Consider the following 57,125-nt stretch of genomic DNA (forward strand, 5'->3'; position numbering starts at 1 on the left):
TGCCCAGCCCGACGATTTCGGCGATAGCGGGCCAGGAACGGTCAGCCGGTGCGGACGGAGCATCATCGGTGTGCGATTCGCTCCTCACCGGAGCATTGTGGACGCTCATACCACTCCTCGCCACTCGCCGTTCATCGTCGGGCCAGCCCCGGCCGGCTCGGGCTAGGATCCGATCTCTGCGCGGTGGCCTTCCTCCGCCCAGACTCGCCCCTCGTCAGACGGCGAGGCGACGCCGACGAAAGCAGTCCCAGCGCGATCATTGCTTCCGGATCGCGACGTCGGCAGCCTCTCACGGAAGACTGCTCCACCGCTGCCCCGCCGGCACGGCACACCGCAAGGAACCGGCGGTTTATGCCCAGGAGGGTCGGGAACTGGCGCGGTTGCTTCTCCTGCGGTAGGCCCTGGGGCCTTCACGTCTCCCCCGGTTTCCCGGGTGGTTGTCCCATCCCAGTGACCATGGTCAGTTTCCTGGCTCCGTTTCCAGCTCCCGCCACATCGATCCGTGCATGCGGTTCTCCCGCACACGGCTCACCGACGCCGTTCACCGCCGGCATTCGGCTTTTCCCGCCAAGGCCTGTTCGGCCTCGGGGCGACCACGGTTCCAGCAATGCCAGCAAGGCGTAGCCGGGCTGGGGTGTGCACGCCTACCAGCCATCGGCCGAACCGGCGCCCGCGGCCGTAGCGCTTGCTGAGGAAAAGGCCCAATCGCCTCTGCGCGTACCAGTGCAGCTGCGCGAAACGGCGGCCCGAGTTGCCGTACTTGAAGTACCCGGCCCAGCCGTTGAGGAACCAGTTCATCTCCTGCACCACCATCTCCACGGGCACCCGAACCCGGGACCGGGCGGTCAGCTCCCGCAGCCGGTCCCGAGCGTGTTGCATAGCCTTGTCCGCGCACAGGCGACGACAGCGAACGCCGTCGCCAGCGCCATGGTGGCCGCCCCAAATATCCACAGTGGACTGTCAGGTTTCGTCATAGCCTGAACGCTAGGCCCGATTCCGTCCTGCTTCGTCGTACCGCGGCCTCATCCTCGGGAGGGAGGTGGCACCACGGTACTACTCTTTGGAGCGCCGTTCGACACCCGCGCGAGAATCAAGGCCCGTCGCAACTGGGCCCCAAGTCACGCCGGCGCAGGTCCGTCACGCGTTTCGGAACCTCCATCCGAAAACCACCCATCCTGCCGATGCGTCGAAACCCAGCGCATCAGGCCCCGGACGCCCTCGCGGCTCCAAAGACCATCACCGAGCACCCCGACGCCGGTAAAACCACCAAAAGAGACCTGTACGTGCACGGGCTCGGGGTGAGCCGACTGTCCACAGTAGAGTTCGACGGCCCGCCGCGGCAGGTCGAGCCGCTCACCGTCGATGAACTGCAGGACAGCATCCGGCGGGTGAGCGGCACCGACGTCACGATCACCACGATGTCGTCCGGGACCCGCTGAATCGACACCGCCGCGGTCGCGTGGACCGGACGGGTCAACACCGTCACCGCCCGCACGGACCGGGTGGACGTCGACGCGTTGCTGATCCGGCCCGACGGCTGTGTCGCCTGGGACTTGCCCACCGGGCAGGACCTGGACGCCACCGCGCGGGTGCGTGCGCTCGGCACCTGGTTCGGCCACCCGGCCTGAGCGGCGCATTAACCGTCGTCTCAGGTTCGCTCGGTACGAAGTCGGCATCAGATAAGCGATGCAACCCGTATGTAGGAGGCTAGTGATGGCAGTCAACGCAGCGCCGTCCGGGGAAGCGCCGGCCGGTCGGTTGGCGGGCCGGTGGGTGCCGTGGTTGGTGATTGGGTTGTGGGTGGCGCTGGCGGCGGTCATGGTGCCGCTGAGCGGGAAGTTGAGCTCGGTCACCACCGACAGCGCCGTGGACACCCTGCCGGCCAGTGCCGAGTCCACCAAGGTGGCGGTGCTGGAGGACAGTCTCTCCGGCGGAGAGGACAACACGTTCGTCTTCGTGTACCACCGCGCTGGCGGCATGACCGACGCCGACCGCGCGACGGTCGAGCGCCACTACAACGCCCTTGCCAAGCGGTACCCGCCGAAGGTGGCGGCGGCGGCCGGCGAGGACGACGAGGGCTTACCGACGAGACTCTCCACCGACGGCAAGGCGATGATGTTCACCCTCGAGGTGAGCACAAGCTACGGCGCACCGGAGGCCATCGTCGGCCCGTTGCGTGAGGCCGCGAAGGACCGCCCCGCCGGCCTGGAACTCGACGTGACCGGCCCGGCCGCGGTCGACGGCGACATGGACGCCATCTTCGACGGCATCGACCTGCAGGTCTTCCTCACCACTGTCGTCGTCGTCACGCTCCTGCTGATTCTCACCTACCGCAGCCCGGTGTTGTGGTTCATCCCGCTGGTGGCCGTGGGCGCGGCCGCACTGACCGCGATGGCGACCGTCTACCTGCTCGTCAAGGGCTTCGGCATCGTGGTCAACGACCAGAACTCGGCGCTGCTGACGATCCTGGTGTTCGGCGTCGGCACGGACTACGCGCTGTTGCTCATCGCTCGGTATCGGGAGACACTGCACCACCACGAGAACGTCCGGGTTGCGATGGTCCACGCGCTACGCGGCGCGGCGCCGGCCATCGTCGCTTCCGCGGCCACCGTCGTCGCCGGCCTGCTCTGCCTGCTCGTCGCGGACCTGAACAGCACCAGTGGGTTGGGCCCGATCGGTGCGGCCGGGATCCTGTGCGCGCTGGTGGCCATGCTGACGCTGTTCCCGGCGGTGCTCGTGATGCTCGGCAGGCGGATCTTCTGGCCGGCCATCCCGCGGTTCAGCACAGCCGTGGTGGAGAAGCCGGGGCTGTGGGGACGGCTTGGCACCGCCATCAGCCGCCGCCGGTGGGTGGCGACGCTCGGCTCGCTCGGAATCCTGGGTGTGCTCGCCGTCGGGCTGGCGGGCAACACCGGCGCCCTGCGGGAGCAGGACCAGTTCCTGTCCGCGCCGGAGTCGGTCACCGGCTTCACCGTTCTCCGCCAGCACTTCCCGGAGCTGGGCGGCCAGCCGATGACGGTCTTCACGCGCCCGGCGTACCAGGAGCGGGTGCTCGACATCGTCAAGCGCACTCCCGGCGTGGCAGAGGCCATCCCGGGCCAGACCAGCGGTGGCTGGGCCGACATCTCCGTGTTCCCGACCGACGCGCCGGACACCACCGCGGAGTACGACACGATCAAGCGGGTGCGCACCGCCGTGCACGCGGTGAACGGGGCGGAGGCGATCGTCGGCGGGCCGAGCGCGGAGAACCTCGACACCGAGGTCACCACCAGCCGCGACGAGAAGCTGGTGATCCCGCTGGTGCTCGCCGTCGTCCTGATCGTCCTCGGGCTGCTGCTGCGCGCGGTCGTGGCCCCGCTGGTCCTGATGGCGACCGTGGTCGTCTCGTTCGCCGCGGCCTTCGGCGGTAGCGTGTTCGTCTTCGACACGATCCTCGGGTTCAAGGGCGTCGACTATTCGGTACCGCTGCTGGCGTTCCTGTTCCTGGTGGCGCTCGGCGTCGACTACAACATCTTCCTGACCAGCCGGGCCCGGGAGGAGACCGTGCGTCTCGGCACCCGAGAGGGCATGCTCAAAGCCCTCTCGGCCACCGGTGGCGTCATCACCTCGGCAGGCCTGGTCCTGGCGGCCACGTTCGCGGTCCTCGCCACGCTTCCGCTGGTGATGCTGATCGAGGTCGGGTTCCTGGTCGCCTTCGGCGTGCTGCTCGACGCCCTGCTGGTGCGGTCGGTCCTGGTGCCCGCCCTCACCCTGCTGATCGGCCGGCGGATCTGGTGGCCGAGCCGGCTGTCCCGACCGGTGGAGCTGCCGGACGGGCAACGGCCGTTCGTGGACGATGAGGAGCCCGCGCTGCAACGGTGAGCGCGGCGGCACGGACGAAATCCGGGACGGGCTCAGGCCCGTCCCGGATCTTTTCATGGGCCCGACGGTCGCCGCCCTTTGGTCCTGCGCCACGCGTCGAGGCTGGGGTCGGCGCACCGCGGTGTCCTGCCCCGACGGTGAGCGCCGCGGGGCCATGCCCGAGGGCCGCCGTCCCTTGTCCTGCGCCACGCCGCCGGGGCGGGTCAGCGCACCGCGCTGTCCTCCCCCGCGGCGTGACGCGCGATCCGAGCGGGCGAGGCAGCGGCCGGAAGGCCGACCCGCAGCAGCGCGCCGCCGCGGGCGGACCGGGCGACGGTGACTCGGCCGCCGTGGGCGTCGACGACCCGCTGCACGATCGACAGCCCCAGACCGGATCCCGGCAACGCCCGGGCGCTGTCGGCACGGTAGAACCGGTCGAACACCCGCGGTACGTCGGCGGCGTCGATGCCCGGCCCGGCGTCGTCGACCTCGAGCACCGCCGACGCGCCCTCGGCGAGGAGCCGGACCTGGACTGGCTGGTCCGCGGGGGACCACTTGCCGGCGTTGTCGATGAGGTTGAGTACCGCCCGCTGGAGCGCAGCGGGACGGCCGCTCACCCACACGGAGGTGAGGTCGAGCGCGATCTCGATGTCGGGCACGCGGGAACGCGCCCGGGTCGCGGCGGCCACCACCACGTCGGCGAGGTCGAGCACCTCGGTGCTCTCGTCGGTGACGTCACCGCGCGCCAGGTCGGTCAGCTCGGTGGCAAGGGTGCTCAACTCGGCCACCTGGGCGCCGAGGTCGTTGAGCAGCCGGGTCCGGCTATCCGCCGACAGGACAGCGTCGAGGGTGCCGCGCCGGTCGAGCCGGATCAGCAGCTCGACGTTGAGGCGCAGGCTGGTGAGCGGGGTCTTCAGCTCGTGGGCGGCGTCCTCGGCGAGCAGCCGCTGGGCCCGACGGGAGTCCCGGAGCGCGGCGAGCATGTCGTTGATCGACTGGATCAGCCGCCGGATCTCCCCACCGCCCTCATCCGGGATGTCGGCGTCGAGATCCCGGGTGTGCGCGACACGTACCGCGGCGGCGGTCAGCCGGTCGATCGGCGCCAGCCCGGTCCGCGCCACGGTCCGCCCGACAAGGGCGCCCCCGGCCACGCAGAGCAGCCCGATCAGCAGCATGCCCAGCCCGAACTGGTTGATCGGGCTGTCGTCGGCGACGCGGGCCACCTGGACCGCGCCGCCGCCCGCCCGCAGCGTGTAGACGAGGTATCCGTCCTCGTCACTGTCGTTCGACTCCATCAGGTCGGCCAACCCGCCCTGCACCACGCGCCCGGCCTGCTCGCTGACCGGAGGCAGCGCGGGTTGGCCGGCCGGCGTCCGGATCGAGCCGTCGGGCAGGATGACCCGCACCAGCCGACCGGATCCGGGATACGGCGGTAGCTGGACCTGCGCCAGACCAGCGCGCTCCGCGTCCGCCGCCAGGACGCGGGAGTCGGCGCGCAGCTGATCCTCCGCGGCGTCCCGCAGCTCCGAGTCCAGCAACTCGATGGCCACCTGAAAGGCCACGAACACGCTGACCGCGATGGCCGTCGCCGCGATCACCGTCAGCCTGGTCCGCAGCGATCGCCGCCGCCACCATCGGGCCAGCCGTCGCAAGCCCCAGCCGGCGGCGCCCCAGCTCACGGAGGAGTCTCCCGCAACGTGTACCCCAGGCCGCGCAGCGTGTAGATCAATCGCGGCTCACCCTCGGCCTCCATCTTGCGGCGCAGGTAGCTCACGTACACCTGGAGGTTGTTGGCAGTGGCGCTCATGTCGAAGCCCCAGATCGCCTCGAACAGCGCGTCACGGGTCAACACCCGGGTCGCGTTGCACACGAGGACCTCCAGGAGGGAGAACTCGGTCCGGGTCAGATGCAGCGGCCGCCCGCCACGCCACGCCTCGAACCTGTCGGGATCGAGCCGGACGTCGGCGAACGACAGAATCTGCGACTCCCCGACGCCCGGCGCGCGGCGGCGCAGCAGGGCCCGGACCCGGGCCAGCAACTCCTCGGTGGCGAACGGCTTGGGCAGATAGTCGTCGGCGCCCGCGTCCAGCCCCGCGACCCGGTCGGAGACCTGATCCCGGGCGGTCAACATCAGCACCGGCAGATCCCGACCCGCCGCCCGCAACCGCCGGCAGGTCTCCAACCCGCCCAGGCGAGGCATCATCACATCGAGGATCAGCAGATCGGGCGCGTCGCCACCGAGCCCGTCGAGCACGGCGAGACCGTTGGCGACGGTGCTGGTGTCGTAACCCTCGACCTGGAGCACCCGCTCCAACGACTCACGGATAGCCGCCTCATCGTCCGCGATCATAATCCGCACGCCGACCCGCCCCCTTCCAGCCGATGCTTTTGCCGCTCAGTGTCCTCGACCAACCTGAAGCCAGGATTAGACCCAATCTCAGGAAGATAAGCGTCGCCACTACGGCCAGCTTGTACTCGGCGGTGAACGTGCGGCGCTTCGGCCGGTCCGCCCGCGGCGAGGAGGCTGAACCCACCAGTCCATCCTCGCCCATGTCAGCGATGCTCAAGGTCACGATCGTTTGATCCCGTCTCGCCCTGCTTCACAAGATCCGGTATTCCGACGTCTCACATGATCTTGACAGAGAGGGCATCGGTGGATTGAGGCTAAGGGATCGCAAACTATCGAATTCGCAGGTTCTGTTCGTTCTGTAAAGGTTTGGAGGAGGCTGGCGAGCGTTACCGGTTCCGGCGTGGGTGTAATCGTGGTCCGTGCAGGGCCAGCAAGGGCTCGATTTCGCTAATGGCTCGACGGATGGTCCTGCGGCTGGTGGTGAACAGTGCGGCGAGGTGACGTTGTCGTCCTACCTCGACGGGCCAGCGAAAACGGCCTTGACCGCCGTCCCGTCCGCCCGGTGCGACCGGCGGAACAATCCGACCACATTCAGCGTCAACGGTCCCAACTGCGCCTCACATCGTCAGTTGGCGCCGATGTACACCGCCTTCGTCCAGGTGTAGAAGTCCAGTGCGCCGCTGCCCTGTTCCCGGTAGGTGTTGCTCGACGACTCCTTTACACCGCCGAACGGCACATTGAGGTCCACTCCTCCGGTCGGCCGGTTGATCTTCACTACGCCCGCCTGGATGCGCTCAACGAACCGGGCCACCGCCGTCAGGTTCTGCGTGACCAGGGCCGCGGAGAGGCCGAACGGTACGGCGTTGGCCAGGTCGATCGCCGCGTCGAGGTTCGGTGCCCGCAGGACACTCACCACGGGGCCGAAGACCTCCTCCTGCGCGATACGGTGCGTCGGCTCGACCGCGGTAAGAACCGCCGGCGGGAAGAGCATGCCCTCGAACGCCAGCGTGCCGGTGGCGAGGTTAGCCCCCTCCCCGAGAGCGTCCTTCAGGTAGCGGACGTTAGTCGCCAACTGGGCGGCACTCACCACCGGGCCCATCTTGACCGTGGCACGGAGCCCGTCGCCCGGCGCGTACGCCTCAGCCCGACGGGCGAGTGCGTCCACGACCCGGTCGTGGACGCTGGGGGTGCAGATGACCCGGCTCGTCGCGGTGCATGCCTGGCCGGTCAGCCCGAACGCCGAAGCGGCGACGAGGTCGGCGGCCCGCTCCGGATCGGCGTCGTCGAGCACCACGACCGGGTTCTTTCCGCCCATCTCGAGCTGCACCCGAATGCGCCGGGCTGCGGCGAGTTCACCGATACGGCGTCCCACCCCGTTCGAGCCGGTGAACGAGACGGCGCGGACCATCTCGTGGCGCACGATGGACTCGCCGACGACGGCCCCGCTGCCGTGCACGATGTTGAGCACCCCCGGTGGGAGCCCCACGTCGGCCAGCGCCCGGGCGAGATGCATCGTCGACACCGTCGTGAGCTGCGCCGGCTTCAAGACCACCGCGTTCCCCGCGGCCAGCGCCGGGGCGGCTTTCCAGGTCGGGATCGCGATCGGGAAGTTCCAGGGCGTGATGAGTCCGACGACGCCCAACGGTTCACGCCGGGAAAAGACGTGGGTATCGGCGACCCCGGACGGGAAGGTCTGTCCGTGGGCCCGCCAGCACTCGGCTCCGAAGAATTCGAGGATGTCGGCGGCTCGGCGCACCTCCCCGGTCGCCTCGGCGAGGGTTTTGCCCTCTTCGCGGGTCAGGTCCCGCGCGACCACCTCGATCCGGTCGCGCAGGAGCTGACCGGCCCGGGTGAGGACAGTTCCCCGTTCGGGACCGGTCATCGCCGCCCAGCCCACCTGCGCCGCCGCGGCCGCCGTCGCCGCCGCGTCAACGTCGGCGGCGGTGCCTGAGACAGTGCGCGACACCAGATCGGCCGGGTCCGCCGGGTTGTACCGGTCGGTCACCGGTTCCCCACCGCGCCACTGACCGTCAATTAGCTGGGTGATCTCATAGGCGTCGGCTGTCATGAACCCTCCAGGTGGGCGAGTGTCGTCTGAGTCGCGGTGGTCACGGGCGCACCAAGACCTTGAGGGAACGCTGGGACGTGACGAGGTCGAGGGCCTGGCCGAAGTCGTCGAGGGGGACCGTATCGGTGACAAAGCCGATCAGCTCCGTCGCCAGCGCACCGAGCAGCGTCACGGCGCGGTGGAACGAGTTGTTGACGGCCATCGAGCCGATGATGGTCAGCTCGTGCCAGTTGATCAGGTGCGGGCTGAGCGTGACGGTTGCGCCAGCGTGCGCCACGCCCATGAGCAGGAGGGATCCGCCGCGCCGGGTCGCCGCGAACGCCGACTCGATCGCCGCCGGCACGCCGGTGGCGTCGACGGTCACATCGGCGCTCGGCTCCGGCAATTCCTCAGGCACTCGGGCCACCGCGTCGAAGCCGTGGCGGGCCACGACCGCGCGCCGGAAGTCCGACGACTCGACGATCGACACCTGCGATCCCTGCCGGCGCAGCAGGATGGCGGTCAACAGGCCAATCGGGCCGGCGCCGAACACGATCGCGTCCCGGCCGACCGTCGCCCCTAGGCGGTCGACGCCGTGCAGCACGCAGGCCAGCGGCTCGGCGAGCAGGGCGACGTTCCACTCCAAGTCGTCGGGGACCGGGACGCAGGAGCGTGCCCGGACCGCGACGCGTTGTGCGAAGCCGCCGGGGAAACGGGAACCGTACCCGCCCTTGTCGGGGCAGAGGTTGCCCCGCCCAGCCTGGCACTGGGCGCAGTGCCCGCACGAGTACGACGGATCGACGACCACCCGCTGACCGGCCCGCAACCAGTCCACCTCCCGGCCGACCGACAGGACCGTGCCACCGAACTCGTGGCCGGGAACGGCCGGAAACCGGACAAGCTTGTTGCCGCCGGTCAGGGTGTGCAGGTCGGTGCCGCACATGCCGCAGCCGGCCACCTCAAGGATGACCTCGTCCGCACGGGCCTGCGGCTCGGGCACCTCCTGGATCGACCAGTCCTGAATTCCGTTCAGGACGAGTGCGCGCATGATCTGCCTCCCGACGTCATTTGATGGCCAGGGCGTTCGCGGTGGAGCCCGCCCCACCGGGGGTGTTGAGTGGTGCCGCGCAGAAGAGCCCCTCGTAGACGCCGTCGGTCCGGCAGTCCGCCGTCAGCGCCCGGAGGTCGAACAGCTCCCCGACCGCCAGACCTAGCAGCGGGATGAGCCGGGCATGCAGGAAGCCGTCGGCGGACGACTTGTCGAACGGCATTCGCTCGAGCGCCGGGCAGTCGGCGGCGACCGCGGCGAGCCGGTGGTCCCAGATCCACCGTGCGGTCTCCTCCCGCGGGTCCAGTCCAGGCGCGGCGAAAAGGTCACCGGTGCCTAGCGCGGCCCTGCCGGACTCGTCGAGCCCCTCGTACCAGCAGATCCAGCCGACGTTGAGCAGCAGAATGTCACCGGTGTCGAGGGCGACGTCCTGGGCCGCGAGCACGTCGTCCAGCAGGTCCGTGGTGATGGCGAATGCGCTCGCCGCGTCGAGCGGGGTGCCCTGGCCGGCGAGGAACCCTTCGACGTCGGCCAGCACAAACCGGCCGGCGATGCCCCGCGTCGCCCACTGGTCGATGCCGAGCGCCGGGAACACCGGGTCGAGCACGTCGGCGAGCGGGCGGCCCTGGTAGAAGCCGAACTCGGGATGCTCCACGTGGCTGAGCGCGTCCCATTGGCTCGACATCTGCGGATAGAAGGAGTCGTAGTAGTCGTCGAAGCCGCCGCCGTCGAGTTCGACCCGATGATGCGTGGGCGCCCGGCGTCCCAGGATCGGCGGCGACGGCAACGTCGTGCTCCAGTTCAGCGGGATCGTCACCCCTCGCCGGACGAGCGTGGCGGCGGCGACGACTCGCTCGGCGGTAGCGAAGTTGAGCGTTCCCAGGTCGTTGCCGAAGACCCCCCACGCCGCGCCCGGCGGGCAGGTCAGGCCGCCGACCAGGTCGGCGTACGCGGGCACGGCGGTGTCACGAGTGGACACCGTGGGCTCCTGTCTCTCGCACTTCGGTCAGGCGCAGGAACGCGATGGTTCGGTCGAACTGGGCCGCGAGCATCTCCTTACCCGGGTGGATGGCACAGCCCCGCTCGGCCGCTGCGGCCAGCAGGGGTGTCGTCGGCGGCGACATGACCGCGTCGGCCACGACGGTTCCCGCGGTGAGCAGGTCGAGGTCGACCGGCACCGGGTCACCGGCCCGCATGCCCAGGCTGGTGGTGTTGATCACGACGTCGAATCGGCCGCCACCGGTGTAGCGGTCCGTCCGGCACTGCGGATAGGCCCGTAGAACGGCAGCGGCCAACTCGCTCGCCTTCTCGGCAGTCCGGTTGGAGATCCGCAGGACCGCGACACCGGCGTCGGCCAGCGCGAAGGCGACCGCGCGGGCGGTGCCGCCGGCCCCGACGAGCAGGACCTCCCGCCCAGCGATGGAGTGGCCGGCGGCGACGAGACTGTCGGTCATGCCGAGGCCGTCGAACTGACCGCCCACCAGCCGACCGTCCGGGTCTCGCCGGATGACGTTGGTGGCTCCGCATCGGGCGGCCATGGGGGTCAGCTCGTCGACCAGTCGCGTCATCGTCTCCTTGTGCGGGATGGTGACGCCCACGCCCGCCAGGTTGGCCCAGCTGCGAAACAGCGGCGGCGCGGTAGCGAGATCCTCGGGTCTGATGTGCAGGGGCATGACCACGACGTCCAGGCCGCGTTCGGCCAGCAGCCGGTTGTAGAGGGTCGGGGTGCGGACGTGGCCCATCGGGTGACCGATGTGCGCGTACACGCGGGTGTTGCCGGTGATCGTCATCTGCCGGTGTCCCCGATCCTCGTGGTGGCGATGGGCGGATAGTCATGCGCCGTCGGGAATGCGCCACACGCGCGCCCCGCCAACAGGGCCGCGCCCCGCGTCCCGGCCTGCGCGGTCGCCGGTATCTCGTAGGCTCCGATCACCTCGGCCCGGATCGCCCGGATCTGCGGATCCTGGAGCCAGCCGCCGGCGGCCAGAACCCGCCGGGGCCGCCCGGTGAGCCGGGCCAGCTCCCGCAGCGCCTCGCGCACGCGCTCGCTGGCCGTGCGTACCGCGAGGACCCACACGGCGCGGGCCACGGCGAGGCTGTCGACCGTGTCCCGGACGACCCGCCCGGCTCGGTCGGAATCGACCAGATCCCGCCAGCGTGGGTGGAAGACCGCCCCGACGAGGTCGACCAGCGCCGGACCGAGCGGACCGGCCGACGCGTCATCGGGTGTCATGACCTGGGCCCGCGGATAACCGGCCCGGTCCAGCGCGTCGAGGATCATCGTAAACCGGTTTCCGGTGCCGAGGCCGCATACCGCGTTGGTGGAGCCGTCCTCGACCCCGGCACCGACGTTGAACCCGGCGGCGTTGAAGCCCGCCACCTGCGCGGCCTGCCCGGCGGTGATCGGCGCGATGACCGCCTCACCCGTACCGATCGAGTCGAAGACGGCGTCCGGACCGGTCGCGCCGGCGCCGACCGCGGCGACGAGGTGGTCGTGACCGGCGACTGTCAGTACCGCCCCGGCGCAGGCCCCGGTGGTCCGGACGGTCCCGACCGGGCTGCCGGCGGGTACGAGTCGGGGCGCCGAGCGGAGGTCGAGGCCCGCCCAGTCGAACAGCGCCGGGCTCCACGCGCGGGTCTGGACATCCAGTAGTCCGGACCGCGAGGCCAGCGAGTACTCGGCGACCTGCTCGCCACCGAGCAGAACCACGGCCTGCTCGGGCAGGTTGGCCCAGCGGCCGATGGTCTGCCCGGACGGGGCCAGGCCGCGCAGCGCGGCGGCCGAGGTACGGGGGAAGTCGAGCAGCCCGGTCCGCGCTACGAGGTGCGGGTCGGGCAGGTCGGTGTGGCACGCTGGTCCCCGGTCGTTCCACGCCGTCGCCGGCAGGGCGTCGCCGGTCGAGGTCCACGCGAAAACGGTCTCCGCCATGCCCGTCACGCCGATGCCCGCCACCGTGCCGGCGGCCAGGTCGACCACGGCCGCGTCGACGAGACCGAGTACGGCGGCGGAGAAGTCCTCGAGGCGCAGGTGACGACCGCCCGGGCCTGTGCGCCACGGCGTCAGGTACGAGACGGTGCCCCGTTCCTCGCCGGCGACGGTGAACAGCGTCGCCTTGAACGAGGTCGTGCCGAGGTCCACGCCGAGCAGGCTCGCTGTCATGCGCGCAGCGTCATTTCCAGGTCTGTTCGTCCGAAGGCGTCGATCAGCCCGGTGAACGCGGCGACCATGCGGTCGACCGCCTCGTCCCGGGTGGCGGTGCCGGCGAGAAGGTCGCCGAGAGGGCGGTGCCAGACGCTGCGGCCCACGGCGAAACCGGCGAAAGCCGGCACGCGGGCGGCGGCCCGCAGCCAGGTCCCGACCGTCTGCAGCGACGCGCCGCTGCCCAGCACGATGCACCGCACCTGCCCACGGCCACCGACGGTGGCCTGGGCACCCACGGCCTCGCAGGCCTCGACCGTGTCCAGACCCTCGATCTTCCAGATGTCCGGCTCGATGCCACGGGCCTGGTATTCGGCGATCGACTCGACGAGAAGTCCCGGAAGAGCTTCGCGGCGGAAGGCGGCGGTGTCTTCGCCGCAGCCGGCCAGTTGAGCCGCCGTCGGGGTGACGAGGACTTCGAGCAGGAAGTCGTGGCCGTGCCGGTGCGCCCAGGTCGCGACCTCGGCGATCCGGGTGAACTGGACCTCTTTGCGGGCGTCGTCGTCGGCGGGGTTGTGGAACACGAGGGCCTTGACACACTCCGGCTGGAACCCGGCGAAGCGCTCGGCGTAGTCGGCCGGGTACTGCAGTTCGAAGATCTTTGTGCGGCTCGCCTCGATCGGCATGGCGAGGTAGATGTCCCGCTGCCGTGCGGTCCGCGCGGCCGGCGCGCCGTACTCCTCGTCGACGAGGAAGCCGAGTGCCGCCCTCGGCACGCCGGCCGCCGCCACCCGGTCCAGCACGTCGAGCGCCACGAGTTTGGTCTCGGTGAACCGCCCCTCGGCTGCCTGACCGTACAGATCTCGCAGTACCTGGCGATGGTCGTAGGCCATCATGTACAGGGGATCCGGCGTGGTCCTGGTCACTGCACTCCTCCTGGGCGAGAGTTCGCCTGACGGTGGCCCCCGTATCGGCGGACCAAACCAGCGTCTATGTGGGTTTGTGTGTTGACGCGCAAACATTAGCACAGGACTTGCATTACACCTTGATCAACTGATACACACAATCCCAGCGTAGACGCAACCTTGGCGGCATCGACCGTCCGAGGATTTCCACTAAGTCCCAGGCAATCACACACGAGTCGCAGGGGTCGCGCAGACGAACGGAGCGTAGGCCGATGGAGCAGCCGATCTCCCTGCCCGAGCAGATCGCGCTCAGGGCCCGGGAGACCCCCGACCGGACAGCGATACGCGAGGTCGACGGCTACGACTACACCTGCGCACAGTTCTGGCAGCTGTGCAACGACTGGGCCGGCTACCTGCGTGGCCTCGGGGTCGGCCGCGGCGACACGGTACTGGTGCTGCAACCCACGTCGGCACAGGCACTCGCCATCTGGATGGGCCTGGCCTTGCTCGACGCCGTCGAGGTACCCCTCAACACCCAGTTGCGCGGTTCATTGCTGGCCCACGTCGTACGCGACTCCGGGGCGAAACTCGCGGTGGTCGGCGACCGGTACCTCGACGCGGTCGCCGACCTCGGTGCCGACCTCGGTGCCGACCTCGGTGCCGACCTCGGACGCCTCGACCGGATCGTGGTGACCGGGACCGCCTCCCCCGCGTTCACCCACGCGGTCGCACCTCACGGGGTCGATGTACGGGCGGTCGACCGCGTCCCGCACGCCCCCGTCCGAACCTGGGACTTCCCCCGCGAGTGGGATCTCGCCTGCCTGCTGTACACCTCCGGCACCACCGGCCCGGCCAAGGGCGTGATGGTCTCCTGGGGTCAACTGTTCGAGACGACCATCGGTACCGGGCCCGAACGCACCCTGCGCCAACCGTGGACCGTCTTCTACTCGCCGTACCCCACCTTCCACATCAGCGGCAAGACACCGCTGTACGCGGCGATGCTCGGCGGCGGATCGGTGGTGCTGCGCGAACGGTTCGACACCGCCGCCTTCTGGTCGGACGTGCGGGCCTACTCCTGCACCTTCACGCTGCTGATCGCGACCACGGCCAATTTCGTCCTCCGGCAGCCGCCACGGCCCGACGACCAGGACAACCCGCTCGTGGGCGTGCTGTTCTCGCCGTGGATCCAGGGCGTCGAGGAGTTCCGGACTCGGTTCGGCGTCGAGGCCTACTCGGTCTACAACATGACCGAGATCAGCTGCCCCATCGTCGGCGGCTGGGACAACGGGCCGATCGACCCTACGGTCTGCGGCACCGCCCGGCCCGGGTTCGACCTGCGGATCGTCGACGAACACGACCGGGAGGTCCCGGCGGGGACACCCGGCGAACTCGTCATCCGCACCGACCGACCGTGGCGGCTGATGTCCGGCTACTGGGGTCTCGACGCCGCCACCGCCACCGCATGGCGCAACCAGTGGTTCCACACCGGCGACGTGTTCTCCGTCGACGAGCAGGGCAGGTACCGCTACCTCGACCGGAACAAGGACTCCATCCGACGGCGGGGCGAGAACATCTCCTCGACCGAAGTCGAGGCCCAGGCGCTGGCGCACCCGGCGGTCGAGATGGCCGCGGCCGTCGCCGTCCCCGACCCGATCAGCGAACAGGAGGTCAAGTTGGTCGTCACCCGCGCGGCGGACACCACGCTGACGGAGGAGGAGCTGCACAGCTTCCTGTCGGCCCGACTTCCCCGGTTCATGGTTCCCCGCTACGTCGAGTTCGCGACCGCGCTGCCGCGCACCCCCACCGCGAAGATCCGCAAGACCGAACTGCGCGCCCAGGGCGTGACCCCGAGCACCTGGGACAGTCAGGCGGCCCGCCGCACGGCGGGAGCGACCTGATGGCCACCACCGAACCGGGCCCGGCGGACCTGCGCGAGGTGCTGGTCGACGGCCTCCATTTCCCCGAGGGCCCCTGCTGGACCCAGGACGGTGCGCTGATCTTCGTCGACCTGGCTGCCCGCGCGGTCTCGGTACTCGACGAAGCGGGCATACGCATTGTCGCGCGCAGCGACGGCGCACCGAACGGGGCGGCGCTGAGCCCTCAGGGTGTCCTGCACGTGGCGGACAACGGTGGCCACTGGCCGGCGACGGCCTCGACCTCCAGCACGGCCGGTCCCGGAGGCCGTCGGGGGCGGATCCTCCAGGTCTGTCCCGGCGGCGACCTGCGGGTGGTACTGGAGGAGATAGACGGGATCCCCCTCGACGCGCCCAACGACATCTGCTTCGACGCGCTGGGCGGCTACTACGTCACCGACCCGCACTGGGGCGACGACGGACAGGCCGCCCACCACGGCGCCGTGTGCTACCAACCGCCCGACGGGCCGGCGGTGCGCAGCGCCACCGGACTGCTCTTTCCCAATGGCGTCTGCGTCAGCACCGACCAGTCCACCCTGCTGGTCAGCGAGACCCGCACCGGCCGGGTACTGGCCGCCGACATCCTTGCGCCGGGTCGTCTCGGCGCTTGGCGCACCTACGCCGAGCTGGGCCCGGACATCTCCCCGGACGGCATGTGCCTGGACGCGGACGGCCGGCTGCTCGTCGCCGGCTCCACCGCCGGCGCCGTCTTCGTCGTGCTGCCCGGCGGCGGGCCGGTGGAGCGGGTGCTGCGCTGCGCCGACCCGGTCGTGACCAACGTCTGCTTCGGCGGGCCGGACCTGAGGACCCTGTACGTCACCGAGGCGTCGCTCGGCCGGATCACCACGGTGCGGTGGGACGTGCCCGGTGCGCCTCTGCCGATGAAGGTGAGGCATCTGTGAGCCGCACGACCAGACAGCTCGCGTCGAGCATCCGACGCCCCTGGACCGGCGAGTCGCCCGAACCGCGGACCTCGAAGCTGGTCAGTCTGCGGGAGGCGGCGGCGCTGGTCCCGGACCGATGCCGGATCGCCTTCGGTGGGCAGTCGGTGTACCAGCACCCGATGGCCTTCGTCCGGGAGCTGGCCCGCCAACGTCGACGGGAGCTCACGGTGATCGGCGTCCTCAACGGTCCCGAACTCGACCTTTTGGTCGGGGCCGGTGCCGTCGCGGTCGTCGAGACTTCCTACGTCGGTCTGGAGCAGTTCGGCCTGGCGCCCAACTACCGGCGGGCTGTCGAGGCCGGCCGGCTGAAGGTCCACGACTACAGCGAGGTCGTCGCCTTCGACCGGTTCAGGGCCAGCGAGGCGGGGTGGACCTTCCTGCCCGTGTACTCCCTGGCTGGCTCTGATGTCATGACTGGGAACACCAACGCCCGGGAAATGACCTGTCCATTCACCGGGACACCGCTGCAGGTCGTGCCGGCCGCCAACGTCGACGTCGTGGTGGTCCATGTGGGGCTGGCCGACGAGTACGGCAACGTCCTCGCGCCGGCCTCCCGTCTGGTGCCGCAGACCTTCGACGGGGTGATGGCACGGGCCAGCGACCGGGTCATCGTGACCGCCGAGCGGATCGTGTCCAACCAGTTCGTCCGCCAGCACGCCGACCTGACGGTGATCTCGGGACTGCGCGTCGAGGCCGTCGCGCACGCGCCACGCGGCGCCCACCCGTGCCACAGCCTCGGCTTCTACCAGCTTGACGTCGACCACTTCGAGCGGTACCTGGCCGCCTCCCGCTCAGCCGAGGACTTCCATGCCTACCTGGAGACCTACGTCTACGGGCCTGCGGACAACGACGCCTACCTCGACCTGACACCTGCCAGCCGGTGGGCGACCCTGGAGACGGGAACGGGACTGCTGTGAGTGACGACCAGGATCCCACACTGTACGAACTGCTCGCCGTCGCGGTGGCCCGGACGATGCGCAACGACGACGTGGGCTTCACCGGGCTGACCACCGGCGATGCCGCTGCGATGTTCGGCACCATGATCCCCCTCGCCGCCATGCAACTGGCGCGCGAGACGCACGCGCCGGACCTGACCGTCCTGCTCGGCGGCTGGTGCGTCAATCCCTCGCTGCACATGCTCGCGACCCTGCCCAACGCCGAGTTCGACCCGGTGCTACTGCAGCTTGAGTGCGACGCGCGTGACATGTCGTACCCGCCGCTCTACACCTTCCGGCGCGGCGACGTAACCGTGGGCTTCAGCTCCGGCGCCCAGGTCGACCGCGCCGGCAACCTCAACACCACCACGGTGTCGGCGTCCAGGGGGAAGCTGCGGCTGGTGGGGCCGATCCTGATCCCGGAACACCTTGGCCTGTTCGGCCGCGAGATCATCATGATGCCCCGGAACGACCGTCTCCGGTTCGTCGAGTCGGTCCACCACCGTACTGGGGTCGGCTTCCCCGACGGCCGCTCCGGGCGGGCCGCCCTCGGGCTGCGCGGCGGCGGGCCGGAGCTCGTGGTGACCCCGCTGGGCATCTTCGGCTTCGACGATGAGGGCCTGGCCGAACTGATCGCCACGGTGCCGGGGGTCCGTCCGGAGGATGTGGTCGACGCCACCGGCTTCGATTTCCGGTACGCGCCCATCAAGGCGCTCCAGGCCCCGCCGACCCGTGACGAACTGCGGATCCTGCGGGAGTCCGTGGATCCCTTCGGCCACCTCAGGCGGTCGATCTGACGGCGTGGGGCCCCGCGGCGGGTCGTGGCAGTGCCGAGCCCGACCGCCGCGGGGGCCACCCTTGGCGCCGCCCGGTCACACCACGACGACCTCGACGCCGAGAGTCCGCAGCCCGTCGAGTTCGCTCCCGTTGGCCTTCGCGCCGGTGATGAGCACGTCAATGTCGCCGGGGTCGGCGAAGTGGGACAGGTGTGCCACCCCGATCTTCGCCGAGTCGCAGAGCAGAACCCGGCGGCGCGACGCCTTGACCATGGCGCGCTTGACCATGGCGTCGGTGTGGTCCGAGGTGGTCGCCCCCCGCGCGACGGTCACTCCGGAGGCACCCAGGAACACCACGTCGGCCTGCATGCCCGACAGGGCGTGCAGCGTCCAGTCGCCGCTCTCCGCCCAGGTCCGCGGGTTGACGCTGCCGCCGAGCGTGTGGACGTTCGACTCGGAGCGACGCAGGACCTCGTCGGCGACCACGAGCGAGGGGGTCACCACGGTCGTCGCCGCGTCGAAGGTATAGACCTCAGTAAACGCGTGGGTCGTCGTGCCCGCGTCGATGAGAATGAGCCCACCCTGCGCGGGGACATACCGCCCGGCCGCCTGCGCGATCTTCGCCTTTTCGGACCGCATTATCGTCTCGCGCTGATGCACGTCGGGTATCACACCGGTCACCGCGGTCAGAACGGCACCTCCGTGCACCCGCTTGAGCACTCCCGCCTGCTCCAGGACGATCAGATCCCGGCGCACCGTCTCCCCCGAGACCTGGAACTCGGCCGCGATTTCGGCCGACTCGAGGCGACCCTTTCGGCGAAGACGGTCGACGATCCGCCCGTGCCGTTCGACTGCGAAGATACCGGGCGAATCGGCCCTCTCGGCACCACGGCTCTCCGCGGTCATCTGCGCACCCCCTCATGGTGGATGTCGACCGTGGCTGCGGTCACGTGAGTTTGGTTGTGGATGGTTGCATTCTGGCATGGCATGGTACGCGGTGCGATGAGCAGATCCGGAGCGGTTCTGCTCGTCGCATCCGCGTCCTGATTGCTACTGTCGCTCGACCGCATCGCTGGTCTTCTTCCGGGTCACCTTGCGTCGGGATCCGACGCCCCGCAACGAGCTGACCAGCACCAGCGCAGTCAGTACTAGGAACAGGATCACGATCGGGCGGGACAGCATCTGCCCGGGGCTCTGGATCAGCAGCGCCCGACGCAGATTCGACTCCGCCAGCGGACCCAGCAGCAGACCCAGCACGACGGGTCCCGGCGGCACGCTGGTCCGTCGCATCAGGAACCCGAACACCCCGGCGATGAGCATGACGACCACGTCGAGCACGTTGTTGCCGATGGCGTAGGTGCCGACGATGCAGAAGATCAGGACAGTCACCCACACGTACGGGGCGGGCAGATTGAGCAGCTTCACCATCCCCCGCAGGCGCAGCAGGCTGATGGCCAGGGCGAAGAGCGTGGCGACCGCCATGATCGCGGTCATCGTGCCGACCAGGTCCGGCCGGCTGTTCAGTAGCCCGGGCCCGGGTTGCAGGCCCCAGACCACCATGGACCCGATAACCACCGCCATGACGGCGTCGCCGGGAATGCCCAGGGTCATCGTGGTGGTCAGCGAGCCGCCCAGGCTGGCGTTGGCCGCGGTGTCGGACGCGGTGATCCCCTCGATCGAGCCCTTGCCGAACTCCTCCGGACGGGACGATGTCCGCCGAGCGCCCTCCCAGGCAAGGAGGCCGGCGATGTCGCCGCCGGCGGCGGGCAGCACTCCCACGCCCACCCCGACGCCCGTGCCGACCACGACCGGTCGCCGCATCCGGCGGAACTCACCTCGGTTCGGCCACCAGCGGCCGAACTGGGTGATCCGGGGGGCGCCCTGACGTGGCCGGGTGGCGATCTGGTCGAGGATCTCGGCGACCCCGAACAGACCGATCAGCACCGGAATCACCGGGATTCCCGCGGCGAGGTAGTCGATACCGAACATCAACCGGTCCTCGCCACCGATCGGATCGCGTCCCACGACGGCGAGCAGGAGACCGACGGCACCCGCGAGCAGACCCTTGGCGATGTGCCCCCCGGAGACACCGACCATCATGGTCAGCCCGAACACCATGAGCGCGAACAGTTCGGCTGGTCCGAACTTGAGGGCCACGTTGGCGACCGGCGTGGCGACCAGGGCGAAGACCGCGATGCTGGCCAAGCCGCCGACGGCGGATCCGATCGCGGAGGCGGTCAGGGCAATTCCCGCCCGCCCCTGCTTGGCCATCGGGTATCCGTCGAAGGTCGAGGCAATCGAGGCCGGTGTGCCCGGCGTGTTGATGAGAATTGCGGGCACCCGATCCCCGAAATTCGCTGCCACGTAGATCGCGAGCAGCACCGCGATTCCCTCGATCGGCTCCATGGTGAGGGTGAGGCCACTGGCGAGGGCGACCGCCATGGTCGCGGTAACCCCGGGAAAGGCCCCGACCAGCATGCCCACCAGGACACCGATCATCACATTGACCAGGACAGCCGGATCGCCCAGAACGGCGACTCCGTGGAAAAAGTCGTTCATAGGGCGATTCCGAATCCGGTCGCGAAGAGTCCGTAGAGAACGAGCGACACCCCGACGGGGAAGAGCGTCAACGCGGGCCAGGACCGCAGCCCCAACACGTAGGACAAACCAGCGATGAGCAGCGGCGTCACGATCACGAAGTGCAGGTACTGCCAGGCCACCCCATACAGGATGACCAGCAGCGCGGCCACGAGGATCCGCAGCAGGCCGTCCGGACGGACCGGGGCCTGCTCGTCGTCCGTGCCGGCCCGGCGGTGTCGCAGGGCGATCACGGCGGCCATGACCAGGATGAACACGGCCAGCAGTTGCGGCCACAGTCCCGACCCCGGCCCGCCGATGTCGCTGCTTCGCGGCAGATCAGAGGTCTGCACCAGCACCAGGACGGCGAGGCCGATCCCGGCGGCGGCGACCGCGTGCCCGGACCCGGTCCGGGCACGTAGCCGGGCCCGCAGCGAGCCGCTCTGGTCAGGACCGGGCTCGCCCACCGGTTCGCCCTGCGTCGATGTCGTTGCCACGAGTCATGCTGCCTTCGACACTCAGAGGTACTGACCGAACAGCTCGGATTGGGACTTCACGAACTCCTCGAACTCGGCACCGTTGCGGTTGACCACGGTGGAGTTGATCCGCGCGATCGTCGAGGTGAAGCCCTCCGACGCGCGGGCCTCGGCGATCGCCTCCTCCAGAGTGCGGCGGACGTCGTCGGGCAGGCCGGCCGGAGCGCCGACGCCGCCCCAGCCGCCGAAGGGCAGGTCGTACCCGAGTTCCTTGGCGGTCGGCACATCGGGCAGCTCCGCCAGGCGCTCGTCGCTGAGCACCATCAGGGCCCGGAGGTTGCCGTCCTTGGCGGCCGGAAGCACCGTCGGCACCCCGGCCATCACCGCCTCGGTCTGCTTGCCGCTGACGGCGGCGACCGCCGGGGCGTCCCCGTCGAAGGGGACCCCACGCAGGCCGGACTGGGCGGCCTTGTTCAGCGCCGTGGTCGCCATGTCCCAGACTCCGCCGGCTCCAGTGATGGCGATCGGCACCGCCTTGGACTTGCTCGCCTCGATCAGGTCGGCCATGGTCTGGTAGGGGCTGTCCTTCGGGACCGCCACCGCCCCCGGAATGTTGACCAGCTGACCGAGCAGGTCGTACTTCGCCGGGTCCACGTCGGCACCCCGGTGCGGCAACATGCCTAGTTCGACCGGCATGTAGCCGAGGGTGTAACCGTCCGGATTCTGCCCGGCCACGTACTGCAGCGCGGTGGATCCGCCGCCACCGGTGCGGTTCTCGACGATGATGTCCTGGCCGAGGATCTTCTCCAGTTCGGCGGTAAGGGCGCGGGAGGTCGTGTCGGAGCCCCCGCCCGCCGGGGCGTGGACCACGAAGCGGATCTGCTTGGTGGGGAACGCGCTGCCGTCCCCGTTGCTGGCCCCGCCGCGATCGCCGGCGCACGCCGAGGTGGCCAGGAGCGCACCGATCGCCACGAGGGCAACGGACAGGGACCGGGTTCTGCGTGCGGTACGCATGGACTTGCCTCCGGAGTTATGTGGGGCGGTGTGTGATGTTGTGTGGTCCGGCGTACCGCAACAGGCTGCAATGCCTCGTTAACCACGGCGTGCCATGGGTGTTACATTGGGCACATGCTCCCTTGAGTTTCCACGAGATGTCAATAGACTCCACGGAAATGCACACAACTCCGCGTGTCGGCCTCCTGCCAGTGCCTCACCTCACCACCCTGGGCAGGGATTTGACCCGCTCTGACGGCCCCGAACGATGTGGACCGTCGCACACGGGCTAGCCTCTCGCGCCATGCCGACACTTCCCGGATACGACGAGATCACCGAACTGCCGGCGCAGGTCACCGGCCGTGTGGGCCCCGAGCACCTCGACCAGAACGGTCACATGAACATCCGTCACTACTTCGGGCTGGGCGACCAGACCCTGCTCACCCGGTTCGAGGAGCTGGGATTCGGTGACGGTTACCTCGAACGGACGGGCTTCACGACCTTCACCGCCGAGCACCACCTGCGCTACTTCGACGAGCTGCGCCCCGGCAGCGAGTTCTCCACGCACACCCGGCTGCTCGCCCGCTCGGCCAAGTCCCTGCACGTCATCGTGTTGCTGACGAACCGCTCCGCGCGAACCTTGGCGTTCACCTTCGAGGCGATGATCCTGCACATCGACATCGCCCAACGCCGGACCGCGCTGTTCCCGGACGAGGTCGCCACCGCACTCGACGCGGCGATCGCCCGGGACAACAGCGTCGACTGGACAGCTCCCCTCGGTGGCGCGATGGCCATCCGAGGTGGCTGAGCCGTCCGACCGGCCGCCGCGGAACCGGCCAGCTCAACGGCAGTGCCGCGGGCAGCCGGCCAGCTCACCGGCGGTCGCCGTAGACCCTCCCGCCGGTGCCTTGAGCGGGCTCGTCGGCGCTGACCGGCCCGGCCAACAGCTCGGCGAGGTGCAGCGACGGCCGCCGGCGCAGGTCGGCGACCTGGGTACGGCAGGAGAAGCCGTCGGCCAGCACCACCGCGTCGGGGTGGGCGTCGAGAGCTGGCAACAGGTTTTGCTCGGCGACCCGGACGGAGACCTCGTAGTGGCCCCGCTCCACGCCGAAGTTGCCCGCGAGCCCGCAGCACCCCGCCAGGGTGGTCACCGTGGCGCCGGTCTGCTCCAGCAACGCCCGGTCCGCGGACCAGCCGAGCACGGCGTGGTGGTGGCAGTGCGGCTGCGCCACGACGACGGTACCGGTCAGGTCGGGTGGGACCCATCCCTCGGCGGTGGCGAGCAGCTCGGCGATGGTCTTGGTGGCCGCCGCCACCGCTCGGGCGTCAGCGGCCCGGTCGTTGCCGGCCAGCAACTCAACCGCGTCGGAGCGCAGGACGGCGGTACAGCTCGGCTCGATACCCACCACCGGCACCCCGGCCCGGACTGCGGCCGCCAGCTCGGCGACGGTCCGACCAAGGATGCGTGTGGCGGCGTCAAGCTGACCGGTGCTGATCCAGGTCAGACCGCAGCACACCGACGCCGACGGCAGGCGCGGCTCGAAGCCGGCCGTGCGCAGCAGCCGGACGACCGCCTCGGCGACTGCCGGGGAGAACGAATTGGTGAAGGTGTCGACGAAGAGCAACACCGGCCGGCCGGTGGTGACGGTGGGCGCAACCCGCTTCGTCCACCAGCGACGCAACGGCTGCTGTGCGAACGTCGGCAACGACCGGCGGTGGTCGACACCAAGCAGCGCCGGCGCGAGCCGACGCAGGAGCGGGAGCCGGACAGCGGCATTCGCCATCCTCGGCGCGTACCCGGCCAGTCGGCTCCAGCGCGGCAGCCAGCCCAGGGTGTAGTGGGCGAGCGGACGGAGCCTGCGCCGGTACCGCTGGTGCAGGGCCTCGGCCTTGTAGGTCGCCAGGTCGATACCGGTCGGGCAGTCGGACAGGCAGCCCTTGCAGGCAAGGCAGAGATCGAGCGACTCGGCGACCGCCGGATCCTGCCAGTCGACGGCGCCCCGGACCACGTCCTGCAACACCCGGGCCCGACCCCGGGTGGAGTCCTTCTCCTCCCGGGTGGCTAGGTATGACGGGCACATCACCCCGCCGGCTGCCGCATTGTCCGCCCGACACTTGCCGACGCCCGTGCACCGATGCACCGCCTGGGCGAGGTCCCCGTCGTCGTGCTCGTAGGCGAAGGCCAGCCCCGCCCGGTAAGGGGCCACCCCGGCGACCCGCACCTGCGCGTCGAACGGATCAGGGTCGACCAGCACCCCCGGGTTAAGCAGGTTGTCCGGGTCGAATGCCTGCTTGATCCCGCCGAACAACGCAATGGCGTCGGCCGAGTACATCACCGGCAGCAGCTCTCCCCGGGCGCGGCCGTCCCCGTGCTCCCCAGACAGCGACCCGCCGTACTCGGCCACCAGCTCGGCTGCGGCAACCAGGAACCGGCGCAGCACCCGCAGGCCGTCCGACCGGTCCAGAGGATAGTCGAGGCGGACGTGCATACAGCCGTCACCGAAGTGGCCGTACGGCGCCGAGGTCATCCCGTAGGAGGCGACCAGCTCGTCGAAGCGGGCCAGGTAGGAGCCCAACTGCTCCGGCGGAACGGCCGCGTCCTCCCAGCCTGGCCACGCCGGGCGTCCCGACGGCGCCCGGCCAGCCAGCCCAGCGCCGTCCTCGCGGATACGCCACAGTCGTGCCGCGGCCTCGGGCTCCTCAACCAGAATCGACTCAACACCCAGGCCGACGCACGCCAGCGCGCGAGCGCGGTCGAGCACCTCCCCCCGGTCGTCCCCCGCGATCTCGACAAACAGCCACGCGCGCCCCTTGGGCAGCGGCGGGATGGCGGCGTCGCCCCGACGCGAACGCAGCACCGCGACGAGCCGCTCGTCCATGCCCTCGCAGGCAGTCGCCGCGAAGGTCGTCACCACCGGAGCGGCCTCGCCGGCACGGACGATGTCGTCGAAGCCCACCGCGACGAGCACCCGGTAGACGGGATCCTTGACCAGGCGAACAGTCGCCTCGGTGACGATCGCGAGGGTTCCCTCGGACCCGACCAGGGCCTGGTTCAAGTCAAAGCGCTCCGGCAACAGGTGCTGCGCCGCGTAGCCGCTGACCTGCCGACCGAACCGGTCGAACTCGGTCCGGGCCGTCGCGAGGTGACGGCCCATGACCCGGCGCAGGTCGGACAGCAGTCCCGCCGGCCCATGAGCGACCGGGCGGCCGTCAACGTCGTATCCAGTCACCAGGCTCTCGCCCGAGGCCAGCAGCTGCGTCATCCCCCGCACGTTGTCCGAGGTCCGGCCGTAGCCGAGCGCCCGGTTGCCACAGGCGTTGTTGCCGATCATTCCGCCGATCGTGCAGCGAGAGTGGCTCGACGGGTCGGGCCCGAACCGGACACCGTGCGGCAGCGCGGCCTGCTGGAGATCCGCATGCACGGTACCGGGCTGGACAACCGCGGTCCGGGTCTCGGGATCGATGCTCAGCACGCGGTTCATGTGACGACTGAAATCGAGCACAAGGCCACGCCCCACCGCGTTGCCAGCGATGGAGGTGCCGCCTCCGCGCGAGGTGACCGGCACGCCCGCCGCGCGGGCGAATTCCAAGGTGGTAGCGACCTCGGCCGCGTCACGGGGCCGCACCACCGCCAACGGTGGGATCCGGTAGAGAGAGGCGTCGGTGGCGTACATGGCCCTGGTTCCCGTGTCGTCCCGCACCTCGAGCCCGGCGCGACGCAGCTCACCGGCCAGGCCGGTCGAGCGAGAAGAAGTGCGTGTCACATGTAACATGCTACTCATGTTTGAGCTGGCCTTACGCCTGCCCCCGAACCTCGCAGACCGGGCGGCCGAGGCGGTCCGCGACGGAATCAGGACCCGCCGCTTCGTGCCCACCGAGCGATACTCCGTGCACCAAATCGCGGACCTGCTCGGCGTATCCCGCAGCCCGGTCCGGGAGGCACTGCTCAAGCTGGCCGAGGCGGGACTGGTCGAGTTCGAGCGCAACCGCGGCTTCCGCGTCATCCTCCCCGACCCGCACGACGTGGCCGAGATCTTCGCGGTCCGCCTCGCCCTGGAACCCCCGGCGGCGCGCCGAGCCGGGGCCGCCGGCCTGGACGTCACCGACGCCCTAGACGCCCTCGACGCCGCCCTGCGCCACGACGACGAACGCGCCTTCTGGGCAGCGGATCGACTGCTCCACGACCGGATCCTGCGCGGCACCGGCAACCGGCGCGCGGCCGATATCGTGGCCTCGCTCCGCGCGACGACCGACCTGCTCACCCCACCCTCCTCGCCCGGCAGTCGCTCGCTGCGCCAGATCCGGGACGACCACGAACCAGTGATCGCGGCGATCGCGCGGGGCGACGGCACAACCGCAGAGGCGGCGATGCGCCAACACCTCGTCGACACCGGCCGCCTCCTCGTCGCCCAGGTCGCCGGCCTGCCGCCCCACGCCCCAGCTGTGGCAGAGGTCTGGAACGCCGTCGTGGAGTGAAGAGCACCAACCACCAAACGGCTCTCCCCGTTACCTACTGACGGCGGCCACCGGCAGGGCACCGGAGGAGATCAGGCCCTACCCGACTGCGCCGGGCCCAATGGCACCCTTGACGGCTGTCGGCCCTGGGCGGAACCGAAACGCAGTAGCGGTACGTCGTACAGGTTGGGATCCCGTTCGCGTCCCATCGACGGCCCGGCGACCTCGATGACGAGCACTGTGACGGTTCAGGTCCGGGCAGCGAAGATGTTCCGTGACGCGGTGAGGCCGAGCAAGGTCGCGCCGAAGACGACCAATCCCACCGTGCCGACGCCGGCCAGGGCCACCAGCGCGCCCACGGCGATTGGACCGGTGGTCTGGCCTACGCTGCGCGAGAGGGTGTCGGCGGCGGCCGCCGTCGCGCGTAGCTCCGGGTTCCAGTCCACGCTGATGGCCATGGACAGTGGCATGAGGGCGCCCAGGCAGGTCCCGAGCAGGACCAGCGTCAGCGCGACGGCCACAACGTCGAGCGCGGCGAGGGCTACCGTGGCGTAGGCGGCTGCCGCGAGCGGGATGACCAGGTACAGCCGGGTGAAAAGCTGCTCGCGGGTGATCCGTTTCAGGGACATGCGGTTGATGAAGCTGCCGGTGAAGACGCCACAGGGGATGAGGATCGACAGGCCGACCCGTTCCAGTGTGCTGAGGTCGCCCGAGAGTCGGTCGAGGAGCACACTGACGCCGAAGTGGCTGCCCTGCATGGTCAGCCCGATCCCGATACTGGACAGGATCAGCCACTGGCGCCGCCGTTCCCGCAACATCCCGCGGATCGCTCGCAGTGTCAAGCTGATCCGCCCGCGGAACGGGATGCCGGGTGTGTGCCGGGCGGGCGGGTGTTCCCGTCCCAGTCGCGCGATGAGGACGACACCCAGCAGCGCCGTCGCGTAGGCCGCGCCGGCCGCGAACACGATGACCGGCCGGTCCAGCGACGCGGCGAACGCGCCCAGCGCGAGCGCCGAGGCGGCCCCCATGCTGACGAACGTCTGCAGCAGTGAGTAGCCCCGGTCGCGGGCCTTCGGGTCGCCCTTGGTCAGGTCTGCCACGAGTGCCTGGCCGCAGAGTGCCATGGCGCCGCTGGCGAAGCCAGTGAGCAGCCGTCCGGCGGTGAGCACGGCGTAGTTCTGGTAGAGGCAGAGCAGGATCGACACGACGGCGTTGACGAGCATGCCCGGCACGAGGACCTTGCGGATCGATATGAGGTCGAGCAGCGGCCCGGCGAACAGACCGGCGGCTGCGGTGGCCACGCTGTGCACGCCGATGGTGATGCCGATCTGTGCCGGGCTGAGGTCGAGGCTGCGCCCCAGACCCACCGAGATCGGGATGTACGCGAGCTGCGTGAGCGGGTTGAAGAAGACCAGCAGCGGAGGTACGGCGACGGCCAGCGGAGGCCGGGTCGGGAGCTGGTTGTCGTCGTTCGTCACGGCCCGTCCCCGCCCGGGATGAGCCGATCGAGGCCCCGCCGATCGTGGCTCGGCCGGTCAGGGCGCGGTCGATCGGGTCTCAGGCGATCGGCCGGTGCTCCAGGGAGGCTTCCATCTCGTCGAACGAGGCGGACGAGTGACCCCGGAAGATCGCCTCCGCCGCGTCGAGGTCCCGGTCGCGGCAGGCCTTCAGGAAGCGCCGGTGCTCGTCGAGGCCGTCCAGCCGCCGCTCCTTGGAGCGGATGAACGCCACCGAGAGCATGCCCGGGGTCGCGGCCCGCAACGACTGCAGCATCTGCGTCAGGCGCGGCGAACGGGCTGCGCTGTACAGGAGCAGATGAAATGTGCGGTTCAGCTCGACGTACTTGTTGAGGTCCGGATCGCGCTCCATCTCCTCCTGCATCCGCTCCGCCTCGGCGAGCTCCTGGTCGGTGATCCGTTCCGCGCACAGGCGGGCCGCCAGCGCCTCGAGCGTTTCGCGCAGCAGCCGGATGTCGCGGAGCTCGTCGGCATCGATGGCGGTCACCGTGGCCACCCGCCGGGCATGGACCTTGATCAGGCCCTCGGAGGCCAGGTCGCGCATCGCCTCGCGTACCGGTGTGGGGCTGACCCCCAGCAGCTTCGCGATCTCGGTTTGGACGATCCGCGACCCGCGCGGGAGCGTTCCGTCGACGATCGCCGATCGCATCCAGTCCCGGACGCGCTCGTGGACGGTCCCTGAGATGCCGGCAAAGGACGTCGCCTGGTGCTCGCCGAACGCCACAGTGCTGCCCTCGATTCTCCTCACCCCGGGGCACATCCCCGAGCGCACCTTTCGGCGCCTCGATTCTACAGAATCGAGGTGAACCCGTGGAGTTACGAGGTTCCATGTGCTCCGCCATGTCCGGTCCTGTCCTCACGGCGATCGATCTCGGCGTCCGCGAGCGTCCACCGGCGCAGCGCCGTCAGCCGCCAGCCCAGCAACCCCATGACCACCGCGCAGGCCAGACCGCCGGAGACCATGGCGAAGGCCGGACTGCTAAAGCTCGCCGTCGCCCCGGCCCGAGCGTCCCCCAGCAGCGGTCCCCCCGTGACCACGCCGATATGTACGGCCGAGAGCCGTCCGCGCAGATGGTCCGGGACGCTGAGCTGTAGGACGGTCTGGCGGAACACGGCCGACACCACGTCGGCGACGCCAGCGACCATGAGCAGCAGTAGCGTCAGCGGCAGCCAATGCGACAGGCCGAAGCCGGCGATCGCCAGACCCCAGACGATGATCGAGATGATCACGGCGCGTCCCTGGCGCGTCGCGGACCCGACCCAGCCCGAGGTGAGGGCGCCGATCAGAGCGCCCGCTCCAGGGGCCGCGTGCAGCAGGCCGACGGTCATGGCGTCGCCGCCGAGCTGGCCGAGGGCGATCGCCGGGAAGAGCGCGCGGGGCATGCCGAAGAACATCGCGTTCACGTCGGCCAGGAAACACCCCATCACCGCGGGCTTGCTCCGGAGATAGGTCAGGCCCTCGATCACCGACTTGAGCCCCGGCCGGGTGACGGCATGGGCGGGTGGCATCGGCCGCATCCGGCTGAGCACCGCGACGGAGAGGAGAAAGGAGACGACGTTCACCGCGTACGTGGTCGACAGCCCGAGCGCCGCGATGACGACGCCGGCGACGGCGGGCCCCACGATCGCGCCCACCTGGGTGAGGGACTGGTTCAGTGCGAAGGCGGAGGGGAGGATCTCCCGGCGAACCAGGCTGGCGACCGAGGCGCTGCGCGCCGGGCTCTCCAGCGCCGAGAGTCCGGCTGAGACGGCCACCAGTACGAAGATGGCCCAGATCGGCGGGCGGTCCAGCAGTGCCAGCAGGGCCAGGCCGCCCACGACGACGGCGAGCAGGCACTCGGTGATCACCAGCAGCTTGCGACGGTCGACGGCGTCCGCGACCGAGCCGCCGAACAGCGAGCAGACCATCAGCGGGATGAGCTGCGCGAGGCTCGCCAGGCCGACCATGAGGGTCGAGTCAGTCAGCACGTAGACCTGGTAGGGCACGGCGACCCTGGTCATCTGGGTGCCCAGGATGGCGACGGCGTGCCCGGTCCAGAGCCGCCGGTAGTCGGGCGACTCCCGCAGCGGGGTGATGTCAACGACCAGGCGCCGCCGGAGCGGGCCCCGCTCCCTACGCCTCTGGTTGTCCGTGGTCGTCACGCCGTCAGCCGCACCGGAAGAACTCGCGCGGCACCGAGTGCAGCGATTCGAGACCGGACGCGGTGACCTTGAACATCTCGCCGTACTGGACGCCGGCCAGGCCGTCGGGCGTCACGATGTTCGGCTGGACGACCAGGCACATACCCTCCTGATAGACGAAGCCCTCGGGCTCGCCGCGGTAGGTCTGGCGGGTACGGACGATCGCGGGAAGCTGCGCACAGCCGTGCACGAGGTCGTCGTAGATCGTGAAGCCCCGTTCCTGGGCGACCTGCGCCGCGTCGAGGATGTCGGGCACCGTTGACCCGCTCTTGATCGCCGAAGCGACGGCGTCGAAGACCTCCAGCGCGACGTCGTGCAGCCGGGCGTACAACGGTGTCGGGTCGGCGCCGATCGTGTAGCTGCGCAGGACCTGGGCGGAGTAGCCGGCGTAGTTCGTGCTGAGCTCGACCACCAGGGCGTCGCCGAGCTGGAGCCTGCGGTCGGACTGGTGCTGGCACGGTACGCCGCCGCGCGGATCCGACATCTGGGTGGCGACCATGAAGTGGATCCCGTTGACCCCGCCCTCGGCCAGGTAGCTGTCCTCGACGATCCTGGCCAGCTCGTGCTCGGTCATGCCGGGCCGGGCCTGCTCGGCTATCGCCATCGCCGAGGCGTCGCACATCCGTGCCGAGACCGCCAGCCGCTCTAGCTCCTCGGCGCTTTTGACCTGGCGCTGGTCCACGAGTTGGCCGCCGAACTCGACCCACTCGACGCGGGGAAAGGCCGCCGTGAGGCGGGCGTGCTCGCGCCAGGTGATGGTCCCGGCCAGACCCACCCGGCCGGTCGAGACGCCGCGCTCCCGGAGGCACTCGATGAGGGTGGGGACGGTGTCCACCGAGCCCGTTGGGGCTGAGCCGCCGAAGCGGACGTCGGGGAACCGGGACATCCGCCGGGCCAGGGGCAGGTGGTTCGAGAGCTGGATCAGCATCGTCGGCTCGCCGTGGCGCGGGAACAGAACCCAGGCCTCTCGCGTAGACAACCAGTTGCTGAGGTACAGCACGTTCGGGTCGCGGCCACCGCGACCGCAGACGACGACGAGTTGCAGGTCGAGAGCGTCCATCCTGGCCCGTATCTCGGCATCCCGGCGGTCGAACTCCGGGCCGGAGAACGTCGGGTAGTCGCGGTCGGTGAGCGGCCCCTGGACTGCGGTGGTCATGGCATCCCTTACTGCTTCGACGACGATGGTTGCCGGGCCCGAGGGCGACCTAGAGGCCGCCATCGAGTCCCATCCGGGCGTTGAGGCGGTTGTAACCGACGAGCCCCACGAGCAGGACGGCGAACGTGACGATGCCGAACGCGGCCACGGTGGAGAACTGCCCGTCGCCGGCCATGTCGAACATGACGACCGCCGCGGTACGGGTCTGGGGACCCGCGAGGTAGAGCGTGGTCTGCAACTCGCGGAAACTCATCACCATCGTGATGAGCGCGCCCGCGAGCAAGGCCGGCGACAGCAGCGGGACGACGATCGTCCAAATCGCCCGCATGAAACTCGCCCCGGACACCTGTGCGGCTTCCTCCAGCTCGGAGCTGATCTGCAGCATCCGGGCGCTGACCAGACGCGACACCACCGCGATGATGATGGTGATGTACGCGATCACGAGCGCCCAGTGGGTCGAGTAGATCGGCAGCGGCAGGATGAGGAAGATCCACAGGAAGCTGACCCCGACGATGACGTTGGGCAGGGCCATCGGCACCGACGTCAACAGGTAGAGCAGCCGGCCGCCGGCGATCCGCCGGGCCGAGAACCACGCGGCCAGGGTCGACAGCGTGAGGACTCCGATGCTCGCGAGCACCCCGACCAGGAAGCTGTTCGTGAACCCCTGCAGGACGTTGGGCGTCCGCAGCGCGTCCACATAGGAGTCCAGCGACACCGACATGATGGCGTCCCAGCTGACCTGCCGGAAGTACGGATTGAGCGACATCCAAAGGAGCATGAGCAGCGGAAGCAGGATCACCACCGTCAGGACGACGAAGGTGAGGATGGCCATCGGCACCCGCCCTCGGCCCAGGTCTATCCGGACCGACGAGAAGTTCTTGCCGCTGATCACGGCGTACCGATCCCCCGCTCGGTTGAATCGGTCGTACCACCAGATCATCAGCACGGCTCCCACCAGCATGAAGACCGCGTAGGTGGAGACGAGACCGACGTTGCTCGGAGGTGTGCTCGTGCGCAGGTAGATCTCCGAGGCGTAGGTGAAGATCCGCTCGTTGACCCCAAGGAACCACGGGATCTCGAACGCCTCCCAGGCCCGCATCAGCGCCATGATCGCGACGGCGGCGATGCCGGGGGCCGCCAGCGGGAGCGAGATGTCGCGCACCGCGCGCAGCTTCGACGCCCCCGACACCTCGGCGGCCTCCTCGAGCGAGGAGTTCATGGAGGAGAAGACGGTGACCACGAAGAGGTAGACCATCGGCACCATCGTCAGGCCGTTGACGAGGATGAGGCCCCGCATGGAGTAGACGTTGAAGAGCGTGCCGTCGGTGCCGGTGAGGTTTCGCCAGGCCACGTTGAGGGCACCGATCTCCGGGCTGGCCAGGAACGTCCACGCGACCGGGACGAGGATCCCCGGAACCGCCATCTGGACGACCGTGAGCAGGCCCACGAGGTTGCGGAACGGCACATTCGTACGGGCGACGATCCACGCCAGGAACGTCCCCAGGACCAGGGCGACGAGCGTGGAACCGACCGCGAACTGGACCGTGGTCCAGGTGACGCTGAGCAGCCGGCCGGAGCTGAACGCGTCGCGGAAGTTCTCGAGCGTGAAGGTCGGGGAGAAGAAGTCGGCATCGGTGGGCCGAGCGTCCTTCACGCTGGTGTACAGCAGGATCGCGATCGGCAGCGCCACCTGGGCAAGCAGGATGACCAGGACCAGGCCGTAGACGAGCCTGCGGGGGGACAGCACCCCCCGCAGGGCGGAGAACCGGGTGATCCGGCCGGTGCTGAGCCGGGACCCCCCTTCCACGATGGTCGTCATGTCGGTCAGCCCGTTACGAAGATCGACTGGTGCTGCTCGACACGCGTGGCGTAGTCGCCGAAGTTGTCGGTGGTCTCGAAGAACAGCTCGCTGGACAGGATGCCCTCGGCCGACGAGGGAATCGGGGCCCCCGGCTTGATCGGCACCTTCACGACGGCCTCGCCGACCGTGTTCTGCCAGGCGTCGCTCATCAGCCACTCCATGTAGAGCCGAGTGGTGGCCGGGTGCGGCGCGTTCTTCAGCGGGAAGTACATGTCCGGCTGGGCGATGGTCACCGGCGTGGTGACGATCTCGACTGGTGCCCCGTCGGCGATCAGGTCCCGTACCGTCCGCGTCGCGCTCTGCGGAAGCGCGACATCGAACTCCCCTGCCGCGAGCTTCTCTAGGCCGTCCGCGCCCGAGTAGATGACGGGCTCGTTGGCGGCGATCGCCTCCATGAGCTGTACGCCCGGCGCCTCGCCCAGGTGTGCCAGCATCCCGGCGAACCAGTCGAGCTGGTCGATGTTGATGCCGAACCGCCCCCGCCAACGCGGGTCGGTGAGGTCCTCGTAGGTCTTGGGGGCCTCCGCGGCGGTGACCTTGTTGGTGTTGTAGACGATGTGGAACGTGAAGAAGTCGGCCACCGAGCAGACGCAGTCGGCGTAGAGGCGGTCCGCCGGCAGGCCGCGCTCGCCGCGCGGGTCGTACGCCAGGCAGATATCCTCGTCCCGGCAGAGCGTGTTGTCCTCCAGCGGGCCGCCTTGGATGACGTCCGCGCTGGGACGGCCGGCCCTGTTCTCGGTGATGATGCGCTCGATGAGTTCAAGGGTGCCGCCGGAGGTGTACTCCAACTTCACCCATGGGTACTTCTCGATGAAGAGGTTGATCTGGTTCTGCGCCGCCGCGGCGGGAGCGCTGAAGTAGTAGCTGAGCACGCCGCCCTCGGCCTTCGACGCCTCCTCCAGCTTCGCGAGGTACTCGGTGTACTCCTCGTCGGTCATCTCGACCGTGGACGCCACGGCGAGATCCTCCGGCAATGCCGCCGTCGCCTCGTCACCGCCACCGCAGGCGGCCAGCGCGAGCACCGCCACGGTCAGCGGGGCCACGATCCGCAGCGCGGTCGTGCGGCGGCGTCTCATGCCGGCACCCGCGGGCTGGCCTCAGCGGAGGTGAGCTTCGCCGCGAGTTCCGCCAAGGTGAGGACCCAGCCCTGGCAGCGCCCGAGCTGCTGCAGACCCAGCTCCTGGAGGTCTTCGCCGAACCAGGTCGCGACGCAGTCCCGTACCGTGATCACCTTGTACGCCTTGCAGCTAGCGTCGTAGGCGGTGGACTGGATGTCCGCGTTGGTGTTCGCGCCGGCGAGGATCAGCGTGTCGACACCGAGCGCCTTGGTCAGCCACTCGAGGTCGGTCTGGTAGAAGGCACTCAGTGACTTCTTGGTCTTGATGATGTAGTCGGTCTCGGCGACCGAGACCGCGAAGTCCGGCTCGAACGTGCCGTCCTGCACGTCGACCGACTCGTCCGGCAGCGGGCCGTACGGACTCGGCGACGCGCCGATGGCGGCCCATGCCTTGTTGACCCGGGTGTTGGCGCGGGCCTGCGCCTCGACCGACCGCAGCGCCGACAGGACGTGGATAACCGCGGTGCCGGTCTCGCGGGCCAGCGTGAGCAGCTTCTCGGTGTTGGCGAGCAGATCGTCCCGTACGCCAGGGGGAAACGGCGCTACGGGCGTGAGCCGGCGCCTGGTCATCTCGACCGTCACGATCGCGGACTTGGCCGGGACGACCGGAACGGCGTCGTTGATGACCTGGAGGAACTCCTTGCGGTCGTAGACGTCGATGGTGGGTCCGGTGAGCATATGGCTGTCCTTTCAATGGATGTGGCGATCAGCGGGTGGCCGGCTCAGATGCCTGCCATCGCGGGGACCCCGGCGGCGGCCTTGGCAGCGGTGAGACGCTCGATGGCCTCGGCGGAGGACATCGCGAAGCCGATGGTGCGGGGGTAGTTCTGCAGGGCGAACTCGTGCAGGTCCTTGCCGTGCGTGGAGCCCACGGCGTCGGTCACGATGATCGGCGTCCACATCCGGTTGTAGGCGTCGAACGAGAAGTTGGAGACGCAGTTGTTGGTGTTGATGCCGACGACGAAGAACGTGTCGACGCCGAGGCAGCGGATGAGGTGCTCCACGTCCGTCGACAGGAAGCTGCTGGTCATCTGCCGCTTGGTGTTGATGATGTAGTCGCCCGCCTTCGGACCGAGGATCGGCATGACGTCCCACTCGAAGTAGCCCTCGGGCGCGTCCGGGTGGTAGCCGGGCTTGGGCGGCAGCCCGTACGGCGTGCCCGGTCGGCCGGTGCTCTGGACGATCGCGGCGCGCGGCTGCATGCCCCGCTCGACGAGCCGCTGGTAGACCATGACGTGGATGATCGGCAGCCCAAGTTCGCGGCCGGCGTCCAGCATCGCGGCCGCGTTCGGCAGGATCCGCTCGGCCACGTTCTGCGGGAACGAGGACCAGTCCTTGTCGATCTGCCGGACGTGCATATCGATCTGCACGACGGCCGTCTTCGTGAAGTCGATCTCCAGGGCGTCGTTCAGCCTGGTGAGGGTCTCGCTGCGGTCAACCACCTCGACGGCGTGGCTCTTCGGGTGGACCTGGTTGTACGTCATCTACATTCTCCTTCGACTTCTTACTGCGAGGCTTGGCCAGCCGGCGTGCGGCCCGCGTGCAGGACGACGTGGTGCGGCTCGATCCGCACGTGGACGGGGGCGCCTGGTGCGGCGCCCGCGCCACCGCTCACCCGGGCGGTGACCAGGTGGCCGGATTCCAACTCGACGACCAACTCGGCGAACGGGCCGAGAAACGAGGCCGACCGCACCGACCCGGGGATGGTCTGCGTCCTGGTGGCGGCCGCGGGTTCCCACAGTTGCAGGTGCTCCGGGCGGACGGTGAGCACAACGGTTTCGGAGACCCGTACGGTGTCGTGTGGCTGCCGCGCCACCTGGAGCCGCCCGATCCCGGTCTGCACCAGCCAGTGGTCGTCGTCCGCGTCGACGACGGTGCCGTCGAGGGTTTCGCTCTCCCCCACGAAGTTCGCCGCGAACACGTCGGTCGGACGCGAGTACACCCGGGCGGGCGGGCCCTGGTCCTTGATCTCGCCGCTCTCCAGGACCAGGATCCGGTCCGAGACCGCCATCGCCTCCTCCTGGTCGTGGGTGACGTAGAGGACGGTGATGCCGAGCCGCTGCTGCAAGTCGCGGATCTCCTGGCGGACCTCCTTGCGCAGTTTCGCGTCGAGGTTGGACAGCGGCTCGTCGAAGAGGATGAGTTCGGCCCGTGACACGAGCGCGCGGGCCACCGCCACCCGCTGCTGCTGGCCCCCGCTGAGCTTGGTGGCCGAGCGCTTCGCCGCGTGGGCGAGCCCCAGCATCTCCAACACCTCGGTGGTCCGGGCGGTGATTTCGGCCTTCGGCAGTTTGCGGCGCCGCAGCGGGTAGGCCACGTTGTCGAAGACCGACATGTGCGGCCAAATCGCGTACGACTGGAACACCATGCCGATCTGGCGCTGTGCGGGCGTCAGCCGGATCCGACGACCGGACGAAAAGACGACACGTTGATTGATGAAGATCTCGCCGGAGGTGGGGGTCTCCAATCCGGCGACCGAGCGCAGGATCGTGGTCTTGCCGCAACCGCTCGGGCCGAGCAGCGTGACGAACTCACCTCTGGCGACGTCGAAGCTGATTCCGCGCACGGCGTGGACATCGCCCTCGGCGGTGCGGTAGTGCTTGTGGAGATCGACGATGGACACCATCGGCGCGAGTTCGGGTGCACTCGGCACCCGCACCTCGTTGACGGCCTGAGCCACCTCAGCGAGGGGTGCACTTTGCGTCGCGGTCATCTCACTCCCTTCTCTATAGACTAGAGACGACCTTAGGTAGACCTTGTTTCGAGCAAGCGGCCCCAGACGTTGCGGGGCGGTTAGCGAGCCGTTCCGATCCCGCTACACAACAGCCCGTGAGCTGCCCGGACGCGACATGGAGCAGCTCCGGGCAGGCGTCGCGTGGGCCGCCGTATCGCCCCGAGCCGCTCGGCCCGGTCCTCGATCAGGTCGGCTGCTCAACGCAGAATGCGGCCCCGCTCGTACGCCGGCAGCGCGGCGACGCGGGCCTGTGCCCGGGCGGCTGCGCCCACCGCCCGCCCCGACAAACTCACCGTGGACCCGGTGTCCGGTCCCATGCGTCTCGCCCTCGCGCACACCGCTTATTAGTAGGCTGTGTCCGTTCCGGCGGGAGCGGTTCGTCCAAAGGGGAGAGACACGTGCGCGGTGTCGAGGTGGTGCGGTTTCGGCCAGCCGATCACCGTCACCTCGCCGCCAGCGGCTGAAACCATCGACGCCCCCGCAGGCGTCGTCACTCGTCCCGAAGGCTGAGCGCGGTCCCGCTCCGTCATCGGCGGTAGCGAGGGCCCGGAAAGGGAGGGCCGACGGCGGCCAACTCGACGGGGCCGATACGCAGTGACCGTTGTGCCGCCTCGGCCACATGTTGGAGGTAGAGCCCTCGCCGCACGTCGAGAGGCGACCGGGAGCCGAGGACGCTTCGGTGTATCTCGTGCCGGATGCTCTCGCAGAGGGCGTCGAGGGTCATGGACCTGTTGACGTCGAGGTCGAGCATTCCGTCGGGGCCGTACAGCTCGATGCGGTACTGCCAGCCGGATTCGCCGATGGATGAGCTGAGCGCGATCTGTGAGGTGGCGTTGCCGGCGTGGTCGCACTGTACGGCGACCAGTTCGGTGGGGTCGCCGGTCGCGTGGACGCGGGTCACCGGTCCGAGGGCGGCGGTCACGAGGTCGAAAACGTGGGGGCCGAGATCCAGGAGGGCGCCGTTGACGGTACGCCACGAGGTGACCGGTGGTGGGTCGGTGCGCTGGAAGCCGTTGAACATGGTCAGGCGGGCGCCGGTGGTGGGGAAGGTGGCCGCCCGATGGAGGAACTGGCGTACCGGCTCAAGGAAGCGGGCCGTCAGGACGACCAGCGACGCCACATGCGTTTCTTCGACGGCGTCGGTGAGCGCCCGGGCGTGGTCGAGCGTGTCGGCGATTGGCTTTTCGAGGACCAGGTGGCGTCCGGCGCGCGCGGCGCGTGCCGCAAGCTGCCATTGCCCTTCCGGGGCGACAGCGAAGGCGACGACGTCGCTGTGGTGGACGAGTTGGTCGAACGAACGGACCGCCCGCGTCTGATGGGTGGCGGCGAGTTCGGCCGCGGCCTCGTATCGGCGGGACCAGACCCCGGCCAGCGTGGTTTGCGGTCCGGCGGCCCACATGGGCGCGTGCAGTGACCTCGCGTGCGGGCCAGCGCCCACGAGGCCCACTCTGATCGGGCTCAACCCCGTTCACCCTCCGAGCGGTGTCATGCGCCGGAGCCCACATCGTGGCGGAGCGCCACTTTGATCGCCTCGGTCGGCTTGGTGTCGACGAACGCGTACGCGGCCGGCGCCTCGTCGAACGAGAAGGTGCGGACGGGGAGCGCCCCGACGTCGAGCGTGCCGTCGGCGAGCAGGGCGGTGACGGTACGCATCATGCGTCGCCGGTTCCAGCGTGGATGGTCGCGGTGGGGGTTGCCGCCGACCCCAAAGCTAGGGACCATTTCGACCCGGTTGTGCATCCACTCCGCGCCGAGGCGCAGCGCCTCGCCGCCGCCGTACCAGTAGCCGGCCGGGGTGACGACGCGACCGCCGACCGAGGTGGCGCGGGTGGCCTCGTGCAGCGCCGCGTAGGAGCCGGAGGTCTCGATGGCGATGTCGACCCCGCGCCGCATCGCCGGTGGTGGCAGGTCGCCGTCGACGGTCGCCGGCGCTCGCTCCTTGATCGCGATACCAGCGTCGCCTTCGACGGGGTCGATGGTGAGGGTGGCTCCGGTCCGCTCAGCCAGCGCGCGGCGTTCGGCGACCGGGTCGACGCCGACCACCCACGTGGCGCCGTTGCGGCGGGCGAGTTGGATGGCCAGCAGGCCAACGGCGCCGAGGCCGAACACGGCGACCGCGTCGCCGACCTTGATCCGGGCGTCGTGTACGGCCTGTAGCGCGACGCAGGCGAGGCTGGTGTATACGGCGGCCTCGGGCGTCACCGCCGGCGGGAGGACGACGAGCGGGTAGAGATCGCTGTCGCACGCCCCCGCGACATCGATCACGATCTCGTCGGCGTGCCGTTCATCGACGTGGACGAGGTCGCCGACGGTCAGGTCGGTCACGTCGGGGGCGACCTCGGTCACCCGGGCCACGGTCTCGTACCCCATCGGCATCGGGTACGGGCTGGTGCCCTCCGGTCGAGGCCGGAACACCCTCAGCTCGGAATCGAACACGACGTCCAGGTCGGCGCCGGTGCCCCGGTAGTGGGCGATCTCCGTGCCGTGGCTGATGCCGTTGTAGAGGCTGCGCAGGCGGGCCTCGCCGGACTTCAGCGGTCGGGACGGGCTCTCGGCCAGATCGACGCGGCCGGGCGCGGTGAGTACCACCGTCCGGCGGATTCGTGCGTTCATGAGTGGGCTCCTTGCCGCGTTCGGCGGAGGAAGACGGCGGCGGCGCCGGCCGTCCATCCGTGCATCGGCACGTTGCCGTAGCGTGAGTTGGGCAGCGTGAGTGTCCCGTCGACGACGTCGTACTTCTCCCAGAGCCGGCCGGTCCGCTCGTAGTGGTGCAGCACGAGTCCGAGGAACGCGGTGGCGATCCGGTCGGCGTCGGCGTGAAAGCCGTACGCGTCGAGGCCGTCGACGGCGATGAGGTGCAGCGGGGCCCAGCCGGCGGGGTACATCCACTGGAGCTGCCCGCCGCCGCCCCGGGTGGCGTCCCCTGTGTGCGCGTCGGCCGCGGCCGACAGGTCGGGGTAGGCGCCGGGCCGGTGCGGATCCGGGTACGCCCTGTCGGTCGTGGACAGACCGTGAGGCTGCTCCAGGACGCGGAGGGTGGCCACCAGCCGGCGGGCCCGTTCGGGGCTCGGGACCCCGGCCCACAGCGGCCAGTACGCGCACGCCGAGATGTACGGCAGGCGGGCACCGGCGACGTGGTCGTACTCCAGGTAGACGCCGGCCGGCTCATCCCAGCAGTACCGGTTGACGAGGTCGCGCTGGCGGTCGGCGTCCGCGCGGAAGCGGGCCGACTCGCCGAGGCGGCCGAGTGCGTCGGCCATCGCGGCGAGCGTGTCGGCGTACCGGATCAGGGCGCAGTTGGTCACCAGCGGCACGCAGCGGCGGACGTCGGAGCCGTAGATCGGTGTCCAGTCCAGGCCGGTCTCGGCCTCCGCGGCGAGATCCGGCGGCCAGTAGGCGTCGCCGAGGTCGCGGTTGGTGGCGAGCCCGATCGGGGTGCGGTGGTGCGGCGCGTTCCAATATCCGTGGAACTCTCGCGCGAGCAGCGGATAGGCGCGCTCCAGCAGCTTCTCGTCGCCGCTGGCCAGCAGGTGGCGCCAGACGCTGTCCGGGAACACCGGGGTCTGCGACCGGGTCAGCGCCACCGACACGTTCGAGTTCGGCATGTGCCCGTACCGGTCGACCAGGGACAGGTAGTTGTGGATGTGCCCCTCGACCAGGTCCAGCCGGTCGTGGGCCAGCAGGCCGCGGTTGATGAAGTACGTGTCCCAGGCGAACATCGCCCCGAACGGCCCGTCCGCGCCACCCGGGGTCACGTACGGAAACGGCACGGCGAGCAGGTGCGCGCCGTCCGTACCCGGTGGGCCGTCCTGCGGGCTGGCTCGCAGGTCCTCGTCCCACCAGCGTTTGATGTCGGCGTCCAGCCGGTCGGCTGAGGTCACGTCGCCTCCTTGTCGCCCGGTCCAGGGGCGGGTTGCCGTCGCCGTCCGGTCCGGCCCGCTGTGCTCCCGGTCAGGCCGGCCAGCGCGTACCGCTGCGTGAGCAGGAAGATCGTCACCGGTACCAGCGCGATGATGGTCGCGGCCGCCAGCAGGCCGGAGATGTTGACGTCCCACTCGCCCTGGAACTCGGAGAGCGCCACCTGGGCGTTGCGGTACTCGCGGCTCGGCGCGAAGAGCAGGTTCCACAGGAAGTCGTTCCAGGTGAAGACGAACGCGAGGATGTAGACCGTGACCAGAACCGGTGCCACCACCGGCACCACGACCGAGAACAGGGTCCGCCAGTACGAGGCACCGTCGATCGCCGCCGCCTCCTCGATCTCCCGAGGCACGCTGGTCAGGTACGCCCTCAGGAGCAGGAAGGTCAGCGGGATGTAGGTCGCCACGTAGAAGATCACGAGCCCGTGTCTGGTGTCGTAGAGGCCGAGTCGGAACATGATGTAGAACTCGGGGGTCACCAGGGACACGACCGGCACGGCGAGGGCCGAGGTGATCGCGACCGTCAGCGTCCGGCGAAAGGGGAACGTCATCCGCGCGCACGGGTAGGCCAGCAGCAGCGCGACCACGGTGACGAGGGTGGCCGTGCAGAACGCGTACGAGAACTGGTTGAGCAGGTGCAGGCCGAGGTCGATGGTGGCGAACGCGTCCCGGTAGCCGGCGAGGGTGGGCGGGATCGGCAACCCGACGATCCGGTCCACGATGTCGCGGGTGGGGCGGAACGACGTCGTCACCGCCCAGACCGTCGGGCCCAGGGCCGCCACCAGCGCGACCGCCAGGATGGTGTACTGCACGACGCGTACCGGCCGCACGCGCTGCTGTCGTGGTGTCATCGGTCGCTCTCCTCGATTCGCCCGAGCCGGCGTACGAGCAGCACGATCCCGACGCCGGCGACGAGCGTGACCAGGCCGACGGCGTTGGCCATCCCCCAGTCGCCGCGGGTGTACGCGAGGTAGCCGTAGAGGCCGAGCGTCATCGTCTCGTCCGCGGGGCCGCCTCGGGTCAGCACGTAGACGCCTTCGAACGCGTTCAGCGCTCCCAGGGCGGCGAGCAGGCAGCAGGTGGCTATCACGTGCCGGGTCAGCGGGATCGTGATCCGCCACTCGCGCCGGCCCAGCCCGGCCCCGTCCAACTCGGCGGCCTCGTAGTACTCCCGGGGGATCGACTGCGCCTCGGCCAGGATCAGGATCGTGTAGAACCCGATGTTGAACAGGCCGGTCAGGATCACCGCGACCAGCGCTGTGTCGACGTCGTAGAGCCAGTCCCGGGTCAGACCATCCAGCCCGATCGCCCGCAGCAGGCTGTTGAGAAGCCCGAACCTGGCGTTGAAGATGACGACGAAGATGTACGCGGTCGCGGCGCCCGGCACCATGTACGGCAGGAACAGCGCCAGCCGGATGCTCCGCCAGCCGCGGATGCGCCGGGCCAGGATCAGCGCGACGAGCACGGCGATTGGCACGGTGACGAAGACCGACGCCGCGGTGAAGATGACGGTGTTGCGGACGGCGATCCAGAACCGAGGGTCCTGTGCGATCTGCGCGAAGTTGTCCAGGCCGACGAACCGCGTGTCGCGCACCGACCAGTCGGTGAAGGCGGTCCCGGCAAGCAGGCCGATGGCGACCACGTAGAACGTGGCGAACAGGGCCACGCCGGGCGCCACCGAGAGCGCGACCGCGAGCCGGTTGCCCGTCCTCATCGGTCGGCGCGGGATTCGCCGGCGCGGCCTCGTCCGTGGAAGCGGGTTCATTGGTTGGCGCGGGCTCACTTGTTGAAGCGGGCGAGGAACGTCCTGGTGTCCATCGACCCCTGCACGTACGCCGGCCAGTAGTTGTCCCACTCGTCCCACATGCTCTGTGGCATGCTGTCGAGCAGCGGGTAGACGTTGGCGACCGCTTCCGACGCCTCGTGGAGTTCGAGCGCGAGCGGGTTGAGCTTCTTCCGGTCGGCCGTGTCGAACTCGCCGCGCACGGGCGGGAACGCGGCCGTCGCGGTCGACCGGGTCACCTGCTCCGGCCAGGCGTACGCGAATTTGACGAACGCCCAGACCGCGTCCTGCTTCGCCGCCTCCCGGGCGCCGCTCGCCCAGCCGCTGCCCCGGCCGGAGATGGCGACGCCGTTGCCCGGGGCGGACACGTACGTCACCGCCTCGGCGAGGCCTGGCTCCGCGGTCTCGGACGAGATGACCGGCGCGTACCAGGGTCCGTTCGCCATGGCGGCGGCGTCGCCGGAGAGGAACGGCTGGGAGGCCCGGTCGAACTGGCCGGTGAACGCGTCCTCGTTGACGAAGCCACTGGTGTGCAGCTCCTTGAGCCGCTCGACGGCCGTGACCCAGAGCGGGTTGTTCTCCAGCCCGCCTGCGAGCAGGTCGCCGGAGCCGAGGTAGTCGGCCCCGCCGGGCTGCGTGCCGATCAGGTGCGCGAGCCAGTTGAGCGTCACGAACAGGCCGTCCATGGCCAGCGGGATCTTGCCGGCGGCGCGGATGGCCGCGGCCGCCTGCAACAGCTCCGGGTACGAGGTCGGTGGCCGCGCGACTCCGGCCTCGGCCAGGATCTGTTCGTTCCAGAAGACGCCCAGCACGTTGCGGCCGTCGGGGACCGCCAGCAATCGGTCGAGCCCGCGCGGAGACCGCAGCATCTCGGGGAAGAACGTGTCCCGGAACGTCGTGTCGGCCTCGAACCGTGGGCGGAAGTCCATGAGCCCGGCCGACTCGTCCAGCGGGACCAGATGGAGTTCGCCGAGGAAGAACAGGTCGGGCAGGTCGTCGACGAGGGCCAGGCGGGAGAGCTGCTGTACCCCCTCGGGGGTGTTCTCGTCGATGTTGGGTATGACTTTCACCTGGTAGCGTCCGGCGTTGGCCTCGTTGAACCGCTTCACGAGGTCGGCCCGGTACGTGCCGATCGCGTCGGTGTCGGAGTAGGGCTGGCACACCGAACAGGTGATGACGACCTCGCCGCCTTGGCTCTCCTCGGGTGATCCACCGCACGCGGCCAGCGGCAGGGCGACGGCCAGCAGCAGCGCCGCGCCGGCCCGAAATCTGGCTATCCTCATTGGACACTCCTATCGTGAATCTTGCCGGTGAACCGCCGCCGGCCGGGCGGCATCTCGTGCCGCTGGCCGTCGGGCAGGCGCACCTCGGCGGTCGTCCCCGGTGGGACGGTCACGTCGAGGCGGAACGAGTCCCGCTCGTACCACCAGTGCGATTCGATCGGGCCATACGGGCTGTCGTGGCGGCCCTCGGCCCAGGTCAGGCCGCCGCCGGGATGCGGGGCGACGCGGAAACGCCGGTAGCCCGGTCCGGCCGGGTCCGGCTGGATGCCGGTGACGTAGCGGTGCAGGAACGACACCACCGCGCCCTTGCTGTAATGGTTGAGCGAGGCGTGCGGTACGCCGTCGGCGTCGATGCCGTCCCACTGCTCCCAGGTCGTGGTGGCCCCCCGCGCGATCATCGTCAGCCAGGACGGCTCGGTGTCCCGCAGGAGCAGCTCGTACGCCAGCCCGATCTCGCCGTTGTCGGCGAGCGCGGGCAGCAGCAGCGACGTCGACAGAAACCCGGTGCCGAGGTGGGTGCCGGCGGCGCGGACGAGTCCGGCCAGCCGCGCGGTCGCCGCGACCCGCAGCGACGGCGGCACCAGGTCGAAGGCGAGTGCGCGTACGTAGGTGGCCTGCGTGTCGGGCGTCATGGTGCCGTCCGGCCGGAGGAACTCGGCCTGCCAGGCGCCGCGCGCGGCCGAGGCGAGCTGGCCATAGTGCGCGGCGGCGGCGTCCCGGCCGAGGACAGCCGCGACGCGGGCCAGTAGGTCCGCCGAGCGGTACAGGTAGGCGGTGGCGGTGGCGCCGTGGTCCGCGACGTTGAGCAGGGCGACCGTGGCGGCGCTCATGTCGGCGCCCGGCTCCAGCCACTCGCCCCAGTGAAAGCCGGTGTCCCACAGGTACCGCTCGTGCTCGGCCGGCACCGGTCGCGCCTCGGCCCGGCTGGGGTGCCGGCGCTCGCGGGCCTGGCGGGCGGCGTACTCCACCCACGCGGTCATCGACGCCCACTGCTGTTCGAGCAGGTCCCGGTCTCCGTACGCCAGGTAGATCTCCCACGGCACGATGACCGAGGCGTCGCCCCAGCCGGCGGACCCGGGCGGGAACGTCTCGTAGAAGGCCGCCGGCTCGGGGTTGGGGGCGCAGTGCCAGACCGTACCGTCGGGGCGTTGGTCCGCGGCTAGGTCCCGCAGCCACTTCGTGGTGAACCCGGCCACGTCGTAGAGGTACGCGGCGGCGGGTACGAAGACCTGCCAGTCCCCGGTCCAACCGGCGCGCTCGCGGGTGGGGCAGTCGGTGGGGATGTCGCACGCATTGCCACGCAGGCTCCACACCGCGACCTCGTGCAACCGGTTGAGCCGGTCGTCGCCGCACGTGAACCAGCCGGTGCGGCGCAGGTCGCTGTGGACCACCACACCGGTCACGTCGTCCGGGTGGAGGTCCTCGGGGTGGCCCTGCACCCGCACGTACCGGAAGCCGTGCGTAACGTGGCGTGGCTCGAACACCTGGCCGGGTACGCCGGCGGAGGTCGTCTGGTCCTCCTGGAACGGCTCCGCCCGCTGCTCCGGCGGCACGAGGTGGTCGATGGTCAGGTCGCCGTTCGTGTCCACCGCCTCGCCGTGGGTCAGCGTCACGGTCGTGCCGGCCGGGCCGAGGCGTGCCAGCCGAATCCAGCCGTTGATGTTCTGCCCGAGGTCGATCACCTGCCGGTCGGGGGCGGGACGGGTGATCCGTACCGGGCGAAGCTCCTGCACCCGGCGTACCGGCGGGGCGGGCGAACTGACCAGCCGGCGCAGGTCGACGTCGCGGACCACCACCGGTGCGCCGACTCCCACCGGATCCGACCCGACGCGCAGGTCGGTGACTTGGCCCTGGCGCAGGTCCGCGGAACGGATGGCGCCGGCGCCGGCCCGCCAGTCGGCGCCCGTGCCGAGGCGCCGCACCGCGCCGGCCGGATCGACCAGGTGCAACTGCGCCAACAGCCCGACACCGAGATCCCGGAACCGGTTGGTCCAGGTGACCCAGCCGCCGGACAGGACCGCGGTCAGCGTGTTCTCGCCGCCGGGCCGGAGCAGCGCGGTCACGTCGAAGGTCTGCACCTGCAACGTCGACGGGTAGCTGGTGAACCCGGGCGTAAGTTCCATGTCGCCGGCCCGCCGGCCGTTGACGAAGAACTCGTACACACCGTGCGCGGTCGCGTACAGCCGGGCACTGCTCACCTCGGCCGCCAGATCGAACGACCGTCCCAGATACCAGACCGGCGTACCTTCCGCCCCGGCCGGCGCACCAGCGGGCGGCTCGATCCAGCGGGCGACCCAGTCGCCGGGGTGCGGCAGCCCCATCTCCCACGACGCCGGCTCGGCCCACTCGCTCCGCCCCAGGTCCGTCCACACCTGTACCGACCACTCGACCCGCTCGCCGGCGCCGAGTGGCGGTCCGCCGTACGGCACCAGCAGCGACCGCGGCGACACCACCCGTCCCGAGTCCCAGCTTCCGGCTCGCAACCGGTACGCCTCCTGCCGCGCGCTGCCGGGCGGCAGCCGCCACGACAGCCTCGGCCGCGCCACCGTGATCCCGAACGGCTCGTCGAGGTGCTCCACCCGCAAGTGGTGCGGCGCCGCCATCACGATCCCATCCCCAGCCTTCGCTCTTCGCGTACGAGCGCCGGCGCCCTTACAGCCACGTCATCGGCTCGTCATGCCGGCTTAACGTGGGACTATTCCAAACGGCTGACCAGGGAACATTCCCGCTGCTCCCACGTTTCTTCCCGGATAGAGGGGTGGAATGACAACCCAGTTCGACGACTTCGGGCTGTCCGCGTTCACGTTCGTCCACGAAGCGGACAGCGGACGCATGGACGACTTCCGGTACGCACCCACCCACACCCATCTCGAACTGGAGATCCACTACGTCGAGGCGGGCGCGGTTACCATCGACTGGACCGACCGGGAGGAACGGATGCGGGAGGGGGACGTGCTCGCGTTCTGGGGCGGGCTGCCCCACCGCGACGTCGACCCCGAGCCGCCGACCACCGTGTACCACGTCGCGCAGGTGCCGATCGTCAACGTGCTCACCTGGGTCGCCTCGGCCGAAGTCCTCAACCGCCTGCTCGGCGGCGAGATCCTGCGCCGCGCCCAGTCCGGCGACGACGCGATGGCCGACCGCCTCGCCTTCACCCGCTGGAAGACCGACCTCGCCGCCGGCGACCCCCGGCTGCGCACCGCCGCCGAGGTGGAGATACAGGCCCGCCTCCTCCGGCTGATGCACCAGACCGCCACCAGCGACCGAACCACCCGCCACCAACCTGGCGCCGCCACGCGCGAGCTCGTCGCCCGCGCCATCACGTACATCACCCGGCATTTCGTCGAGCCGATCACGGTGGAGCACGTCGCGCGGGCGGTCGACCGGCACCACGACCACCTGATGGCAAGCTTCCGGCAGGTCTGCGGGCTGACCCTGTGGGAGTACGTGACCCGGTTGCGGCTCAGCGAAGCCCAACGCCTGCTGGCCGCCACCGACCTGCCCATCCTCGCCGTCTGCCATCGGTCCGGCTTCAGCTCCACCAGCCGGCTGTACGAAGCGTTCCACCGCTACCACGGCATGACGCCGGCGGTGTACCGGAAACGTGCCGGCGGACCAGCCTGACACGCGTCGCGGGACGGTGGCTCAACCCCAGCCGAGGACGGCGAGGGCTCAGATGTTTCGACCGCCGGAGATTTCGATGACCGTGCCGGTCAGGTAGCTCGCCATGTCGCTGGCCAGGAACAGTGCCACCGAGGCGACCTCCTCGGGCCGGCCGAAGCGGCCAAGTGGCACCTCCTTGAGCCGTGCCTGGCGGATGTCCTCGCGCATGGCGGCCGTCATCGCGGTCTCGATGATGCCCGGCTGGATGGCGTTGACCCGGATGCCGGCGAAGCCCAGCTCCTTGGCCGCCGCTTTCGTGAGGCCGACGATGCCAGCCTTGGCCGCGCTGTAGTTCGTCTGGCCCGGGTTGCCGACCTTCCCGGATATCGACGACACGTTCACGATCGAGCCGCCCGTCCCCCGCTCGCGCATGATGGCGGAGGCCGCGCGAATCCCGAGCCAGGCCCCCTTGAGATGCACGGCGATGACCGAGTCGAAGTCCTGCTCGGTCATCTTGCGCATCGTCGCGTCCCTGGTGAATCCGGCGTTGTTGACCAGAATGTCCAGGCTGCCGTACCGCTCGACGGCCACGTTGAGCAGGGCGGAGACGTCGTCGGCGTCGGTCACGTCGCAGGCGGCGCCGACCGCCCGGTCGCCGACGTCCAACGATCTGGCCGTGGCGGCCACCTGTTCCGCGGCGATGTCGCCGAGGACGACGTTGGCCCCCTCCGCGGCGAACGCCGCGGCGATGCTGTGGCCCAGGCCCTGAGCCGCCCCGGTGACCACGGCGGTCCGTCCCGCCAGCAAAGGCATGTGCTTGTTCCCCTCGTATCGGTGCCCGGATCAGGTGATCCGGCGGATGGGTGTTCCGGCGAGGTACGCGCGGATGCCTTCGGCGGCGTCCTCGTAGTAGATCCGGTAGTTCCCGTCGGTCACGTAGCCGACGTGACCAGTCGCCAGGATGCCGGGGGTGTTCCGGAACGGGTGGTCGGGCGGCAGCGGTTCCTGGTCGTAGACGTCCAGCGCCGCACCGGCGATCCGGCCCTCGCGCACCGCGTCCAGGAGGGCGGTCTCGTCGACGATCGGGCCGCGGGACGTGTTGACCAGGTAGGCGCTCGGTCGCATGAGCGCGAGTTCGCGCGCGGTGACCGTCGCGCAGCAGCACCACGGTGACCGCCGGTCGCGGCGCGGTCCAGGCGACCGGCGCGCGGAGATGGGCGCGGACGAGGCGCTCGGCCTGTGCCAGACCGGACCGCCGGTAGACCGACCCGTCGCTACCCGCTGTGCGCACGAAGCTCCCGTTTCTGGATCTTCCCCGTGGCCGTGCGGGGCAGGTTGTCCCGCACCACCACCTCGGCCGGCACCTTGAAGGTCGCCAGGTGCGCCGCGGTCCACTCCCGTAGCTCCTCGGGGGATGGTCGGGAGCCGGGCCGGGGGACGACGAAGGCCACCGGCACCTCACCCAGGTCCGGGTCCGGGCGCCCGATCACGGCGGCTTCCAGGACGGCCGGGTGGCTCGTCAGCACCTTCTCCAGCTCACCGGGGTAGATGTTCTGCCCGCCGCGGATGATGAGTTCGCGGATCCGGTCGACAATGGTCAGCCGGCCCTCCTTGAAGAACCCCACGTCGCCGGTGTGCAACCAGCCGTCCTCCACGGGCAGCGGCTCGTCGGTCCCGACGTACCCGCGCAGCACGGAGTCGCCCCTGATGAGAATCTCGCCGCGCTGGTCCTCCCCCGAGGGCTCGTCGATCCGCACGTCGATACCGGAAACGATCGGACCCGTGCTGGTGAAGTCGTCGTGGTGGTCGTCGGCGGTGCCGATGTGGTTGAGGCTGGCGATCGCCGTGGCCTCGGTGAGCCCGTAGCCGAGGTACAGGTGCGCCCGGGGGAACACGGCCCAGGCGTCGGCGGCGATTTTGGCGGGCGAGGGGGCGGCGCCGATGCCCACCTTGATCGCGCCGTCGTACCGCGCGTCGGCCTGCCGGAGCCGGGTCAGCATCGTCGGCACCATCGGCAGGAACGTCGGCCGGCTGACCCGCAACGCCTCGGCCACGGCCTCAGGGGCGAACCTGCGCAGCAGCCGCATCGACGCGCCGGACATCGCCATCATGTTGATGCCCTGGTTGAGGGCGTACGTGTTGAAGATCGGCAGTGCCAGCAGGATGGTGTCGTCCCGGCCGACCCCGATCCAGCGGTAGGTCGGGTCGTAGTTGGCGGCGAGGTTCCCCAGCGCCAGCAGCACGCCCTTGGGCTCGCCGGTCGAGCCGGAGGTCTGCAGCAGCATCGCCGGGTCGTCGATGCCCAGGTGCGCCGGGCCGACGTACCCGGTGACCGCTGGCACGTCGAACTCGCCGGTCACCAGGTGGGTCGCGACATCCGGGCCGAGGTCCAGCGGCGCGTCGCAGACGACCACCGCGATGCCGAGGCGCTCGACCAGGCGCCTGACCTCCTGCTGCTTCATCGCGCGGTTGATGGGCGTCACCACGCCCCCGAGGTAGAAGACGGCGTACTCGTAGAGGATGAAGTTGGGTGTGCTGTCGATGAAGAGCCCGACGCGGGTGCCGGGGCTCACCCGGTCGGCGAGCGCCGTGGCGGCGGCCCTGACCGCGTCCCGGACGTCGGCGTAGCTGTACCGCTCCGTGTCGGTGACGATGCAGTCCTTGCGCGGCTGGCTGAACGCCCAGTCGAGGAGGGCGGTCGACCGGTTCATGCGTTCTCCTCGGAGTGGAACCAGGCGATGGCGCCCTTGAGCCCGAGCTCCTTGATCTTCTGGGTCATGGTGTGCGTGCCCTGCGCGGTGTGCGCCAGGGCGTCCCACTCGGCGCCCTGCAGGATCGCCTCCCGGAAGCCGCGCTGGTCCAGGTGCCGGTTGAGCGCCAGCTTCTTCAGGCGCAGCAGGTCCAGCGGCATCTTCGCGATCTGCCGCGCGAGCGCCTCCGCGCGCTCGATGGCGGTCCCGGTGGGCACGGCGTAGTTCGCCCACCCGAGCGCCGCCGCCTCCGCGCCGGACATCCGGCTTCCCGCGATGAACGACAGTTCCTTGGCCTTCTTCGGGCCGACGAGCCAGGCGGTCGTCGGGCTCAGCAGCCCACCGCCGAGCGGGATCGCCGGCCACCCGATCACCGCGTCCTCGCCGACCACGGTGATGTCGGTGCAGACCGCGAGCATGGTCGCCCCGCCCATGCAGTAACCCTCGATGGCGCTGACGACCGGCTTGGGCGTGTCCCACACCGCCAGCCAGCGCTGGATGTTGCGGCGCAGCGACTCCCAGTCCTGGTACGACTCGAGGCCGGCCGCCGCGTCGGACCCGCCGTTTCCGGGGTCCACGTCGAACCCCACGCTGAACGCCCGTCCGGTGCCGCTGAGCACGATCACGGAGATGTCCGGGTCCGCTCCCATGGCGGCGATCTCCGCCGAGAACTCGTCCAGCAACTGGTTGTTCATGGCGTTCAGCTTCTCGGGCCGGTTGAACGTGAGGTAGCCGATCCGGCCGGCGGTACGGGTGGTGACGAACTGGGGCATGGTTAGTCTCCGATGAACGTGACGGCGTCGAGGGGGCGCTTTTCCCGGAAGGCGTTGACCGCGGCGCGGTGGTCGTGCGTGGTCGCAACCATGGCCTGCCCGAGGGATTCCTTGTCGAGTGCCGCCTGGAGCGACCCCTCGACCGCGCGGTTGGCGAGCAGTTTGGTGACCGCGAGCGCCTGGGTGGCACCGCGGGCGAGGTCGGCGCAGTAGGCGAGGGACCGCTCGGCGAAGTCGTCGCGGTAGACGTGGGAGACGAAGCCGAGTTCCAGCGCCTCCGCGCTGCGAATGCGCCGCGCCGACAGCAGGATCTCCTTGGCCCGGTACAGCCCGACCTGCTGGGCCAGGAAGTAGGTGCCGCCCATGTCGGGGATGAGCCCGAGCTTCACGAAGGACTGCTGGAACCAGGCCGACTGGTGGGCCAGCACCACGTCGCAGGCGAGCGCGAGGTTGAAGCCGGCGCCGGAGGCGATGCCGTTCACGGCCGCCACCACGGGCTTGTCCAGCGCCACGATCCGTTCGGTGATCTGGCGGCCCTTGGCCAGCACGCGCATCGTCTCGACGGCGGTGCGCTCCCCCATCGCCCGTACGTCGCCGCCGGCGCAGAAGGCGCGGCCGGTGCCGGTGAGCATGACGACCCGGGTGGTGGCGTCGGACGCGGCGGACGCCAACGCGTGCAGGAGTTCGTCCTTCACGCCCTCGTCCAGCGCGTTGAGCGTGTCCTCTCCGTCGAGGCGCAGGCGCAGGACTCCCGGTGCCGGCCGGTCGCATACGAGGGTGGTCACCGGGCGGCTCCCAGCAGGGATTCGATCTGCAGCACGTGGTTCAGGAAGTGGTGCAGCCCCACCTCCTCGGTGAAGCCCACCCCGCCGTGGACCTGGATGGCGAGTTCGATGGCGGTCGTCGCAAGTTCGCACGCCTGGCGCGCCCAGGTGAGCGCGGTCTCCGGTTCGTGGGCGCCGGCGATCGCGGCGGTCCACGCCTGCTCGCGGGCGATGTGCAGGTTGGCCAGGTGGTGCCGGACCGCCTGGAACGCCTTGATCGGGCGGCCGAACTGCTCGCGGGTCTGTACCCACTCGACCGACCGGTCGGCCACCGCGTCCACGCAGCCCACCGCGACGGCGGCCAGCACGGCGCGCAACTCGGCCGCGTGTTCGGCCGCCAGCGCTGGGCCGGCGACCGGCGCCTCGAAAACGGCCAGCGGCATGACCTGCGAGAACTCCTCGCGCCGGGCGCCACCCAGGTCATGGGGCAAAGGTTTGCCCCGCGCGTCGAGGACGACAACGGTGTCGGTGACGTAGGAAACGACGACCTCGTCGCCGCGGGGCAGGGCGAGGCTCACGCCGCCCGCAAGGGTCTGCGGGTCGGGGCGGAACCAGCGCCCGGCGAGCAGGGTCGGCACCAGCGGGGTCGCCGTGTCGAAGCGGCCGGCGGCCCGGGCGATCTCCTGGAGGTCGCGGATGCCGAGATCGGCGTCGGGATCGGCGCCCAGGGCCGCCCAGCCGCCCTCGACGAGTTTCGCCCAGGCCTGTGCCGGCGCGTTGGTGAGAATGGTCGCTACGTTTTCGGCGGCAATGGCGCCGATCTCGTCGACGAGGACTGTCATGGCGGTCACCTGGGGACTCTCAGGACGCGGTCGGTGATGATGTTGCGTTGGATCTCGTTCGTGCCGGAGTAGATGGACGCGGCCCGCGCGTTCAGGTAGTGATGCCGCCAGTAGTCGCGGTGCCTGGCGCACCCGCTCTCGACGCCGAGGCGGCCGCAGGCCTGCAGCAGTTCGCTCCAGATCACCTTGAGCGTGGACCCGCTGCGGAACCAGTCCTCGCCGGCGGCCTTCTCCTCGGTGGCCCGCAGGACGTGCCAGCGGAGCAGGTCGTTGCGCTCGCGCAGGCTCGCGGCGCGGGCCCGGTGCCGGTCCCCGCTGGCGCAGCACGACGTGAGCGTGTCGACCTGAGCGGTGATCTCGACGAGCCGGGTGCCGGCCTCGGTGGTGCCGCGCTCGTTCGTCAGCACCGTCATGGCGACCTGCCAGCCTTCGCCCTCCCGGCCGACCCGGTCCACCTCGGGGACGAACACGTCGGTGAAGAAGACCTCGGAGAACTCCTCGTCGCCGGAGATCTGCCTGATCGGGCGGACGTCGACCCCCGGCTGCCGCATGTCGAGCAGCAGGAACGTCAGGTTGTGGTGCCGTGGCCCCTCGGAGCTGCGGGCCAGCATGAGGCAGCGCCGGGAGTACTGCGCGAAACTGGTCCAGATCTTCTGGCCGTTGACGAGGTATCCGCCCTCGACTCGCTTGGCTGTCGTGCTCACGGCGGCCAGGTCCGAGCCTGCCCCGGGTTCCGAGAAGCCCTGGCACCAGATCTCGGAGCCGTCCAGGATCCGCGGCAGGTAGGTCGCCTGCTGCTCGGCCGTGCCGCACGCGATGATCGTCGGACCCGCGAGCACGCGACCGATCCGGCCGAAGCCGTCGGGGGCGTTCGCCCGGGCCGACTCCTGGTAGTAGATCAGCTCCTCGATCGGCCCGAGATCCCGGCCGCCGTACTCGGCCGGCCACGCGAGACCCGCGTAGCCGCCCTCGTACAGCAGGTGGTCCCACTGCTGCTGGAACTGCCGCGCTTCCTCGGGTGTGAGGCGCTCGCGCGCGTACCGCCATCGGTCGGGGATCGTCGCCTCGAGCCAGGACCGGATCTCCCCGCGGAAGGTCTCTGCGCGGGAGTCGCTGAAGGTGATGACTGTCATTCGCGTGGATACCCCTTACGGTTGGTGCGTCATGCTGTGGGCCTCGCGACCGAGCGCACGGCGAGGTCGGCGTACATGCGTGCGACATCGGTGGCGGAGAGCCGGCGGCCGGGGTTGAACCAGTTGACGACCGACTCCCCCATGCCGAGGATCGCGAAGCAGGTGGGTGTCACGTCGAGCGGACGGAATTCGTCGGCTTCCATGCCGCGGCGCAGGATGTCCTTGAACGTGTCCTCGTACCTCTTGAGCAGCCCGACAATGTCGGCGCGGCGGTCGGCGCTGAGGTGCACCAGGCCCTCGCGGACGAGAACCACCTTCTCGCTGGAGCAGTAGTGCTGGGTGTGTGCGAAGGTGGCCGCCCACAGTTGCGCGGTCGGCGCCGGGTCGGCCGCCGCCACCGCCTTGTCGACCGCTTCCTGGATGGCGACGGTGCCCTGGCGCATCAGGGCCACGACCAGGTCCTGCTTGGACTTCGTGTAGTTGTAGAGGCTCTGCGCCTCGATGCCCACCCCCGCTGCGATCTCCCGCAGGGTCATCCCGACGTATCCCTTGAGGTTGAACAGGCGGCGCGCCTCGGCGTAGATCTGGGCCTCGGTCTCCGCCGAGTTTCGCTTGGTGTCGGTCACGGCTGGCTCGCTCCCGCGGACAGGTATCGGTCGATCAGGTCGGGACTATTCTTCAGCTCCGCCGTGCTGCCGGCCCAGGCCATCCGTCCCGTGGCGACGATCGCGACCCGCTGCGCGAGCGCCGCGACGAACGCGAAGTTCTGCTCGGCCAGCAGCACGCCCACGCCGAATTCCGCCGGCAGTCGCGCGATGGACTCCCGCAACTGTTCGACGATCAGCGGGGCGAGTCCCTCGGTCGGCTCGTCCATCAGCACGAACCGGGGCGCCGACATCAGTGCCCGGGCGATGCTCACCGCCTGCTGCTCGCCGCCGCTGAGTTCGTAACCGCGCCGGGTCAGCAGGCGCCCGACGAGCGGCACGCTGGCCACGACCTTGTCCAACTGGTCGGCGGGCGCGTTGCGGGTGTGCGCCAGTTCGAGGTTCTCCCGGACGCTCAGGGCCGTGAACACCCGCCGGTCGTCCGGCACCCAGGCGACCCCGTGCCGGCTGATCCGGTACGTCGGCAGGCCCCGCAGCGACCGGCCGGCGATCGCGATCTCGCCCGCCACGGTGACGGACGGTTCGGCGATCACGGATTTGAGCAGCGTCGACTTGCCGGCCCCGTTGCGCCCGAGCAGGCCGACTGTCTCGCCCTGTTCGAGGGTGAGGCTGACGCCGAACAGTGCCTTCGCGTGCCCGTACGACGCGGTGACGTCGGACAGTCTGAGGGCGCTCATGCGGCCCCTCCTCCGTACGAGTTGCCCAGGTAGATCTCGCGCGTCTGTGGGGCGTCGCGGACCTCTTCGGGCCTGCCGTCCAGCGCGATCCGCCCGTTGGCCATGAGCACCACCCGGTCCGCCAGCGCGAAGACGACGTCCATGTCGTGGGCGGTGATGACGATGGCCAGGTCGGGTCGGGACTGCCGCAGATCCTTGAGGACGGCGACGGTCCGGGGCAGGTCCTCCACCCCCATGCCCGCGGTCGGCTCGTCCAGCAGCAGCAGTCTCGGCCGCTGCACCAGCGCCATCGCGATCTCCAGGTTCTTCCGGTTGCCCTGCGAGAGGGTGCTCGCGAGCACCGGGCGCAGTCCGGTGAGGCCGGTCGCGTCGATGGCGCGCCCCACGTCGTCGTCCGGGCGGGGCACGCCGGCCCAGAACCGGCGGTAGCGGCGGCGGGTGGTCTGCGCCGCGATCGTCACGTTCTCCTCGACGGTCTTGCTCGGGAAGAACCGTGCGATCTGGAAGGTGCGGGCGACGCCCGCGTGGGCCAGCCGCCGGGCCCCCGCCCGGGTCACGTCCTTGCCGAACAGTTCGACGCGGCCCTGGTTGGCGAGGCGCTCGCCGGCCATCACCGAGAACAGGGTCGTCTTGCCGGCGCCGTTCGGGCCGATGATCGCGACCGTCTCGCCCGGATCGACCGTGAGGGTCACGTCCTGCACCACCGGCGGGCCCCCGTAGTGCTTGTGCACGTTGTGCAGCGCGAGCAGGCTCATCGGCGCACCGCCTTGACCCGCCCCCGGATCCAGTCGGCGACGCCGAGGATCCCGCCGGGCATCAGGACGACGATGACCAGCAGGATCACCCCGAGAATCAGGGTCCCGCGCGACGTCTCGCCGAAGATCCGGTTGTTGAGGAGGACGAAGGCGATCGCGCCGATCGGCGCCCCCCAGAACCGGTACAGCCCGCCGAACAGCGCCATGATGATGATCTGGCCGCTGAACGTGAAGGAGACCGTCGAGGGGGTGACGATGCCCTGCTGCTGTGCGTACAGCACCCCGGCGACTCCGGCGACCGCCCCGGAGAGCACGAACGCGGACAGCCGCAGCGACCGCACCGGCAGCCCGACCGCCGCCGCCTTGACGGGTTCGTCGCGGACGGCGTTGAGGCTGACGCCGTAGGGCGACAGTTGGATCCGGCGCAGCACCCCGAGCACGACGGCCACCACCCCGACGACGTACCACCACAGGTTGTCATCGGCGGCGATGTCCCAGCCCCCGATGGTGCCGGTCGGAATGCCGAAGATGCCGTTGTCGCCCTGCAACCGCTCGATCTTGAAGATGAGCAGGTAGCCGACCTGACCGATGATCAGCGTCATCATCGCGAACTCCACCGCGACGATCCGCGCCCCGAGCAGGCCCACCAGCAGCGCGGCCGCGGCCGCCACGGCGGCTCCGGCGAGCAGGAACAGCAGCGGGGACAGGTCCCGGTCCTTCAGCAGTCCGGCGGTGTAGGCGCCGATGCCGAAGAACGCCGCGTGGCCGAACGTGTAGATGCCGCTCCATCCGAGCAGCACGCCGATGCTCGCGGTGAGCAGCGCGTACACGACACCGGTCAGGAGCACGAACTTCTCGCTCTGATCGAACGAGAAATACAGCACCGACGTGACCGCGGCGAAGATGATCGGCTCGGCCACCGGTCGCAGCGGCGACCAGGCCCGCCCCGGCGTCCTCGCGGCGGGGGGTCGCGCGGTCTCCCGCCATCTCGCCGCCAGCGGTACGGCTGGACTCTTGAGCGTCCTCATGTCTGGGCCCTCCCGAGCCGCGCGTTGCCGAGCAGTCCCTGGGGGCGCAGCACCAGGACGACGGCGACGAGGATGTAGAAGGTGAACCCGGTCAGGGCCGGGGCGTACGCGACCGCCGCCGTTTCGGCGACGCCCGCCAGCACGGCCGCGATCAGCGAGCCCTCGACCGAGCCCAGGCCACCGACGAT

Annotated in this window: 53 protein-coding genes (1 of these 53 running past the window's edge); 10 read left to right on the forward strand and 43 right to left on the reverse strand. The window is 70.1% G+C overall.

Translation table 11 applies throughout. The features are described 5' to 3' along the window. Positions 1-528: 528 nt before the first annotated feature. Positions 529-879 (reverse strand): group II intron maturase-specific domain-containing protein, encoded by a 351-nt coding sequence (locus ACFFIA_RS27575; RefSeq protein ID WP_377255788.1) that lies wholly within the window; start codon positions 877-879, stop codon positions 529-531. 302 nt (positions 880-1,181) lie between these two features. Between ACFFIA_RS27575 and ACFFIA_RS27580 the strand changes: the two genes are divergently transcribed. From ACFFIA_RS27580 to ACFFIA_RS27590, 3 genes are all read left to right on the forward strand, one after another. After that, complete coding sequence (locus ACFFIA_RS27580) at positions 1,182-1,439, forward strand: hypothetical protein (protein WP_377255791.1); 258 nt, start codon at positions 1,182-1,184, stop codon at positions 1,437-1,439. Continuing rightward, positions 1,440-1,628, forward strand: a complete 189-nt coding sequence (locus ACFFIA_RS27585) for an aromatic-ring hydroxylase C-terminal domain-containing protein (RefSeq protein WP_377256503.1) — start codon at positions 1,440-1,442, stop codon at positions 1,626-1,628. It abuts the gene before it with no gap. Positions 1,629-1,785: 157 nt separating this feature from the next. Further along, the gene (locus ACFFIA_RS27590; protein ID WP_377255794.1) at positions 1,786-3,861 is read left to right on the forward strand and encodes an MMPL family transporter; all 2,076 of its coding nucleotides are present in this window, start codon (positions 1,786-1,788) and stop codon (positions 3,859-3,861) included. Between the two features lie 203 nt (positions 3,862-4,064). Here the strand turns inward: ACFFIA_RS27590 and ACFFIA_RS27595 are convergent, their stop codons facing one another. The 9 genes from ACFFIA_RS27595 to ACFFIA_RS27635 all read right to left on the reverse strand — a co-directional run bounded on the left by ACFFIA_RS27595 (position 4,065) and on the right by ACFFIA_RS27635 (position 13,350). Beyond that, a complete protein-coding gene (locus tag ACFFIA_RS27595) occupies positions 4,065-5,519 on the reverse strand; it encodes a HAMP domain-containing sensor histidine kinase (RefSeq protein WP_377255797.1) in 1,455 nt (484 codons plus the stop codon). After that, positions 5,516-6,190: a response regulator transcription factor gene (locus ACFFIA_RS27600; RefSeq protein WP_446686983.1), complete on the reverse strand. Its 675-nt coding sequence runs from the start codon at positions 6,188-6,190 to the stop codon at positions 5,516-5,518. The genes ACFFIA_RS27595 and ACFFIA_RS27600 overlap by 4 nt, the downstream gene beginning before the upstream one ends. Next, positions 6,174-6,413 carry a hypothetical protein gene (locus ACFFIA_RS27605; RefSeq protein ID WP_377255802.1) on the reverse strand — a complete coding sequence of 80 codons (240 nt, stop codon included), beginning with the start codon at positions 6,411-6,413 and terminating at the stop codon, positions 6,174-6,176. Before ACFFIA_RS27605 ends, ACFFIA_RS27600 begins: the two co-directional genes overlap by 17 nt. 402 nt (positions 6,414-6,815) lie before the next feature. After that, entirely contained in the window at positions 6,816-8,258 is a 1,443-nt protein-coding gene (locus tag ACFFIA_RS27610; RefSeq protein ID WP_377255804.1) for an aldehyde dehydrogenase family protein, read from the reverse strand. 40 nt (positions 8,259-8,298) lie between these two features. Then, the gene (locus tag ACFFIA_RS27615) at positions 8,299-9,285 is read right to left on the reverse strand and encodes an alcohol dehydrogenase catalytic domain-containing protein (protein ID WP_377255807.1); all 987 of its coding nucleotides are present in this window, start codon (positions 9,283-9,285) and stop codon (positions 8,299-8,301) included. 16 nt (positions 9,286-9,301) lie between these two features. Beyond that, positions 9,302-10,264 carry a cyclase family protein gene (locus ACFFIA_RS27620; protein WP_377255810.1) on the reverse strand — a complete coding sequence of 321 codons (963 nt, stop codon included), beginning with the start codon at positions 10,262-10,264 and terminating at the stop codon, positions 9,302-9,304. Then, positions 10,251-11,075 (reverse strand): shikimate dehydrogenase family protein, encoded by an 825-nt coding sequence (locus tag ACFFIA_RS27625; RefSeq protein WP_377255813.1) that lies wholly within the window; start codon positions 11,073-11,075, stop codon positions 10,251-10,253. Before ACFFIA_RS27625 ends, ACFFIA_RS27620 begins: the two co-directional genes overlap by 14 nt. Beyond that, positions 11,072-12,445, reverse strand: coding sequence for an FGGY family carbohydrate kinase (locus ACFFIA_RS27630; protein WP_377255816.1), 1,374 nt, complete (start codon positions 12,443-12,445; stop codon positions 11,072-11,074). Before ACFFIA_RS27630 ends, ACFFIA_RS27625 begins: the two co-directional genes overlap by 4 nt. After that, positions 12,442-13,350, reverse strand: coding sequence for a 2-deoxy-5-keto-D-gluconate 6-phosphate aldolase domain-containing protein (locus tag ACFFIA_RS27635; RefSeq protein ID WP_377255818.1), 909 nt, complete (start codon positions 13,348-13,350; stop codon positions 12,442-12,444). Before ACFFIA_RS27635 ends, ACFFIA_RS27630 begins: the two co-directional genes overlap by 4 nt. A 251-nt stretch (positions 13,351-13,601) precedes the next feature. Here ACFFIA_RS27635 and ACFFIA_RS27640 point away from each other — a divergent pair, with 251 nt between their 5' ends. From ACFFIA_RS27640 to ACFFIA_RS27655, 4 genes are read left to right on the forward strand one after another with little or no spacing between them, the layout of a single operon-like run. Continuing rightward, positions 13,602-15,227, forward strand: a complete 1,626-nt coding sequence (locus ACFFIA_RS27640; protein WP_377255820.1) for an AMP-binding protein — start codon at positions 13,602-13,604, stop codon at positions 15,225-15,227. Beyond that, complete coding sequence (locus tag ACFFIA_RS27645; protein WP_377255823.1) at positions 15,227-16,144, forward strand: SMP-30/gluconolactonase/LRE family protein; 918 nt, start codon at positions 15,227-15,229, stop codon at positions 16,142-16,144. Before ACFFIA_RS27640 ends, ACFFIA_RS27645 begins: the two co-directional genes overlap by 1 nt. Next, entirely contained in the window at positions 16,141-17,103 is a 963-nt protein-coding gene (locus ACFFIA_RS27650) for a CoA transferase subunit A (protein WP_377255826.1), read from the forward strand. The genes ACFFIA_RS27645 and ACFFIA_RS27650 overlap by 4 nt, the downstream gene beginning before the upstream one ends. Continuing rightward, the gene (locus ACFFIA_RS27655; RefSeq protein WP_377255829.1) at positions 17,100-17,918 is read left to right on the forward strand and encodes a hypothetical protein; all 819 of its coding nucleotides are present in this window, start codon (positions 17,100-17,102) and stop codon (positions 17,916-17,918) included. Before ACFFIA_RS27650 ends, ACFFIA_RS27655 begins: the two co-directional genes overlap by 4 nt. A 75-nt stretch (positions 17,919-17,993) precedes the next feature. On the opposite strand, the gene ACFFIA_RS27660 is transcribed toward ACFFIA_RS27655, so the two are convergent. The 4 genes from ACFFIA_RS27660 to ACFFIA_RS27675 form a co-directional block, all read right to left on the reverse strand. After that, complete coding sequence (locus ACFFIA_RS27660) at positions 17,994-18,803, reverse strand: DeoR/GlpR family DNA-binding transcription regulator (RefSeq protein WP_377255832.1); 810 nt, start codon at positions 18,801-18,803, stop codon at positions 17,994-17,996. A gap of 144 nt (positions 18,804-18,947) precedes the next feature. Further along, positions 18,948-20,456: a tripartite tricarboxylate transporter permease gene (locus ACFFIA_RS27665; RefSeq protein WP_377255835.1), complete on the reverse strand. Its 1,509-nt coding sequence runs from the start codon at positions 20,454-20,456 to the stop codon at positions 18,948-18,950. After that, positions 20,453-20,971: a tripartite tricarboxylate transporter TctB family protein gene (locus ACFFIA_RS27670; protein ID WP_377255838.1), complete on the reverse strand. Its 519-nt coding sequence runs from the start codon at positions 20,969-20,971 to the stop codon at positions 20,453-20,455. The genes ACFFIA_RS27665 and ACFFIA_RS27670 overlap by 4 nt, the downstream gene beginning before the upstream one ends. 21 nt (positions 20,972-20,992) lie before the next feature. Further along, a complete protein-coding gene (locus ACFFIA_RS27675) occupies positions 20,993-21,922 on the reverse strand; it encodes a tripartite tricarboxylate transporter substrate binding protein (protein ID WP_377255840.1) in 930 nt (309 codons plus the stop codon). A gap of 325 nt (positions 21,923-22,247) precedes the next feature. Here ACFFIA_RS27675 and ACFFIA_RS27680 point away from each other — a divergent pair, with 325 nt between their 5' ends. Further along, positions 22,248-22,751 (forward strand): thioesterase family protein, encoded by a 504-nt coding sequence (locus ACFFIA_RS27680; protein ID WP_377255843.1) that lies wholly within the window; start codon positions 22,248-22,250, stop codon positions 22,749-22,751. Positions 22,752-22,815: 64 nt separating this feature from the next. On the opposite strand, the gene ACFFIA_RS27685 is transcribed toward ACFFIA_RS27680, so the two are convergent. Continuing rightward, entirely contained in the window at positions 22,816-25,818 is a 3,003-nt protein-coding gene (locus tag ACFFIA_RS27685; protein ID WP_377255846.1) for an FAD-binding and (Fe-S)-binding domain-containing protein, read from the reverse strand. On the opposite strand from ACFFIA_RS27685, the gene ACFFIA_RS27690 reads away from it, so the two are divergent. After that, the gene (locus ACFFIA_RS27690) at positions 25,724-26,419 is read left to right on the forward strand and encodes a GntR family transcriptional regulator (RefSeq protein WP_377255848.1); all 696 of its coding nucleotides are present in this window, start codon (positions 25,724-25,726) and stop codon (positions 26,417-26,419) included. The genes ACFFIA_RS27685 and ACFFIA_RS27690 overlap by 95 nt on opposite strands. A gap of 227 nt (positions 26,420-26,646) precedes the next feature. Here ACFFIA_RS27690 and ACFFIA_RS27695 read toward each other — a convergent pair whose 3' ends face one another. From ACFFIA_RS27695 to ACFFIA_RS27770, 16 genes are all read right to left on the reverse strand, one after another. Beyond that, positions 26,647-27,876, reverse strand: a complete 1,230-nt coding sequence (locus tag ACFFIA_RS27695; protein WP_377255850.1) for an MFS transporter — start codon at positions 27,874-27,876, stop codon at positions 26,647-26,649. 79 nt (positions 27,877-27,955) lie between these two features. After that, positions 27,956-28,639 (reverse strand): GntR family transcriptional regulator, encoded by a 684-nt coding sequence (locus ACFFIA_RS27700; protein ID WP_377255853.1) that lies wholly within the window; start codon positions 28,637-28,639, stop codon positions 27,956-27,958. Positions 28,640-28,731: 92 nt separating this feature from the next. Next, complete coding sequence (locus ACFFIA_RS27705; RefSeq protein WP_377255856.1) at positions 28,732-30,057, reverse strand: MFS transporter; 1,326 nt, start codon at positions 30,055-30,057, stop codon at positions 28,732-28,734. Positions 30,058-30,061: 4 nt separating this feature from the next. Beyond that, entirely contained in the window at positions 30,062-31,252 is a 1,191-nt protein-coding gene (locus tag ACFFIA_RS27710) for a M24 family metallopeptidase (protein WP_377255859.1), read from the reverse strand. Positions 31,253-31,301: 49 nt separating this feature from the next. Continuing rightward, the gene (locus tag ACFFIA_RS27715) at positions 31,302-33,071 is read right to left on the reverse strand and encodes an ABC transporter permease (protein WP_377255862.1); all 1,770 of its coding nucleotides are present in this window, start codon (positions 33,069-33,071) and stop codon (positions 31,302-31,304) included. A 5-nt stretch (positions 33,072-33,076) separates the two neighbouring features. Next, positions 33,077-34,189 carry an ABC transporter substrate-binding protein gene (locus ACFFIA_RS27720; protein ID WP_377255865.1) on the reverse strand — a complete coding sequence of 371 codons (1,113 nt, stop codon included), beginning with the start codon at positions 34,187-34,189 and terminating at the stop codon, positions 33,077-33,079. Further along, positions 34,186-34,908 carry a cysteine hydrolase family protein gene (locus ACFFIA_RS27725; RefSeq protein ID WP_377255868.1) on the reverse strand — a complete coding sequence of 241 codons (723 nt, stop codon included), beginning with the start codon at positions 34,906-34,908 and terminating at the stop codon, positions 34,186-34,188. Before ACFFIA_RS27725 ends, ACFFIA_RS27720 begins: the two co-directional genes overlap by 4 nt. A 44-nt stretch (positions 34,909-34,952) precedes the next feature. Further along, complete coding sequence (locus ACFFIA_RS27730) at positions 34,953-35,714, reverse strand: cysteine hydrolase family protein (protein ID WP_377255871.1); 762 nt, start codon at positions 35,712-35,714, stop codon at positions 34,953-34,955. 20 nt (positions 35,715-35,734) lie between these two features. Next, complete coding sequence (locus tag ACFFIA_RS27735) at positions 35,735-36,943, reverse strand: ABC transporter ATP-binding protein (protein ID WP_377255873.1); 1,209 nt, start codon at positions 36,941-36,943, stop codon at positions 35,735-35,737. Positions 36,944-37,490: 547 nt separating this feature from the next. Next, positions 37,491-38,426, reverse strand: a complete 936-nt coding sequence (locus ACFFIA_RS27740; RefSeq protein WP_377255875.1) for a Gfo/Idh/MocA family protein — start codon at positions 38,424-38,426, stop codon at positions 37,491-37,493. A gap of 23 nt (positions 38,427-38,449) precedes the next feature. Beyond that, positions 38,450-39,577, reverse strand: a complete 1,128-nt coding sequence (locus ACFFIA_RS27745; RefSeq protein ID WP_377255878.1) for a zinc-dependent alcohol dehydrogenase — start codon at positions 39,575-39,577, stop codon at positions 38,450-38,452. Next, a complete protein-coding gene (locus tag ACFFIA_RS27750; protein ID WP_377255881.1) occupies positions 39,574-40,845 on the reverse strand; it encodes a trehalase family glycosidase in 1,272 nt (423 codons plus the stop codon). The genes ACFFIA_RS27745 and ACFFIA_RS27750 overlap by 4 nt, the downstream gene beginning before the upstream one ends. Beyond that, the gene (locus ACFFIA_RS27755; protein ID WP_377255884.1) at positions 40,842-41,732 is read right to left on the reverse strand and encodes a carbohydrate ABC transporter permease; all 891 of its coding nucleotides are present in this window, start codon (positions 41,730-41,732) and stop codon (positions 40,842-40,844) included. The genes ACFFIA_RS27750 and ACFFIA_RS27755 overlap by 4 nt, the downstream gene beginning before the upstream one ends. Then, positions 41,729-42,595, reverse strand: a complete 867-nt coding sequence (locus ACFFIA_RS27760; protein WP_377255886.1) for a carbohydrate ABC transporter permease — start codon at positions 42,593-42,595, stop codon at positions 41,729-41,731. The genes ACFFIA_RS27755 and ACFFIA_RS27760 overlap by 4 nt, the downstream gene beginning before the upstream one ends. 65 nt (positions 42,596-42,660) lie before the next feature. Continuing rightward, positions 42,661-43,947 (reverse strand): ABC transporter substrate-binding protein, encoded by a 1,287-nt coding sequence (locus ACFFIA_RS27765; RefSeq protein WP_377255889.1) that lies wholly within the window; start codon positions 43,945-43,947, stop codon positions 42,661-42,663. Continuing rightward, on the reverse strand, positions 43,944-46,550 hold the full coding sequence (locus ACFFIA_RS27770) for a family 78 glycoside hydrolase catalytic domain (RefSeq protein ID WP_377256506.1): 2,607 nt from the start codon (positions 46,548-46,550) through the stop codon (positions 43,944-43,946). Before ACFFIA_RS27770 ends, ACFFIA_RS27765 begins: the two co-directional genes overlap by 4 nt. Before the next feature lie 160 nt (positions 46,551-46,710). Here ACFFIA_RS27770 and ACFFIA_RS27775 point away from each other — a divergent pair, with 160 nt between their 5' ends. Next, positions 46,711-47,571: a helix-turn-helix domain-containing protein gene (locus tag ACFFIA_RS27775; protein ID WP_377255892.1), complete on the forward strand. Its 861-nt coding sequence runs from the start codon at positions 46,711-46,713 to the stop codon at positions 47,569-47,571. Between the two features lie 48 nt (positions 47,572-47,619). Here ACFFIA_RS27775 and fabG read toward each other — a convergent pair whose 3' ends face one another. The 12 genes in view from fabG to ACFFIA_RS27835 are tightly spaced (at most 59 nt apart) and all read right to left on the reverse strand, a layout consistent with a single transcriptional unit that may run on beyond the window. After that, on the reverse strand, positions 47,620-48,363 hold the full coding sequence (gene fabG / locus ACFFIA_RS27780; RefSeq protein ID WP_377255895.1) for a 3-oxoacyl-ACP reductase FabG: 744 nt from the start codon (positions 48,361-48,363) through the stop codon (positions 47,620-47,622). 30 nt (positions 48,364-48,393) lie between these two features. After that, on the reverse strand, positions 48,394-48,765 hold the full coding sequence (locus tag ACFFIA_RS27785; protein WP_377256509.1) for an NAD(P)-dependent oxidoreductase: 372 nt from the start codon (positions 48,763-48,765) through the stop codon (positions 48,394-48,396). 59 nt (positions 48,766-48,824) lie between these two features. Continuing rightward, positions 48,825-50,261: a class I adenylate-forming enzyme family protein gene (locus ACFFIA_RS27790; protein ID WP_377255898.1), complete on the reverse strand. Its 1,437-nt coding sequence runs from the start codon at positions 50,259-50,261 to the stop codon at positions 48,825-48,827. Next, positions 50,258-51,073, reverse strand: a complete 816-nt coding sequence (locus tag ACFFIA_RS27795; RefSeq protein ID WP_377255901.1) for an enoyl-CoA hydratase/isomerase family protein — start codon at positions 51,071-51,073, stop codon at positions 50,258-50,260. Before ACFFIA_RS27795 ends, ACFFIA_RS27790 begins: the two co-directional genes overlap by 4 nt. A 2-nt stretch (positions 51,074-51,075) precedes the next feature. After that, entirely contained in the window at positions 51,076-51,858 is a 783-nt protein-coding gene (locus ACFFIA_RS27800; RefSeq protein ID WP_377255904.1) for an enoyl-CoA hydratase/isomerase family protein, read from the reverse strand. Continuing rightward, positions 51,855-52,679, reverse strand: coding sequence for an acyl-CoA dehydrogenase family protein (locus tag ACFFIA_RS27805; RefSeq protein WP_377255905.1), 825 nt, complete (start codon positions 52,677-52,679; stop codon positions 51,855-51,857). The genes ACFFIA_RS27800 and ACFFIA_RS27805 overlap by 4 nt, the downstream gene beginning before the upstream one ends. Positions 52,680-52,684: 5 nt before the next feature. Then, on the reverse strand, positions 52,685-53,812 hold the full coding sequence (locus tag ACFFIA_RS27810; RefSeq protein WP_377255907.1) for an acyl-CoA dehydrogenase family protein: 1,128 nt from the start codon (positions 53,810-53,812) through the stop codon (positions 52,685-52,687). Positions 53,813-53,841: 29 nt separating this feature from the next. Then, positions 53,842-54,438 (reverse strand): TetR/AcrR family transcriptional regulator, encoded by a 597-nt coding sequence (locus tag ACFFIA_RS27815; protein ID WP_377255910.1) that lies wholly within the window; start codon positions 54,436-54,438, stop codon positions 53,842-53,844. Next, on the reverse strand, positions 54,435-55,154 hold the full coding sequence (locus ACFFIA_RS27820; protein ID WP_377255913.1) for an ABC transporter ATP-binding protein: 720 nt from the start codon (positions 55,152-55,154) through the stop codon (positions 54,435-54,437). Before ACFFIA_RS27820 ends, ACFFIA_RS27815 begins: the two co-directional genes overlap by 4 nt. Further along, positions 55,151-55,909 carry an ABC transporter ATP-binding protein gene (locus ACFFIA_RS27825; protein WP_377255915.1) on the reverse strand — a complete coding sequence of 253 codons (759 nt, stop codon included), beginning with the start codon at positions 55,907-55,909 and terminating at the stop codon, positions 55,151-55,153. The genes ACFFIA_RS27820 and ACFFIA_RS27825 overlap by 4 nt, the downstream gene beginning before the upstream one ends. Further along, positions 55,906-56,937: a branched-chain amino acid ABC transporter permease gene (locus ACFFIA_RS27830; RefSeq protein WP_377255918.1), complete on the reverse strand. Its 1,032-nt coding sequence runs from the start codon at positions 56,935-56,937 to the stop codon at positions 55,906-55,908. The genes ACFFIA_RS27825 and ACFFIA_RS27830 overlap by 4 nt, the downstream gene beginning before the upstream one ends. Next, positions 56,934-57,125: the 3' portion of a branched-chain amino acid ABC transporter permease gene (locus tag ACFFIA_RS27835; protein WP_377255921.1), read on the reverse strand. The gene runs 699 nt beyond the window's last position; only the last 192 of its 891 coding nucleotides appear in the window; its start codon lies off the right edge, out of view; the stop codon is at positions 56,934-56,936. The genes ACFFIA_RS27830 and ACFFIA_RS27835 overlap by 4 nt, the downstream gene beginning before the upstream one ends.

This window comes from Phytohabitans kaempferiae, from assembly GCF_042433955.1.
Lineage (GTDB): Bacteria > Actinomycetota > Actinomycetes > Mycobacteriales > Micromonosporaceae > Phytohabitans > Phytohabitans kaempferiae.

Bases quoted from the DNA above. Each gene is read 5' to 3' on its own strand.
- ACFFIA_RS27580 (WP_377255791.1), top strand. From the start codon at position 1,182: ATGCGTCGAAACCCAGCGCATCAGGCCCCGGACGCCCTCGCGGCTCCA.
- fabG (WP_377255895.1), bottom strand. From the start codon at position 48,363: ATGCCTTTGCTGGCGGGACGGACCGCCGTGGTCACCGGGGCGGCTCAG.
- ACFFIA_RS27805 (WP_377255905.1), bottom strand. From the start codon at position 52,679: ATGACAGTCCTCGTCGACGAGATCGGCGCCATTGCCGCCGAAAACGTA.
- ACFFIA_RS27745 (WP_377255878.1), bottom strand. From the start codon at position 39,577: ATGAACGCACGAATCCGCCGGACGGTGGTACTCACCGCGCCCGGCCGC.
- ACFFIA_RS27665 (WP_377255835.1), bottom strand. From the start codon at position 20,456: ATGAACGACTTTTTCCACGGAGTCGCCGTTCTGGGCGATCCGGCTGTC.
- ACFFIA_RS27765 (WP_377255889.1), bottom strand. From the start codon at position 43,947: ATGAGGATAGCCAGATTTCGGGCCGGCGCGGCGCTGCTGCTGGCCGTC.
- ACFFIA_RS27625 (WP_377255813.1), bottom strand. From the start codon at position 11,075: ATGACGATCACCGGCAACACCCGCGTGTACGCGCACATCGGTCACCCG.
- ACFFIA_RS27680 (WP_377255843.1), top strand. From the start codon at position 22,248: ATGCCGACACTTCCCGGATACGACGAGATCACCGAACTGCCGGCGCAG.
- ACFFIA_RS27630 (WP_377255816.1), bottom strand. From the start codon at position 12,445: ATGACAGCGAGCCTGCTCGGCGTGGACCTCGGCACGACCTCGTTCAAG.
- ACFFIA_RS27760 (WP_377255886.1), bottom strand. From the start codon at position 42,595: ATGAGGACGGGCAACCGGCTCGCGGTCGCGCTCTCGGTGGCGCCCGGC.
- ACFFIA_RS27610 (WP_377255804.1), bottom strand. From the start codon at position 8,258: ATGACAGCCGACGCCTATGAGATCACCCAGCTAATTGACGGTCAGTGG.
- ACFFIA_RS27720 (WP_377255865.1), bottom strand. From the start codon at position 34,189: ATGAGACGCCGCCGCACGACCGCGCTGCGGATCGTGGCCCCGCTGACC.
- ACFFIA_RS27575 (WP_377255788.1), bottom strand. From the start codon at position 879: ATGCAACACGCTCGGGACCGGCTGCGGGAGCTGACCGCCCGGTCCCGG.
- ACFFIA_RS27600 (WP_446686983.1), bottom strand. From the start codon at position 6,190: ATGATCGCGGACGATGAGGCGGCTATCCGTGAGTCGTTGGAGCGGGTG.
- ACFFIA_RS27715 (WP_377255862.1), bottom strand. From the start codon at position 33,071: ATGACGACCATCGTGGAAGGGGGGTCCCGGCTCAGCACCGGCCGGATC.
- ACFFIA_RS27790 (WP_377255898.1), bottom strand. From the start codon at position 50,261: ATGAACCGGTCGACCGCCCTCCTCGACTGGGCGTTCAGCCAGCCGCGC.
- ACFFIA_RS27640 (WP_377255820.1), top strand. From the start codon at position 13,602: ATGGAGCAGCCGATCTCCCTGCCCGAGCAGATCGCGCTCAGGGCCCGG.
- ACFFIA_RS27775 (WP_377255892.1), top strand. From the start codon at position 46,711: ATGACAACCCAGTTCGACGACTTCGGGCTGTCCGCGTTCACGTTCGTC.
- ACFFIA_RS27725 (WP_377255868.1), bottom strand. From the start codon at position 34,908: ATGCTCACCGGACCCACCATCGACGTCTACGACCGCAAGGAGTTCCTC.
- ACFFIA_RS27830 (WP_377255918.1), bottom strand. From the start codon at position 56,937: ATGAGGACGCTCAAGAGTCCAGCCGTACCGCTGGCGGCGAGATGGCGG.
- ACFFIA_RS27755 (WP_377255884.1), bottom strand. From the start codon at position 41,732: ATGACACCACGACAGCAGCGCGTGCGGCCGGTACGCGTCGTGCAGTAC.
- ACFFIA_RS27645 (WP_377255823.1), top strand. From the start codon at position 15,227: ATGGCCACCACCGAACCGGGCCCGGCGGACCTGCGCGAGGTGCTGGTC.
- ACFFIA_RS27820 (WP_377255913.1), bottom strand. From the start codon at position 55,154: ATGAGCGCCCTCAGACTGTCCGACGTCACCGCGTCGTACGGGCACGCG.
- ACFFIA_RS27615 (WP_377255807.1), bottom strand. From the start codon at position 9,285: ATGCGCGCACTCGTCCTGAACGGAATTCAGGACTGGTCGATCCAGGAG.
- ACFFIA_RS27825 (WP_377255915.1), bottom strand. From the start codon at position 55,909: ATGAGCCTGCTCGCGCTGCACAACGTGCACAAGCACTACGGGGGCCCG.
- ACFFIA_RS27795 (WP_377255901.1), bottom strand. From the start codon at position 51,073: ATGCCCCAGTTCGTCACCACCCGTACCGCCGGCCGGATCGGCTACCTC.
- ACFFIA_RS27690 (WP_377255848.1), top strand. From the start codon at position 25,724: ATGTTTGAGCTGGCCTTACGCCTGCCCCCGAACCTCGCAGACCGGGCG.
- ACFFIA_RS27710 (WP_377255859.1), bottom strand. From the start codon at position 31,252: ATGACCACCGCAGTCCAGGGGCCGCTCACCGACCGCGACTACCCGACG.
- ACFFIA_RS27735 (WP_377255873.1), bottom strand. From the start codon at position 36,943: ATGACCGCGACGCAAAGTGCACCCCTCGCTGAGGTGGCTCAGGCCGTC.
- ACFFIA_RS27770 (WP_377256506.1), bottom strand. From the start codon at position 46,550: ATGGCGGCGCCGCACCACTTGCGGGTGGAGCACCTCGACGAGCCGTTC.
- ACFFIA_RS27730 (WP_377255871.1), bottom strand. From the start codon at position 35,714: ATGACGTACAACCAGGTCCACCCGAAGAGCCACGCCGTCGAGGTGGTT.
- ACFFIA_RS27660 (WP_377255832.1), bottom strand. From the start codon at position 18,803: ATGACCGCGGAGAGCCGTGGTGCCGAGAGGGCCGATTCGCCCGGTATC.
- ACFFIA_RS27810 (WP_377255907.1), bottom strand. From the start codon at position 53,812: ATGACAGTCATCACCTTCAGCGACTCCCGCGCAGAGACCTTCCGCGGG.